Raw genomic sequence first — 57,300 nt, 5'->3', positions numbered from 1 at the left:
GCACTGATGGCGCGGCAGAACCTCGCCGTCCAGGGCGCCCCCGGCCTGCCGGGCACGCTGGTCTGGGTGATCACCACGGTGCAGGTGATCCCCGCGTACGCAGAGAGCGGCCCCATCGGCGGCACGGTCCGCGCCTTCGTCGGACCAGTCATGGCGGCGATGCTGTGGCACCTGGCCATGGGCATCGAACTGCGCCTGCGCACACCCGGTGCCGCCTCAAGAGGACTGATCGCCATCCTGGGCCGGGAGGCACGCGAGCGTCTCCTGTCTCGCCTCGGCATCGCTGCGCGAGACCGCGACGCCGCACAGATCACCCGGGACCGGGCCACCGCCCGTGCGGTCACCCTCGCCGCCCGCCTCGCCGAGCGCACACCCGAGCAGCAGCGGAACCGTCGAGGCCGGCGGCTGACCCGACGCCTGTCGAAGGCGGTCGGCAGGGCTTCGGTCGGCACCGACCCCCTCCAGCGAGCACAGCTGCTCGACCAGCTCGCCGCCCGGCGACACGCGCTCGCGCTCGCCACGGTCCCGCTCCCTTCTCCCTGGTCCCCGGCGCACAGCAGCGCATCAGCGGCCACGGTCCCCGCACAACCGACATCGAATGTGCCGGTCCCCGTCCCCGGTCCCGACGGTGCCGACGAGCCGGTCCCGGACCGAGGACCGAGGACTCCTCGGGGACCGGTCCCCGAGGAGGCGGACCCTGAAGCCAAGGTCGGCGCGGGGACCAAGGGCGACGAAACGGGAACGACCGCGGGGACCAAGCCCCCTGAAGACGGCGCGGTCCCGGGGACCGGTCCCGCCGATCCAGAAGCCGTAGCGCGGGACACAGCGGCCACGAGGACCGACCGCAACGCGCGAGAGGTAGCAGCTCAGGACCCAGATTCTCATCGGGGACCGAGCCTCGCGAAGTCGGGGACCGAGAGCGCCGAGGACCGAGGACCGACCGCCACCGAGTCCGGGACCGAGACCACCCAGGACCGAGGACACAAGGTCCCACTCCGCCGGAAGCCGGCCAGGAAGTCCCGGACGAAGAACAAGGACAACCGTGCCCGGTCCCGCTCTCCGCAGACGGAACGCCCGGCACGCGAGCTGGGCGAGTCCGAGCGCCAGCTTGTCCACGAAGTGCGTCCCCATGTTCCCGCCCTGCTCGAACGGGACGGCAACGGAGCGATCACCCGGGTGCAGCTGCGCGAAATCATCCGCCGCCAGGGCCTGACGGGTGTCGGTAACGACCGACTCGGCCTCGTTCTCCAGGAGCTGCGGAACGAGGACATCACGACGACGAGGAGCACCGCCCGATGAAGACCTGCCACCAGTTCAACACCGTCCGCGCGGAGTACGAGCGAGAGATCGGGTTCATGCTCGCTCACTCCGAGCGGCACGCAGGCAGGCCGGCGGCGAAGTCCAGCGCGAAGCAAGCTACCTCGGCGAAACAGCGGATGGCTCGCGCGCTCAACAGACACGTCGGGCGCTGCCCCGAGTGCGGCTGAACCGGCAAAACACCAGCTCAAATCCCGTACCCATAAAGGTGGCCCGGCTCCACGCAGGCCCACCGCCCCGCTTAGGAGGTACGCCGTGATTCCGCGTCCACCTCGTTCTTCCGAGCCCACCATCGCCGAGGCCGATGCCTGGGCGGACGTCTTGGTCCGCTGGCAACTCCTACCCGCCGTCGTCCTAACACCGACCGGGCAGTGGCTCGTCCAGGACCGCCCCGACGGACCGGTCGGCGTCCTTGCCAGCCCAGCCGATGTCCTCGCGCTGGCCGCAACCATCCAGCAGCGAACCCGCTCTACGAGGCCCGAATCCCGATGACGAACGCACGCAAGAACGGCACCACCCCGGAACCTGATCCCGACTCCAACCCGGTCTCGGGGCGAGCAAGATGGAGGTTCGGACACTCCCCCGAGGGGGCAGTGTCCGAACCCGTCCCCGCCCCTGGGGTGGCGGGGCCCGACTGCCACCAGGGGGCGCCAGTCGGGAAGGCTGCGACCGAGGGCGGATCGCAGCCAAGAGCCGCCCACAAGGGGCGGCCGAAGGGGCGAGCGCGTCCGCGCGACAAGAAGCAGCGTCGCGCGCACAGCGTCCGCCTCAACCCGTCCGAACTCGCTGTCATCCAGGCCGGAGCAGACGCCGCTGGTATGAGCGTGGCGGGGTTCCTCGCCTACGCCGGGCTAGCCATGGCCCGCGACCAGTCCCGTACCGCGGTCGCCATCGCCACCGAACGCGACGTGCTCACCGAACTGTTCGCGATGAGGCGGCAGCTCGGCTGGGCCGGCAGCAACCTCAATCAAGTCGCCAAGATCCTCAATTCCGGCGGTGACGTTCCCCAGCTGACCCAGGTGATGGCCGACGTCCACCGAGCGGCCGACGCAGTGAGGGTGGCTGCCGACAAGGTAGCCAACCGGCAGGCAGACGAGGCGCCTTGATTCCACAGATCCACAAGCAGGGCAGCCACACCCTGGGCCTGCTGTACTACCTCTACGGCAAGGGAACCCACGAGGAACACGTCGATCCACATCTCGTCGCCTCCTTCGACGACATGTCGCCTGACCCCGGACGCGATGCGACAGCTTCCAAGAAGGATCTCGGGCAGCTGCTCGACCAACCCCTCCATCTCCTTGCCGCGGATCAACGCCCCGACAAGCACGTGTGGCACTGCTCGGTGCGTGCTGCGCCCGACGATCCGATCCTGACCGACGACCAGTGGGCGGACATCGCGCGTCGCATCGTCGCCGCCACAGGGATCGACCCGCGCGACGGCGCGGGCTGCCGCTGGGCCGCCGTGCGGCACGCTGACGACCACATCCATATCGTTGCCACCCTCGTGCGCGACGATGGCCGACGCCCCGACCACCACCGATCCGGTAAACGGGCGCAGGCCGAAGCCCGTCTCATCGAGAAGAAACTCGGGCTCCGGCAGGTCGCCCCCGGCGACGGCACCGCCGCACAGCGGCCCACCAGTGCCGAACGACACAAGGCCGAACGCGAGGGTCGCGAGCGCACCGCCCGCGAGGAGCTGCGCGAGGCGGTACGGCGCGCGGTGTCCGGTGCGAGGAGTGACCAGGAGCTCTTCGACCGGCTCGCCGCCGCCGGCCTCCTGATCCGTAAGCGCGCCGCGCCCTCCGGAGACCTCCTCGGATACAAGGTCGCTCTGCCCGACGACCTGAACAAGGACGGCGAGCCGGTGTTCTACCCCGGCGCCCGCCTGGCCCCCGACCTGTCGCTGCCCCGCATCCGGGAGCGCTGGTCCGGCGAGACCGGGACCGATCCGACGCCACGGCAGGAGGACACGGTCCGTACGGGGCCCGGCACCCCGGCCTCCGCCCGCCGCATGACGGCATCGGCCGCGTGGCAGGCCGTGCTCATCGTCGAGCACGGCGACGACGCGGTCGCCGCCGCCCACATCGCCGCTGCCGGCGAGGTCCTGGACGCGCTCGCGAAGACCTCGGCCGCACACACCCGCCGCGAACTGCGAGACGCCGCGACAGCGTTCGAGCGGGCCTCCCGCTCCCACGTACGCGCCGTACGCGGGCACGACCGCGCGCTGCGGCAGGCCGCCCGCGACCTCGTCCACGGCGGGCCCGCCCTCGGCCGCGGTGAGGACGGTGCCACCACCGCGATGGCGATCGACATGCTGTTCTTCCTCATCACCGCCGCCGCCCACTGGCACGCGAGAAAGGGCCACGCCCAGCAGGCCGAAGCCGCCGCCCGGGCCGCCGAGCACCTGCGCACCGCCTACCAGGCCGCCGCCGCCCAGCCTCTCGGCGTGCTCTACCAGCAAGGCCGACGTCTGAGCCGGCCGGTGCTCCAGCGGCAGACCGTGCTGCTGCGCGAAACGCTGCCCCAACTCGCCGAGCAGATCCTCGCCGAGCCCGGCTGGTACGCCCTGGCCGCGACCATCGCAGAAGCCGAAGCCGCCGGCCACGACCCGGCCGCCCTCCTGTCCGACGCCGCAGGGCGCCGCGAACTCGACACCGCGGACTCGATGAGCGACGTGCTGGTATGGCGGCTGCGGCGGACGGTTGATCTGCCCGCCGACGCCTCGATCCGGTCCGAGAACGGCGCCACAGGGCGCCATGGGGCCTCGACGCCCAGAACGGCGACCCGCCCCAACTCGCCCGGCGGGCGCCGCAGCGGGGAGGAGACATCGGGCAAGACCCGGTGAGCTGGCCGAGTGCCTGAGTGCAGTCTCAGCGCACCACCGAGAGCAAGGACACCGCCCACCGCCGTGCTCGCGGCCCACGGCATGGCCATACGCCACGACGGCCCCCGGCGGCGTGCGGGCCCACGCTGCGGAGCGCGAGCACGGGTGCACACACAGGAGGGAAGGGAGTGGCGCAGGTACCCCGAGTCGAGCCAGCAGGCGCCGCGAAGGTGGACGGCCGGAGAGCACGAGGTGCGTACGGGCACACCCTGGGAACGTCACCCCGCCGTTCGGAGACACGCTCCGTGCCAACTCGTCATCCCCTGCCCCGCGCGAGGCGCCTTTCGACCTGCGCGAAGGCGACTGTGGACTTTGTGAATTGAAACCTCCGGGGGGCGTAGGACACGATCACGAAGCGAGCAGGACGAGGCAAAGGAGGACGCCAGGGTGTTTCGCCGAATACGCCGCCGGACCAAGCAGCCCAGCGAGGCACAACGCCAGTTCGCCGAGCTGCATGCGCGGCTTCAGAATCAGGTCCCGCCCGGGTTCGGGGTGCCGCTGGCCGAGGCGGAGCGCACCGAGCCGACCACCGTGGTGGACGACTTCCTGCCGCCAGAGCTGCGGGTACCCAGCCACGACCAGCTCGACGGCAAGATGATGCCGTGGAAGCAGGCACTCGTCCTCGACGGTGAGATGGTCGCCTGTGCCGCGTGCGGCGCGTATCGGGACTGGCTCATCCTCTCCACCCGCGACCAGATCTGGCTGCGCTGCCGGGCCGGACACCAGCAGCAGGAGACCCGCCTCGACACCGCCTGGTACAACCGGAACTCCGGGCCGGCGGACGCGACGCACCCCACGTTCGAGGACTGCCTGCGCCACCTCGGGCACTGACCCCCACTCCTACGACCCCACCGGGCTCGCGGGCCCGCACTGACCACTCGTCGCCTAGCACCAAGGGGTCAGTTCCGTCATGCGCGTTCGCGTCGCCACCACCGCCCTCGGCATCACCGCCGCCTTCCTCGCCATGCCCGCCTGCTCCATCGACACCACCTACAACAAGCCCGGGAGCGCCGCCTCCGCCCGTACAGGGAAGCCCGCCGACGCAGCCCCGCAGGCTGCCCCGCTCACCTCGGCCGCGCTGGAGACGCGCCTGCTCGACCAGAGCGACCTCGGCAGCGGCTACCTGCGCAAGCAGGAGCGCCCCACCCAGCACGACGACGTCACAGTCATCGGCTGCCCGGCCCTGAGCGAGCTGGGCGGCGACGCGGCGACCGGCGGCACGCTCACCTTCCCGCACAAGGCGAAAGCGGACTTCGCCTACGGCGGCAGCTCCTCGGAGCTTTCGGAGGAGCTGTACAGCGACAGCGCGGAGAAACTGTCCGACGGTATCGGCCGGATCTTCGACGCCATAACCGGCTGCCCGACCTATCAGGTCGTCGCGGGTGGCACCCCGATCGACATGGCCTCGCAGAAGCTGTCGGCACCTCACGGCCTCGGTGACGAGCAGTGGAGCCAGCTCCTGACGTTCTCCACCGGAGGACGGAGCACCGTGGTCAAGCAGACCGCGATCCGCGACGGCAGCCTGCTGCTGGTCGTCTCCGGCTCCCCGGCCCTCGTCGACCGCCACCTCGGCAAAGCGCTCGCCAAGGCAACAGCGGCCAGCTGACCGGCCCCGACGCACTGCTGCCCCTGACCAAGATGGTCGGGGGCAGCAGTGCTGTGCTGCTCGCGCCGCTGCACGGCGCGGCAGATTCTCAACGGGACGTTAACCATGCTGCGAGTCCACTGAGCCTTTTCCATCTTGATCAAGTGGTGAGTTCGAGGGCGACGACGGCCCGGACGACGGCGGTGATCCGGGTGGTGCTGCAACGGAGCTTCCGCAGGAGCCGCCAGCATTTGAGGCTGGCCATGGCGCGTTCGCCGAGGCTGCGGATCTTGGCATGGTCGTGGTTGTGACGCCGGCGCCAGCCGCGCAGATTCTTGCCTCGGAACGGGACGCGGACAGCAGGGCCTGCGCCCTGGTATGCCTTGTCCGCCCAGCACTTGATCTCGTCGGCGGCGAGAGCGGCGGGAATGCCATGGGTCCGGGCCGCGGTCAGATCGTGCACGGCTCCGGGTAGCGCGTCCGAGGCCCAGATCAGACGGCCGGCTGGATCCGCGAGGACCTGCACGTTCATCCCGTGGTGCTTCTTCTTCCCCGAGTAGTACGGGCGGTCGGCGGCGATGCGGTCGATCGGCAGCACGGTGCCGTCGAGGATCACGTACGCCTTCTTCCGCACCGTCGTCATGGCCTTTTCCAGCGTGGGCGCCTGAGCGGCCAGGAGGTCGACGGCCTCGCGTATGTACCGGTAGACCGTCGCGATCCCGACGCGAAAACCCGCTGCGAGGCGGTCGTAGGTGTCGCCGCAGCGCAGGTGGGCCAGGACGAGCAGGGCCTGTCGGCCACAGGTCAGGCGACGCCACCGGGAGCCGATGCGACGGCGGTGGCCTGCGAGGAGACCGGAGAGGTGCCGCAGAGTGCGGCTGGACAGATCGATGCCGGACGGGTAGACAAGCACGCGAAAGCTCCTGGCGGACTGGTGATCTTGGTCGTGAACCCGTCTACCGGGGGCTTTCTGAGTGGGCCGCTCTGTGACGTTCACTGGCCGGGTGTTGTCAGAGGCTCTGATGTGGGGAGCCGGTTGAGGCTGGGGTGGGGGTCGGCATCGACAGCCGATGCCGCGGGCCAGGAGCAGGCTCCCAACGGTTTCCACCTCATGGCCTACGACGTGCAGAACTCCTTCGACTAGGACCCCGGCACGATTCCCTTCTACGACTCGCTGAGCAGCACCGACGCCCACGAGGTCCCCATGTACTGAAAGAAGCTGACCGAGGGGCGACCGTGCTGCAGGACCGTGCTGCAGGACCCCGGCCCGTCGGTGTTCACCCCGCTGTACGGGAAGCTGACCGACCGTTTCGGGGTCACCTGGATCATCGGCGTCGCCGTCCCTTACAGCGGCTGACATCGAAGACGCGGCCTCAGGCTGACTGCGCCCGTCGGCCCCCATGGCGCTTGGGGGCCTTTGCGCGTGATCCGGCGGGTCATGGCTGCCCTGGAGATCGCCGGTGAGGAACTGCAGGCCGATGCCGCCCGCGCGCAGGGGCTGGGGGCGTCAGCCGGCGAGGTTCTCCTCGATCCATTGGCGGAGGTCAGTCACGGGGATCGCGTGGCGTGCGTTGTAGGTGTTGTCCTTCGCCCACGCGACGCCGCGGCCCTGTGCGAAGACCGCCCGGTACTTCCGCGTCATGTTGTCCGGGTCGGCGGCCAACTCGTCGAGCAGCGACGGAACCGTCCACACCTCACGGCGGAACGGACGCTTCAGCACGGTCTCGAGCGTCTCGGCCAGTTCGCCGTAGGTGATGGTGTCACCAGCGAGGTAGACGATCTCGTCGCGGATGCGAGGTTCGGCGAAGAGGATGTCCGCGGTGAGGACGCCGATGTCTTCGGGCGTCGTCACGGTGACCGCCGTCTGGAGACTTCCCAGCGCGTTGACGGTGTCGTTGGGCAGGTCCACCATGCCCGAGCCGGGCTCGAAGAGGTAGTTCATGAACATGCCGGTGGAGATGATGACCCACTCGGTCTGGTCCTGGGACCGGAGCAGGTCACGGACGTCCAGCTGGGAGTCGAAGATGTCCTGCGGGCTTCCTCGGCCGATGGCGTCGAAGTCGACGCCGAACTGCCACGGGAAGTACCGCGGGACCCTCGCCTGGAGGGCGGCTTGGGCGACCTTCATGGGGGTCTCGAGGCCGGCGGTGATGCCCGTGCACCCGATGACCGTGTCGTAGTCGGCGAAGAGGGAGGCGAGTTCGTCGACGGTGTTCTTCACGAGGTCCCCTTCGACGATCTTCACGCCCAGGTTCTTGATCTCAGCGACGTCGCGTTGCTTGTCGGGTGCCGTGGACGCGATGGCGCTGGCCCGCAGGAGCACGCTGACGGAAGAGCCCTCCACGTCCTTCGCTCGTCGGACGACGTTGCGGATGACGGGCATGCCGAGCTCCCCGGCTCCGATGATGAGGATGTCCCGGGAGGTGGGGATCGAGCTGTCGCTGGTCATCTGAACGTCCCTCTCGTGTTCGTCTTTCCCCAGTGGGTTCTGGTCGCTGGGGTCTCGAGAGTCACCGTAAACTTTGACATCTGTGTCAAGGTCAAGTCGTCGGCTGAGGAGGAGGAGCGAGTGATGAAGATCAGTGAGGCCGCCAAAAAGGTAGGAGCCCCGGCTCGGATGCTCCGCTACTACGAGCAGCAGGGGCTCATCGAGTCGTCGCGGTCGACCAACGGTTACCGCGACTACTCCGAGGACCAGGTCGAGCATGCACGTCACGTCCGGGCGCTCATCGAAGCCGGCCTGTCGACGAGGATGATCAAGATCGTGCTGGACATCGAGGCTCCCTCGGCCCAGGACGCAGCAGGCGCCTGCACCCAGACCCTCGCAGGGGAGCTCGCTCGCGAGCTGCGCGTCGTCGAGAACAGGATCGTGTGCCTGGAGAAGAGCCGAGACGCGGTGATCGACTACCTCCGGCGAACGGGCCACGCAGACCTGCTGACCCCAGCATGACTCGCAACCCCCGGGACCCGAGGGCGGAGGGGCATGGCCCCGACCTGTGGGCGACGTCGTCCAGGCCGTTCACACCCTACTGACCTGCGACTACAGAGGATGAAAGAGGCTCACTCCCCATCGCTGTGACAAAGGCTGCCACCAGCCAGGGCGAGATGCGTTGAACGATGACGTGCACTCCACCGCAACGGAGTTCAAGGGCTGGCTGCTGCTTCTCTTCGGTTCGAGGCATATGGCTATTCAGCCGCACAGGAACGTGGCACCGCTACGCCATACCTTCGCCACACCACCCCACTTCAACGGGCCACCGATTACCACATGCTGAGCGGCGCCGCTCCGCCAAAGCATGGCCACTTTGCCCCGCTTGAGACGTTGGCAATACCACGTGAGGACTCACGACCGCTACATCGAGCAGGCCCCACTTCACCCCAATTCCCCGCCTTGGGGCCGGAGGCGATCACCGATGCCGGGCAGGCCCGATACCTTGTGCTCGTCGCACGGGTCGCCCTCCTCTGGCTCGATGGCTCGCCCGAGCCTCGGAGGGAAATGCCAGAAGCCCGGCCTCCATTCGGGAGGACCGGGCTTCTTCCGTCTGGCCGAGGGGTGCCATCGATCGCTAGGCCGGCGCCCGCAGCAGTTGCTCCCGGGTGGCCTTGGGCAGCACCCGCCGCAGGACCGGTGCGGTCGAGCTGAGGGAGGCGGCGAAAGCTGCCACGAGGTCGTGCGGGACGCTGGAACCGAAGGAGGCCGCCCACAGACAAGGGGCGCCGAGCGCGGGCTCCGCCCATGCCTGCCATCCGGCCGGTCCCGCCTCGTCAGCTTCGGTTGTCAGGGCGCGCGGGTCGGCGTCCTGGATGAGGGGCGGTACCTCGCCGAGGCTGATGTGCGAGGTGAACGTCGGGTCCGTCGCTGCCGCGTGGGGCTGGTCGATGTCGCGGAGCCAGCCGTGTGCGGTGACGGCGTCGAGGACCTTCTCGGGGCCGACGAGCGGCACGGCGGGCTGGTCTCGCGCGTCGAGCGCGACGAGGAAGTCGGCCACGGCCTCGCCGGGGACGTCGGTGGTGAAGTAGGAGGACCACGACGCGAGCGGGCTGCTGGTGTCCGCGCGGGCGGAGATCTGCCAGGCGATCGGCAGGTCTCCCAGGTGGAACGGCTCGTCGGCCAGGCACCACTGCGCCCATCGGAGGGTGTCGGGGCTGATGTGCAGGACGGTGCTGCGCAGGACCTGGCGGTCCTCAGGCTCCTCGTCCGGCTCATGACGTCCGCGGACGATCGTCAGGCTCGTCCAGGCCAGACCGGAGAGCGTGTCGGCAACGCCGTCGTAGAGGCACCTGTCGTCACCGGCCAGATGCCGGGGACCGACCCACAACGCGGGCAGGCCGCCGCGCGGGGTGGACGGGTCGAGCGGGAAAACGGGGTACAGGGGCGCCTCCAAGGGCTCTGTGCGGGTCTAGTTGCCGCCGGCAATGCGGCGAGGGCGACGCGGGGGTGCCTGGACGGGGCCCTGCCAGGTCAGGGCGACGGCAACCTCGGGCGGCAGATGGCCGACTTGTGCGTCCTCGTCCCGCCCCTCAGTGAGGTACACGACGGTCCTGCCGGTCTCGTCCACGGACTGCACGACCTGCGCCAGGCGGTGGGCCATCGGAAAGAACGGGTTCATGGCCTGGCGGACCAAAGCATCCCGGTCGCACGCGGACAGCAGGTCGATGAGATCACCGACGGTCATCTCCGAGGACGTCACGAACAGCCTCCTGGGGTGAGGAAACAGTGAACGATTAAGTGGCGGGGGCCGACAGTCGGCCGGCCGCCCGCCTGAGCGAGGATTATTCGTGGGCGCCTGGCTGTCGACGACGTGAGGTCTCGAGCACGCGCGCCACGGCGGCGGCGACGATGTCGGCCGGCGTCTCGGTGTCGAACGACAGCTGGTAGCCACGCATCTTGGCCGTACCTGTGACGGCGATCTTCCATCCCTCGCCGTCCGTGCCGGGACGGCCGAGCGGGAACCAGCCGAGATAGAAGCGGCCGTCCTTCGAGCTGACGTGCACGTCCGCACGGTCGTCCACGATCAGGTGGAAGTCCTCCGCGGAGAACTGGTCCATGACCAGCGTGGGCTGGCCGGGGCCGAGCTGCCATTCGCGAATCCGCAGGGCTTCGACGGTGGTGGAGAAACCGGGTCCCACAGGCGCTACGGTCACAGGCAATCACCTCTCTGACCTGGTGTTTCTTGCAAGGTCGTCTACGTTGACATGCCGACGCGGACGTCGGCCAGTCTTTCCGCGATCTTTCCTGTCTGCCCCCGGCGAACTGCGTCTTGGACAGTCTTGTGGGATCTCAAATCCCGTGCCGGAATCTCATGGTCGATGTCGACCGATGTCGGATCCGACATCGACGGTGAGACAGGCCAGGTCACAGGACCAGAGGTCTGCGTCGGTCAATGCGAACCGCCAAGACGACAACCCGATGCTGGGACTCCAGCGTCCGACACGGCTTGAGACTGCGGGAAAGGCCGCTGGACACACGAACGGTCTCCGACACGAGCTCCTACAAGTCTGTGGGTTCTCCGATTCCACGGCGTTGGCTACTCGGTGGCCTCGGAGTCGCTCGGCCTTCCAGCTACCTCGGTGGGGGCGCACCGCGAACGTCGCGATACCACCCTGCGGCACGGCCAAGCCGCCAAAGATCAAGTGCGGTCGAGGGGGTAGAAGCCGGTGATGTGATAGCGGAACTGGTTGTGCCAGACGTCGAATCTCATGACCCAGGACTCGCCCAGGTCATCCACGACGATCAGTGTCGAGTGGGTGCCAGCGGTGGGCCGGTGCAGTGGTATGGCCACTGGAACCGGACATTCGCCGAAAACGGAGTCGGCGTAGAAGGCCCTGGCTGTCAGCATGCGTTGCGCGGGCACCCCGGTCGCGTGGTACTCGGCTGGCACCAGCTGGAGGAGACCGTCCAGCTCGATCGCCACGGTGCGGTGGTGCCTCCTCGTCCGTCCGTGGGGTGGCTCCCAGGTCACCAGGTCACCTCCAGGTGCAAGGCAAGCGCAATGTCGTAGCGCATCCAAGAACGTATGTCAGCAGCCGTATGGGGCCTGCCGGAACCAAGAGCGCGGTATCCGTCAAAGGTCCAGCCCGTCACCTCCAGGAAACTGCCGCGGCCCGTGCTGATATCCAGTTCCGTGTTGAGGAAGGCGGGCCGCTTGGCGACCGCGAAGCCCTGCCAGGCACGGTCCCAACGGAACAGCGTGCCGAATTCCGGATCGTCCCACACCAGGAGGCGGTCGTGCGTGTATGCGGCGCGGCAGTCGAGGATCCACAGGTCCGCGTGGGCCTCTCGGCCTGTGACTTCAACCGGAGCAAGCGGATGGGCCTGGATCTCTGCCCGCTTACCACAGCGCAGCATGCAGTCTGCTCTGCGATTCCCGAGTGGGATCTCGGTGGCCACACCCCATCCCTTGACTTCTTTGTGCCACGTGGACTCGGTCACAGGGCGCCCGCATAGCGGAGGAGCTCGGCATCTTCGTTGTCCAGGCCAAGGGCCTGGGCTCCGACCTCGGCAATGTAGTCGGCGAGGTTGAAGATACCGGGGATGCTGTCGATACCGACGACGAGCCGGTCATAGCGCTTGTAGAGGGCGAGGATGCGGTTTCCGCGGGCCCTGTGTTCCTTGGCTCCTTGGGCGGATTCCTTGGCCGCCCGTTCAAGCCGGTCTGCCTCCATGAAGTCGCGCTCGGCAAGAGGAGGAAGGACTTCCATGATGCGGTCGAGGTCTTCCAGCACTAGTTGCTGGGCCGTTTTCTCCGTCAGCTCGCCGCCCTCGCCGAGGAGGACCTTCGCCACGACCTTTTCGTCGTCGGATCCAGTACCTGGCGAGCCGGGAACCGTATCCCCGCCAGGGCCTGACACTCCGGTCCCGCAGCTCGGACCCACGACGGCGGTCCCGCCCCGCCCTGCTCCGGCCGGACCAGCGAGAGCGGCGATACGAAGTTCCTTGCAGACCTTGTTGAACGAGGTCGTGCACATCGATTTCACCGCGCGGTCGAACACAGGACGGTATTCGGCGGAGAGCACCTTGATCTTCGACCGGACGACGCTTTGCATCCGGGCGAGCTGCTCGACTTCGCTCCCGCCCTGACGGATGGACCGGAGAGCCTCCCGGTCGAGGACGTCGCGCACGGCGTTGGGGTAGCGGCCAGCGGCATTGGGGATAGACACGGGTTTCTACTTTCCGGAGAGGAGTCGGATCGTGCGTGGGCGCTTCTCCAAGACGCGGTCGGCCCAGGAGGCGACCGAGTCACGGATGGATTCGACGGACTGCCACACGTCGGGGTCGTCGATGTCTGCGAAATCGTCGGGACCCAGCAGGAGGATTTCCCTGCACTTGTGGGCCAGGCTGAAGTAGCGGATGGTCCAGTCGGCACGCGGATCGCGCTCGTCGTCGCCGATCAGTTCGTTGACCAGGTCTTCGTCCGGATCGGGCACGGGACGCATCTGCTCACGCACGTACCGGGCGACCTCCTGGTCCTGGAGAACCTCACGCACGATCGGCTCCCGCAGAATGGACAGCACGGCTTCTGGCGTTTTGGTCAACTCCGCGACGACGGCCTCCCGCACCCCTACACGACCGAGCTGAGCAACGATCTCGCCCGGCGTCTCCACAGCGCAGGCCGCTCCGTCCGCCAGGCCCAGAGCCCGGCAGTACTCCCCGGCGTCGAGTACGGCCGGCCATCCCGCCCGCTCGGCGCCGGCCAGCCGCCCGAGGAGCAGCCCGACACGACGCCCCCGCTCGGCCGGGTCGGTTACGCAGGCCGTGACCACGCACTTCCACGGCACGTGGACGGACGACGCGGCGAGACGTTCACGAAGTTCCGCGCCCGCCAACGCCGTGACGCGCTGGTATCGCTCAAGCGTGTCGGCCGCATAGCCCAGTTGGCGTGCCAACGGTTCCAGGGCACTGCTCACCGCCAGGCTGGACTGCGCGGCGATCTCGGCGCACACGTCACCGAGGCCAAAACGCGCCGCAAGCTGCACCCGCGTCGCCTGGACGTCCTGCTCCGCGAACGCTCTCGCGCGTTTGAGCTGCTCATCTGTGTAGCCGGGATCTGCGCTACCGCTCGGCTCGATCCACACGTTCTCCATGGCCAAGGACGGTAGGAGGCCGAGCCGTCAGAAACGTCCGCGAGCCACTCGAACAGCCGCTGAAGAAACGGGTCGACGACCAAGATCTCAAAAATGTGCCCTAAGGCCGATCACCCTCGAAGTCCGGTTTGACCCGGCCCAGCCGGCGGCCTGAATCTGCCCCGCGTGACAATCCGATCGTCAGGAGAGGCAATGCTCAGCGCAGAGGAGCGGCAGGAGTTGAGCGCGGGGTACCCGTCGTTCGTCAATGGAATCCCGGAGAGCGACTGGCCACATCTCCGGCTCGGTGAGGAGGACCAGCGGCTGATCCAGGGCAAGCGAGGCGAGCACAACCGGCTCGGCCTGGCCGTGCAGCTGACGGTCGTGCGCTTCCTGGGCCGTTTCCAGACCGACGTGGAGAGGATTCCCGAGGACCTGGTACTGCGTGTGGGCGAGCAGCTCGGCATCTCCGACCCGCTGGCCAAGATCAGCCTGTACGGGAAGAACGGCGACACCGTTCGAAACCACGTAAGAGAGATCAGGCGGGAACACGGCTGGACTTCCTTCGTGGAGGGCGAGGCCCAGCTCGTGGCTTGGATGGAAGACCGGCTGAAGTACTCCACGGACGGTCCGAAGGCGATGACGCTCCAGGCCCTGGTCTGGCTCCGCGAGCAGCGTGTGCTGCTCCCCAGGTACTCGACGCTGCGCGACCTGGTGACGCTCTGCCGGGGTAAAGCCGAAGACGCTGTATCGAAGGCACTCGTCTCCAAAATGAACCGCCAACAGGTCCGCATCATCGACTGGTTGATGGAGGTTCCCGCCGGCGAGCGCACCAGTCGTCTGGGCGGCCTCCGTCGCGGTGTCGGCGTGCCCTCGTGGGACAACTTCGTGAAGGCGCTGTCACGCGCGGACGAGATCCGCGCTCTCGGGTTCGTAGAGGTGGATGTCTCTTCCATCCCTGAGCGCAAGTTGGCGCAGCTCGCCGATCATGCCTTGACCGAGCGGGTACCGCGCCTGCAAGAGCAGACCGGCAAGCGGGCTGCGGTACTTGCAGCCATCAAGCGCCTGGAGACGAGTGCTCTGGACGATGCCATCGACATGCTCGACAAACTGATCAGCGAGCGCTTCATCGCCAAACCCAAGAGGTGGGCCGACAAGGCCCTCGTCGACGCCTACCCGAAGTTCGCCCCAGACGGCACCCTGACCGCACAGGCACTGCTCGCCGTCCTGGAATCCGTGGCGGAGGACGTCAACCACGACACCGGTGAGGTCATCGACCCCGACACCAACACCGACACCACACGCGCCGTACTGGAGACGGTCGCCGACCGGGACACTCTCCTCCGGGCGGCAAAGAACCTCCTGGAGTACATGCCGGCCCGGGACTCCGACACCCACGAGGCCCGTCGTGCCAAGGCACTGGACCGGTTCCGAGACGTACGGACGCTCGTACCCGTCCTTGTCGACAGGGTCCGCTTCGGCGCAAGTCCCGCGGGCCAAGCCGCACTGACCGCGCTCCACGCTTTGCCGCCTCTCCTGGATCGCGAGGACGTCCGGCTCGATGACATCGACACCACTCTCTTGAAAGGCTCCTGGAAGCGCCTCGTGGAAGGTGGACCGGAACAGCGCGACGGCACGGTGAACTTGTCGGCATACGCCCTCTGCGTAGTGGAGACCTTCCACCGGCATCTGTGCAACCGAACGATCTTCGTTCAGGGCTGCTCCCGCTGGGGAGACCTGCTCGCGCGACTCCTGTCGGACGAGGTCTGGGCGCAGGCCCGGCCCAGCCTGCTCACCAGCTTGGATCTGCCCGAAAACCCCGGCGCCTACCTCGAACGCGCGGGCAGAAGCTTGCACGCCGACCTCGCCAGAGTCGCCTCCCGAATGCCCGAAGGCGCTCACATCACGCTCGGCAACGGTGACTTGGCTTTGCCGAAGGGGCGGCCACCGCGTACGTCGAGCCTGAGTCGGCAAGTGGAGAGGATGCTCCCCAAGGCAGAGCTGCCCCAAGTGGTGCTGGACGTGCTGAGCCGGACCGGCGCCATCGCCGCGTTCACCACCCGTAACGGCAGCCCTTCCCCCTACCCGGAATTCGAGCTGTCCGTAGCCGCCGTGATGGTCGGATACGGCTGCAACATCGGCCTCGAAGCCGTCGCGAACGAGGAAAAGGACGCCCTCAAACTCGACCGCCTCACCAGCATCAGCCGCGAATACTTCCGCCCCGATGTGATCGAGGCATGCACCACCCTCATGCTCGGCGCGGAGACCGACGTACTCACCACCCTGCAGTTGAACGGGGAGCGTCTCGCCTCCGTGGACGGCCACTGTTTCGTCATCCCCACACCACAGCCCGGCCTGCGCATCGCGCCCGAAGGCAATTCCGAGGTCACGTGGCTGACCATGCTGACCGAGCAGGCCATCCAGTTGTCCGGGCGCATGGTCAGCGGCCGACCCAGCGCCGCGCTGGAAGCGCTGAACACCCTTACGACATACCGGGACCAGATCTATGGCCCGGACAGCCGACACCCCGAAGCCATCGTCGCCGAGGCCGGAACGCACGAGGACCTCGTCTTCGGCCTTCTGACGCTCTCCGGCTACTCCTACCAGCCTGCCCCGCACCAGATCAACGACACCAGGCTTTGGCGTATCGACAGGTCAGCGGACTACGGACCTCTCCAGGGCGCAACACGCCGGCAGATCGACCTTTCGCAGATCGCCGCGCACTGGGAAGACATCCTGCGGGTGATCGGCTCGATCCACCACGGTGCCGTCAGCGCACACGACGCACTTCGGATCCTGACCCGCAACGGCCAGCCCACCAATCTCGGATCAGCGATCGTCTCATTCGGACGCATCGCCAAAACACGCCACCTGCTCCGCCTCTACGACAACCCCGAGTACCGGAGCGGGATCGAAGCACAGAGCAGGCTGCACAAGGAACGTGCCGACCTCGCCAGGCGTATCTGCCACGGCATCGACGGCCCCTTCCCCGACTACTACCCCGGTCTCGAAAACCGGCTCGGTGTTCTCGGCCTAGTCCTCAACACTGTGGCCCTCTTCAACACGGTCTACATCCAGAAGATCTTCGAGAAAATGCGCGCCCAGGGCCAGGTCATCCCGCACAGCGACCTCCGCCAGCTCTCTCGGATGATGTACGGCCACATCAACATGCGCGGCCGATTCCACTTCGAGCCACCTACCGACACGATGTTCGAAATCCCCGACGTGGAACCGGATCCCAGCTGAAGACCGCAGGCCCAGGTGGAGCCGTCCCTGAGAACTACTGAACGGGCGAGCCTCTCCGCCTCACACCCAAGCCGGTACCTCACCGAGGTACCGGCTTCGTCCTTGCCCGCCAACGTCCACGTTCACCAGCAGGGTGGAGGGCGGCCTCCTCACACCCCGACGCCGGGTCAACTTCGATAGACCACGAGCAAGAGGAACGCCCGTTTCCGGTCCAGCCCGATCGGCCAGACCTCTGACCAGGTAAAACACCCCTTAACCCACATTTTTGAGATCTTGGTCGCCGAACGGCAACACCAGGGTGAATGGAATGCCTCACAGGGGAACTGAGCGGACGCGCAAGGAGATGCCCTCAGTGGCGAGGACGTGCTTGGGTTGGCATGAGTGAGCACCACAGTTGGCGAGCGGGGAGCCGTGGCACCGTTAACTGAGATCTGACGGCTTCGCGTCTTCGGACGATCTCGATCAGGTCGACCTGGGAGGAAGCAGCAGCTCGGCTCTCCCCAGGTAGACATGATGGTCGGATGCCGCGCACCAACACTCCACCGCCGCCGACGCAGCCGAACCTCTGCCCATTGTGCGTGACGCGCAGGGCGGGCGGTCCGGTGCCGGACTCGATCGGCCGGTATTCGCTGACCTTCGGCTCGCAGTACCGCTGCTCAGCGTGTGACGCATGGCTATGTGCGAGCTGCGGCGACAGGCCCGTGGTCGGCGCAGGTGACCGCTGCGGCGAGTGCTCCACCCCGCAGGCGTCGCAGAGTCCCCAGGCATTCCCTCCCCACGCCGTGCTCCCCCAGCCGGTGGGCGAGGCGACGTGCATCCGGATGACGAAGACCAAGGGGCGCCCCTGTCAGAGCAGGCCGACAGAGTGGCCTGTAATCCCGGGAGAACCGGCGCCCGTTCCTGCCTGTTGGACCCACCTCAGCGAAGAGGAACGCGAATGCTGCACCCGAGCACGGGGGCTCAGGCGCGCGGAAAGGGCGAGGATCTGGGCAGAGGGAGAGCCGGAACGCCAACGCCTCGCTTCCGAAGCAGAAGCCGAACGACGCACGCGGCTGGCAGCCTGTCCGTGCAAGGAGCAGTTGCCCGATAGGGCGGGAATGCACCTCGCGAGCTACCCCTTCCCGAATCGCTGCAAGGGGTGCGACTCCTGGCTGTGCGCGTCGTGCGACCGGGTACGCGTGGCGACCGAGGGCGCTCAGTGCGAAACCTGCAGCCCACATGTCACAGAACCCGCGTGCAACGGCGATCACGCAGAGAAGGACGGCTTCTATTACCGGATCACAGTGGGTGGCCTGGAGTGCTTCGACGAGGCGATGTGCCTGTTGATCCGCGCGGGGGCACACAACGGGGGCGCCCCCCGGGTATTCGCGGTTCAAGTCCCGATCTGCGGCAGTCAGGCGGAAGCGCTGGAGGCCCTGAAATCGTTCGACCGTGGATCGGACGCGGGGAGCATTGAGGTGGAGCTGGTACCCGAAGGGGCGAAGGCGATGGTTGACCCAGGTCTGCCGGAGCCGGACTTGTCCGGCTTGCGGGACATGGAAGGCTGGTGGCTCGCCAATGGATACCCGGCCGGCGATAGCAGGCGCCGGCCGCAGTGAGCCGGGTCAAGCCAAGGACGACGTTCACCAATTTCGCTGAATCGCAGCATGGCGGCCGAATTTGGACGCTTGTGGCTTCGCCCCTCAGCTCAGCCCGCCCACCCGAGGTCAACCACGTCGATACCGTCCGACCCACGACCGGCGCCCGAACCACGTGGCCGGCCTCCCAGTGGGGTCGACATTTTCAAAGGGATGGGTCATCACGGGCAGGGCTCCTGCTGGAGAGTGCGGGACGCCGGGGCTGGCGGTGTGGGCGCGGCTCAGCGGGCGCGGGCGCCGCTGCGGGTGACCGGCACCGCGGGAGACGTGTGCGCGGTCCGGCCTGCGGCGCGGCTCGGCATGGACGCGGTCCAGGCGCCGGGGAACCAGACGGCGGTGTACCGCTCGATGGCGTCGCGCAGCCCGGTGGTGACGGCCCCGTCCCACGGGGGTCGACCGGGGCGGTGGTACTTGTCGAAGGTGCCGTACTGCTTGGTGTTCGGCCGGGTGTTGGTGGCTTCGTCGCGGCGGTGGAAGGTTCCGTGATCCACGAAGGTGAGCGCCACCGCGTCGATCTCGCCGCGTTCCGGGTGGACGATCGCCGCACGCAGCCCGCCGTAGGTGTCCGCGTGGATGGTGCGGGTGAAATCGATCCGCAGCCGCAGGGGCGTGCCCGGGGTCGGGGCGGCGTAGTACGTGTTGCCCACGACGGCGTGGTCGTGGAAGGGGAGGCACAGCTCGGCAAAGAACTCGGGGGCCTGTAGGGACAAGAGGGGCTCCGGTAGGGGTCGGGCTGGTCCTACCGGCGTGGACCGGGCAGAGCCGGTCGGCTGGTGGTGCTCCAGCGAGGGACGCTGACCGCGGGGAGCGCGGCCGGGCGGCGGGACGCGACCGCCCGCTGCACGTCGAGCGGGGTAGGGGTCGGCGGTCCGGGCGGAAGGATCGGGGTGAGCTGGGCCATGCCCTTGATGTAGCTGAAGGTCTCCTCGCGCCACCGGGGCAGTGGAGCCGGATCGACAATGCACTCGGTGACGGCGGTGAGCAGGGCGACGGGGGTGTCGGTGCTGGCTGTCGCGTACCAGACGGGCCGGTCGATGGACTTGCCCGCCCACAGCTGCCAGCGGGCCTCGCGCGTGGTCAGCTCGGCTTCGGGATCGAGGTCGCCGGTGGTGAACTCCATCCCGGCGTGCCCGTCCGGGGCCTGGACCGCGAAGACGCCCCAGCGCGGACGGTCGATCTCCCAGCCCTGCTTCAGAAGTGGGACGACGGCGAGGAAGGGATCGTGCTCGTCGATGCCGGAGACCGGCCGGGCGAGGTAGGCGTCCGGTCCCTGCTCGTACGCCGTGGCAAGGACCGTGGTGAACGCCTGGACAAACTCGGTGGGGACGCGGTCGCTAAAGCAGACGCCCCACGCCGGCGGACCGAAGTAGTCCTTGTAGGCGTTGATGCGCCAGAGCCCGTCGTCCTCGCCTTCGGGCAGGTAGCCCAGGCGCACGCGCCGGTCGGGAGCGCTCACGTACACGTTGGACTCCTCGTCGTACCGCAGGTCCCAGCCGAGGTCGAGCAGCGGGGCGAGGGCGGGGTCGCCGGTTCCGGTGGTGGAGGCGAGGTGGCGCGGGGAGACATAGACGTCGCCGTCGATCTCGTGGTGCGAATCGGGCTGTGGGTTCATCGGTCTGCCCTCGTGGTGACGGTGATCTCGTCGGCGGCGGTGTCGAGGCGTTCGGTGACCTCGGCGGTGGTGCGGCCGGTGACGATGTAGAACCCGGCCCGGCCGGTGAACAGGTCGCCGTCGGGCGACAGGACGAGCTCGTCGCCGATCTCGCGGATCCACTGCACCTGGCGCAGCCAGGGGGTGTGGGCGGCGAAGGGCAGGTTGATGTGCCGGGCGGTCAGGGTGCCGGAGGTATCCGGGTAGAGCATGCGGATGCCCGCGGCCCCGCTGCGGGTCGGGGTGAGGTCCGGTGCTCGGCCGCAGGCGAGGTCGGCGGCGGCCCGGGGCAGGTCTATGCCGGTGGCCAGACGGACAAGGTGGCCGATCATGTCGCCGCCGATCCTGGCATTGACCTCGATCAACCGCGGCCGACCGTCCACCAGGCGCAGCTCGACGTGCTGCACACCGTCGGTGATCCCCAGGGCCTTGACCGCAGCAGCGGCGGCCGGGGCGACCTGGGCCAGGAGCGGGTCGGCGGCATCGACGGTGTGCCCGGCCTCGTCGAAGTACGGCGCGGGGCCCAGGTGCTTGCGGGTCACGGCGACTGCCGTGGTCGCTCCGCGGTGGGTGACGCATTCGACCGAGAATTCCGGCCCGTCGAGGTACTCCTCGACCAGGACGCCGGTGTCCTCGCGACTGCGGCTCGCTCCGGCCGAGGCGAACTCGAAAGCGGCGGGCAGTTCTTCGGGCCGGTCGACGCGGATCACGCCGATGCTGCCTGCGAAGGCCGCGGGCTTGATGACCGCCGGCAGGCCGAGGGTCATCGTCGCCCGGTCGGCCTCCAGTAGAGTCCGCGCCCTCATCGAGGCGGCCGAGGGCACGCCATGGCGGGCGAACAGAGCCCGGGCGGTGGCCTTGTTGCGACAGGCCCGCATCACCTCGACGGACGTCGAGGACAGACCGAGCGCGCGGGCGAGACGGGCGGTGGGGACGAGGTGCCACTCGTCCCAGGTGACCACGCCGGCAAGGTCATGGTGCTGGGCCAGCGCCCGGCCGCCGGCGAGCAGCGCTGCGGGGTCGCTCAGATCGACCACGGTGTGGTCGACGATGAACGGCTTCTCCCACGACGGCTCGGTGCCGGTAAGCAGGACGACGTCGTACGCGGCGGCCACCTGCTCCAGGCAGTAGCCGCGGTAGGTCTCGTCGCCGGGAGAAACGACGAGCACTAGAGGACGAGCGGACAAGAAGGGGTTCTCCGTATCGGTGGACGGCGGGACGAGGGAAGAGAGGGGTGTCTCAGGCGGCACGTCGGCGGCGCAGTTCGAACGCCGCAGCCCAGTGAGGGTGTTCGCTGATCAGGCGGCGGGCGTAGAGGGCGGTGTAGTTGTTGTTCGCCCGGCGACCCCATGAGGGAGCTGGCGACGCAGGTCCTCGAACAGGTCCTTCAAGCTGACCCGGGTGGCGTCGGTGGCCAGGCGGCGGGCGGCCATACGTTCCAGGGCCCGCGTAGACGTGCGGGTTGTGGGCGTCGAAGGCGTGGAACTGCTCGGTGGTGGTGCGACCAGTCGCGCGGTGCGATCCAAGGGCGGCAATGGACATGAAGTTCTCCACAGGCTGGGGGCGCAGCAGGGTCAGGTGCGCAGGGCGGGATCGGTTCGCAGGCGGGCGAAGGCGCAGAACAGACCGAGGGCCTGCAGCGCGGCACAGACGGTGATGACGTGGCCCAGCGCGTCGGGCGGAGTGAGCGCGGTGAGCACGCCGGCGACCGGGAAGGGCAGCAGGAGGATGAGGATCGTCGCCGACAGGGTGCTGCCGAACTTCTCCGGAGGGATCAGGCGGGAGCGCAGGGTACGCAGGACAACCGTCATGCCGCCTTCGCCCGCCATGAGGACCGCGACCAGGACCAGGTAGGACCGGTAGTCGGGAGCCTGGGCAGCGGCGAGACAGCCGAGCGAGGCGAGGGCGGCGCAGGCGGCGCCGACCGGCCACAGGCCAAGGCGGTCGAGCGCGAACCGGCAGAGCGTGACGCTGAGGAGCGTCGCTGCGGCAGCGGCGGACCAGACGAGGCCGACTGCGGTGGTGGACTGCCCGAAGTGCTTGACGACGATCACGGGACCGGCCGCCTGAAGAAGGCCAGTGGCCAGGTTGGACAGGGTCAGCCCGGTCACGAGCCAGCCGAGCGCGGGAAGCGAGCGGATGGTGCGCCACCCGCTGAGCAGTCCGGCCCCGGACCTCCCCTTCGGCGCACGGGCCGGTGCCACGGGCGAGTGCGGAGTGCGCAGGGCAAGCAGCGCGGCAAGCAACGAGAGCACGGTGATCACCGCGAGCATCAACGGCGGACCGGCAAGCAGGAGCACCCCGGCGAGCGCCGGACCGGCCAGGGTCGCCGTCTGGTCGATGCCGAGCAGGACGGCCTGGACACGGTGGGCCCCCCGTCCTGCTCGGCGTCCGGCGGCAGCGCCTGCGGTCTCGGCCGCGATATAGCTGAACTCGGTGAGCACGCCGGTCGTCGCCGCCAGCACCATCACGGTCGCGCTCGCCACGGTGCCGGACGGGTGGAGGAGGAGCAGGACCGCGCCGGCGGCAAGGGCCAGCGCCCGGCCCAGGGAGGCCAGGTGGAAGACCACCGCAGCACCGCGCCGGTCGACAACCGATCCGGCCCACCCGAACGCAGCCAGCCGCGGGATCCACTCCAGGGCGAAGGCTGCGCCCGTCAGCGCGGCGGAGCGCGTCGTGGCCAGGACAAGCAGCGGGATGCCGTAGGTGGACATCGCGAACGCCAACGCGTCCGCCGTGCGCGGCAGGTAGATGCTGCGCATCAGCCCGCCGGTGTGGCGTGCGTGCCGGGGTGTGACCGCTTCGCTCACGCGACCGGCTCAGGTTCGAACACCCTGGCCATCTGAAGGTTGTCGGCCAGCCACTGGATCAGGAGCGTGCGGAGACGGGCCAGGCCTGCCTCCGCTGGGTCGGCGCGCTCGGTGATGAGCGATGGTGTCAACAGGGCAAGGACGTGCCGAATGCGGCTGCTGAACTCGCAGACGGGGGCCGGGACGGCGTGACGCCGGGCCCAGCGGGCCATCGCGTCGTACAGGCCGGCCAACTCCATCCCAGCCTCGGTCAGTTCCAGACCGGTGCCGGGCGCGATCCGGATGAGACCGTGGGCGCGGGCCGCGTCGGATGCGCTGCGCAGTTGGGGCGTGGAGAGGTCGGGCAGGGTGCCGGCCAGCCGTCGCGGCGGTATGGCGCCGTTGTCGTCGATCTCGGTGACCAGGCGGACCAAGGACCGCGAGGCGAGCAGTTCGACAGCGCGCTGCGCTTCGGCAGAGGTAAAGGGGGTGCTCATCGGCGCGGGCCTCCCGCCGGGACGGCTGCCTTCGGGCGGGCGGTCGCAGCGTGCGAGAAGAGATCCCCGTTGTGCCAGGCCGGAGGGAACTGGGGTGTCCGAGCAGGTGGGAGCGCCGTGGGGGCCGGCCGAGACTGGCTGCTGATCCACGGCCTCGGCGCGGGCTTCGCCTGCGGGTGCCCCCAGACCGGGTGCTGGGCCGCCTGGTCGAGGGGCTGCCCGGCGGCCCACGCGGACAGGGTGCTGAGCACGGGGCCCAGGCCATCGCCGGCCGCGGACAGCCGGTAGGGCCGGCCCATGCCGTCGGTGTCAACCAGGCCGTCGGCGACGAGCTGCCGCAGAGGCGGATAGATGTTGGTCCAGTCGCTGCTGGGCATCACGATTCGGGCCAGAGCCCGGCCGCTGACTTCCTCACGGGACTTCAGCACCCACAGGATGGCGGCGGCATGGCGCCGGGTGAGCAGGGTGAGGCTGTCCTCGATCTGCTCGATCGCGGCCAGCGGGCGGTCCGCCTTCTCCAGGTGTTCCTCGGCCCAGGTGACGATCATCGGCAGGATCGGCAGCAGGGCGGCTCCGCGTTCGGTGTGGCCGTAGGTCACGTGCCGTGCGGTGTGTTCCGTGCGTTCGACGAGTCCGGCGTCGCACAGCGCCTTGAGCTTGGGGTGGAGTTGGCCGTTCTGCAGCCAGGACACCTTGGCCGCCAGCTCGCTGTAGCGCAGCGGCGGGCCGGAGAGGGCCAGCATGATCCGGACGTTCCAGCGCGGGGTGATCATGGCGAGGGCCTCGGTGACCCGGGCGATGTCGGCGTCGGCATCAGGGGGCAGAGCGGTGATGGCCAAGGGTGGAGCTCCTGGGTGAATGAAAGGGGGGATCGCCTGCGGGTCAGCGGCTGTGCGCCGGACTCGGCGCCGCAAGAGGCGGAGCCGGAGCAGGTGGCGAGGGAGCTGGCGGGACAGGCGTCGGGGCCGGGACGCGGGCCAGGCTCTGCAGGACGGCGGCGACCGATTTGGCCTGGACCTCGCGGACGGCGACGGCTTCGGCGAGCCGGCGGGTCCCGTCGAGGAGGTGGGAGACCTCGTGCGGGCCGATCTGCCGTTCGGGGTGGATGAGCCGGGCGAGGTGGTCGCGGTGGAAGTCGATGCTGCGCTCGGCGAGGGCAAGATCGTCGTGCATGCCGAGCAGAGCACAGAGCATGCCGGGCGGCTGGTCCTGGGCGTGGGCTTCGAGGTCGGCGAGCGGTGCGCCGTATAGGTCCTCGATCCGTCCAGCTATGTCGGTGGACGCGGGGTGGGGCAATCGGGGGCTCTCACGGTCGGCGGGCCAGGGCCGCCCCGGCACGCTGCGGTGACGGGGCGGCAGACGGGGGCAGGGTTGCGTTGGCCCAGAGCTGAGCCGTTCGTACGGGCCGGGCCTGCTGGGCGGGCGGGGGCATGGTGCGCAGCAGCTCGCCGAGGGCGGCGCAGTAGGCGTCGCGGGCCTTCAGTGCCGCGTCCAGCCACTGCGCGTCGAAGCGGAGCTTGTCCGCCGACAGTTCGCCCATGTTGCGGTCCGGATCCATGTCGGCGTGGACGCGGTCGCGGACGCGGGCGACCTGCTCCTCGGTGAGCGCCAGGAAGGACCGCAGTTCCAGGGCACGGGCGAGCGCGGGCGAGGCATCGTGGTCAGCAGCCGCCTCGTACAGCTCGAGGACCGGCTTACCGAAGACCTTCTGCAGGTCGGCGTCCATGGTGCTGGCCTTGTCCCGGCTCATCGGGCGGCCCTTGTCGACCGCCAGGCCGTCGCCGGTGCGGTTGAACCCGCGGGCCGGTTGGGGGCGCTGGTCTGCACCGCAGGCCCGGTGCGGGGCCGAAGACGGGCGAGGCGCTCTGCGGCGAGGTCCTTCTTCCCCGGGGCGTTCGGGTCGAGGAGCCATCGCACCACCATGGCCCGGCCGTCGCGGGTAGTGACGGCCGCGTTCACCCGGTGGGCGAGGCCCATCGTCGGGTCGTCGACCTCGCTGGGCTGGGTCTGCAGTGCGGCGAGGAGGTCGTCCTCCGCGCGCTCCAGCACGGACTGGGCCTCGACGAGAAGGCCGTGCCACTTGACGACGTCGGTGGCGTCAGGGTTCGCGGTCGGCGCGGCGGCGACCGCGGCCTTCAACTGGTCCATGCCCATGTCGAAGCGCGCTTCGATCCGTTCGGTGAGCACGCCCACGACATCCGCAGAATCCTCGGATATGCCGTCGGACAAGGGGGATCTCCTGTTCTGGATAGGCTGATGCGCAGGGAATGTGAGGGGCCTCGTAATCGGCGGATCAGCCGCTTGCCGGGAGGTGCTGAAGCCTGGTCAGTCCAGGCACATACGGACGTCGCGGTAGACGTACGTGCCGGAGACCCAGCCCTTGACGCCGGTCGTCTTGTCTGTGATGTAGAGCCAGTTGCCGCTCTTCTTGGAGACGGTGAACTTGTGGCTCTTGTAGAGCACGCCGAGCGCCGTGGACTTCGAGCTGGCCTTGGACCGGATGGTCACGGCCTTGGCGTGCACCGCGTACGGGAGCGGCGGCAGGTTGTGGCAGCTGACGACGGGGGCGGCGGTTGCTGCGGTGGGTACGGTCGCGGCGCTGGCGGAGGTGGCGGACAGCACCGGCAGCGCGAGTGCGCCGAGCATCGCCGCTGATATGGCAATTCGGGTGGAGCGCATGCGGAAAGAGCCTCCGTGAAGGCGTGGGGAATGTGGGGAAAGGCGCCGCGGGGGTTGTCCCGGCGGCTGTATAAGAGTCCGGAGAATCGCCGGTTTGGCTAACCGGCGATCGTCGGCTATATTGCGCCGCCCGCGTCGGGCTGAGCGCTCAGCGCGAACGGCCTGGCGGGCGCGGGGCAGGGGCCTTCGCCACACCGGAAGGGCGGCTGGCGGCGGCTGCCGGGCGGACCGGCGGGAGAGGGCCAGCCTCGCCGGTGAGCCGGTCGTCGCACCACTGCAGGGCCTCGTCGATCGTGTCGAAGCCGCCCTCGCGCAGGGTGTGCGTCCAGGTGCCGGTGTCGACCTCTTCGACCACAACGCGGAACGGCGACGGGGCGCGTTCGTTCAGGGCACGCAGTGCCACGACGACGACCAGGTCGTCCGGGTCGTCGCTGGTGTAGGAGTAGCCCATGGCGTAGTGGTCGCCGTCGCCGGCGAGGCGTCGCTCCAGTGCTCGCGTGGCCTCGTCAGCCGGCGGCGGGCCCAGCTCGGGGTCGAGGCCGATGGCATCGTGCGGGAGGCCGCGGTGGATGAGCCAGGACTGCGCCATCGCGGGCAGCGGCAGCGGGGCCTTCTCGAAGCTGAACGTCCGCTTCTCGTGGTCCCGTTGCAGATGCACGGCGAGCACCTGGGGCATGCCGGGGTGTCCCCAGGTCGCGGTGCGGTCGAACAGGACGTAGTAGCTGTGCGGACCGTCGTGATGTTCGGCGAGGGGGACGAGCATGTCCTCGTGGACGCCGACCTTGCGGTAGAAGTCGAGGTACCGCTCCTCGTCGGCGTCGAGGTCGTCCAGATCGAAGTCGACTTGAGGGATGGACTTCCGGACCGGTGCCGGTTCGGTGGGAGACAACAAGGGGCCTTTCGGTGGAGTTCAGCGCCGCTGCGCCGGAGTGGACGGCGATGTGCCGGGGCGAGCTGGGACCTTCGGCGTCTGCGTCGTGGGGGGCCCGGCGGGCGGCGAACAGCGCGGCTCTTCCGGCGTCGGTGAGCGCGACCGGCTGGCCAGCGTGTACGGGGTGGCCGGTGTCCTGGGCGACCAGGCCGGCGTCCTCCAGCCGCCGTAGCTTGGTGTGGGGGATGCGGGTGCCAGAGGCGGCTGCGACGGACATCCGGCCGGTCAGCAGGTGTTCGTAGAGCTTGGCGCCGCCGGCGATGGCGAGCAGCGCTGCCGGGTCGTCAGTCGAGAGCTGCTGCGCGTCGGGCGCGACGGATGCTGCTGCGGCTTCGATGGGCTCCAGGGCGGCGAGCACATCCCGGGCAGCGGCGTCCCGCGCGTCGGCAGCCTCTTCCAACTGGTCCACGGTGCGGTCGATACGCGTGAACAGAGCGCCGTCGATGTCGTGCCCGGTGGCGGCTTCGAGGCGATGGTCGAGAGGGGAGACCGCACGCCGGGAGGGTGTCGGCGCGGGTTCAGGGGGCATTGGCGACGCTCCGTGCGTTCAGCGGGTGGGATGGTGCGCGGGGTTCGGTGCGGGACGGGGCAGACCCGGTGGCGCAGTGGGCGGCGGACCGGGCCGGGGCACGGGCGCGCGGGCGGCCAGTTGCGGGGAACGGGAGCGTGCCGCGTGGGTGCGGGCGCTCAGCGGTCGGCGAGTCATGCCCAGACGGCGGCCGACCTCGTCGTAGATGTCGTTGCCCGCGCGCGGCCGGATCGCGACGACGTGGATCTCCTTGTGGTGGGCGGATTCCGCGGTCGCCGGCCGGACGGCGTAGACGACGCGCCAGTCCTTGCGGGAGTCCACGAACAGCTTCCTGAAGCCGTCCAGGTCACCGTCGAGGCGCAGCCCGAAGCGCTGCGCGTTCACGACTTCCTGCAGGTAGACGAGGGTGAGGTCGCGTATGTCGCTGGGGGCCTGGAGGAGATCGGTCAACGCGCGCGGGTCGAAGCTCAGTCCGAAGGCGGGCTGTCCCTGTCCCGCGGTCATGACGTCGGCTCGGCGGGCCCGGCGGCTTCCGCCGTGGCCGCCGTCTCCGTCCGTACGGAGGGCGGCGGGCCGGGCAGGAGACGGTGTGCGGGCCGGTCGGGAGAGGTCATGCAGGCCGACAGCGGACCGCCCGGTGCGCGGATCGCCGCGACAGCGTGGGTGAGGAAGTCTCGGTGCCACACGAACAGACCGGAGAGCCCGGCTTCGGGATCCTTGTGCTGCTGGTACGCGAGCCACAAGGCATGAAGCCAAGCCACGACGTCGTCGTGCTCCTGCCACTGCAGGCACCAGGGCGCCGCGGTGGTGACCTCCGCCCCGTAGACCGGGAGGAAGAAGTCGTCGACCCAGTCGGACAGGGCGTCGAGTTCGTCCTCGCGTTCCTCTCCGTCCAGTTCCAGGATCGGGCGGGGCTCCGGTGGAGCGGCGGCCGGCGGGCCGCCGAGTCCCGGCATGCCGAACGCGGCGGACAGTGATCCACTCGGCGACGGAGCGGACGCTAGGTGGTCGAGCTGCTGAGCCTGTTGCGCCGACTGCTCCATGAGCCGCCGCACGCTCGCCTCGATTCCCTCCAGCTGTGGATCCGGAATACGAATCGGCTCCAACTCTCCATCATTGGCAGGCTTTGCGGATTCGGGCATTGAGAAGTTCGGCCTCCTACGAGACGCGGAATGAGGGAAGTGCGGGGGCGCCCTCGCGCGGCGCCGCCAACGGATTGCACGTTCCTCCGGCGGTATTTCGCCAACGGCTGCGGTGGGAGCTGGTCGTCTTGGCGACGGGCAAGGACGCGGCTCAGGCGGTGAGAACCACGTCGTCCTGCGCGAGGGTTGCGCGGATCGTCTCGGTGAGCCGGTCGGCCGCGATCGACGCGTAGTGCTCGGTCTTCTCCACGCCGATGAAGTCCCGGCCTTCCAACAGGGCGGCCACGCCCGTGGAGCCGGAGCCAGCGCAGAAGTCGAGGACCGTGCCGCCCTCGGGGCTGATCTTGACCAGCTCGCGCATCACCTCGACCGGCTTCTGCGTGATGTGCTGGCGCTTCGCGCCAGAGGGCTGCGAAGCCGAGTACATGCCAGGCAGATAGACGGGGTTTCGGGAGCCGTCGATCGGCCCCTTGCTGGCCCAGACGATGAACTCGCAGTTCTGGGTGAACCGGCCCTTCTGGGGCCTGGCCTGCGGCTTGTGCCAGGCCAGGACACCGCGCCACAGCCATCCGGCCGCCTGGATCGCGTCCGTCGTCGTCGGAAGCTGGCGCCAGTCGGTGAACAGCAGGGCCGTCCCGCCGGTCTTGGTGAGGCGGTGAGCCTCGGTCATGATCTGCGTCAGCCAGAACGAGTAGGACCTCTGGTCCATGTTCTCGCCGGTGAAGTCGGCGAGGTCGTTCTTGACGTCGGCGGAGGTGTACTTCTGCTTCGCGGAGCGCGTGGTGCGCTCCTTCGCGGTCCGCCCGCCGCTGTTGTACGGCGGGTCGGTGATGACGGAGTCGACGCAGCCGTCCGGAAGGCCGGAGAGAACGGCCAGAGCGTCGCCCTGGTGAAGGGAAAAAGGCAAAGAGGAACCCCGATTCGAGTTGCGGAAACGCGGAGGGAAATAGCCGCCTCGCGCAGGAGTCCTCGCGGGCCGGAAGTGGGCATGCAGAAGCCCAGGGCCGCAGACCGAGGAGGGCGAGGGGAGTCCAAAAACTGTAGTGGCGAAACCGCCGACGACCAAGAAGTGCCCTGTCGAGGTATCGGTTTCCGGCACCTCACGCCGACTTTTTGGTCAACCGCCGATCCGCGCCTACTGTTTTTGCACCGCCCGGCGCACACCGCCGCTGGCCACTCCCCTGCCACACCTCACGGAGGTACCCCTTGCCCCGGCACACCTAGCTCACGGCCCGGCCACGCGGAGCGAGCGGCAACTCGCCCCGCACCGGCCCGTCCCGATCGCCCACCCCGGCTGCCGCGCCCTTCCGAGACGCCTCGCGCACGCGGTACGCCGGACACCTCACCCACAAGGACCCGTTCATGACGTCTCGCTACCCACCCATGCCCGAAACCGCTGACCGGCGAGCGGTCCGCTCGGATTGAAGGGGCTCGCCGCCAGCATCGGCGTCGTCTTCCTCTCCCCGCTCCTGATCGCCGGCACCGGCATGATGCTGGCCTCCTCGGCCGACGCCGTGCAGAGCAGCGGCTCCTTCAGCAGCTGCCTGAGCGACATCGACAGCGACAAGGTCGTCGAACAGGTCACCAAGATCCTCGACGGCGCCACCGGCAAGGACGTGCACGTCGAGGGCCTGGACCTGCCCGCCGAGCAGGTCCCCAACGCCCAGACGATCGTGGCCGCCGGCCTCTCCCTCGACGTCCCCAAGAAGGGACAGATCATCGCGCTCGCCACGGCGATGCAGGAGAGCCGACTGCGCAACCTCGCCTACGGCGACCGCGACTCCCTCGGCCTCTTCCAGCAGCGCCCTTCCCAGGGCTGGGGCAGCGCCGAGCAGATCCGCGACCCCACCTACGCGAGCGAGCAGTTCTACAAGCACTTGCTCAAAGTGAGCGGGTGGCAGCAGATGACCGTCACACAGGCCGCCCAAGCCGTGCAGAAGTCCGGCCTGCCAGACGCGTACACGCAGTGGGAAGAGCTCGCCACCGCGCTGCAGGCCGCCATCGCCAAGACCTTCCCCGGCGGCGGTGACGCGGACGGCAAGGACACAGGCCAGGAGAAGAAGCCGTCGACCAGTACGACCGGCTGCGCGCCGGGCCAGGACGGTTCCGGCTTCGGCCGCATCCCCGAGGGGAGCGTCCCGAAGGGCTACTCGATCCCCAAGGACGCCCATCCGAGGGCCCGTAAGGTCATCACGTGGGCGATGCAGCAGCTCGGCACGCTCTACCAGTGGGGCGGCTCCTGTATGAACTCGCACGGCCCCGACCCCATGGGCCGGTGCGACTGCTCCAGCCTGATGCAGCAGGCGTACGCGCATGCCGGCGTCACGCTCACCCGCACCACGTACACGCAGGTCAACGAAGGCAAGGCGGTCTCGCCCTCCCAACTTGAGCCCGGGGACCTGATTTTCAGCCGGGGCACCGCCGCACGGCCCGAGCATGTCGGCATGTACATGGGCGAGGGCCTCGTGATTGAGGCGCCGCGCACCACCAAGCCGGTCCGGATCACCCCGATCAAGGACTGGACGATCCTCGCCGCCCGCCGCGTCATTTGATCCCGGTCAGCCCGCAAGCCCCGCGAGCCGCCGTCACCAGGACCTCGCCGGTGGTCTGCCCGATAGTTGGGCTCGGTGGCCAATTCCCCATCTCGCTCGATCGCTTCGCCCGACGGCCGCCCAGCAGGACGAGCCGACGGCCCACTCCCTATCCCCCAACACCCCGGAGCATCCACGTGACAGTCCACTCCCGCATCCGGCACGCCCTCGCAGCCAGCTCGATCGGCCTCGCAGTTGCGGCCGGCGGCCTAGCCAGCGCCTCCACAGCCCAGGCGTACGACACCGGCCACACGACGATCTCGTGCAAGGCAGTCAAGGTCCGCAAGGACCCTTCGAAGAAGTCCACCGTCGTGGGCATCGCCTACCGGCACGACAAGGTCACCTATAACCAGTTCGCGTACAAGCGCGCAGAGAAGACCTGGTACACCCACGGCACGGTGACCCGGAAGTCCGACGGCAAGAAGATCCGCGGATACATGATCTACGACTGCGCCAACCCGTACGAGTCGAACCCCGCACCGAAGCCGTCGCTCCCGAAGTAGAACACCCCGGCAGCCCTCGCTGGCCCCGAGCCGAAAAAGCGGCTTCGAAGCCGCGCCCTGGCCCAAGGAGTGGCCTCTCCCCGCCCCTGCCCGACGCCGGTCCGGGCAGGTCGCCGCCGCGGCCACTTCCGCGCTCCGAGCGCACCTCCCCCTCCGCTTTCCCCCTTTCCCGCCGGCCCTCGCCTGGCCCGCGTATGCAAGGAGCCCTGCCACACCTATGTCCGTCCCGCTCGCAGACCGCGTCATCCAGCTTGCCTACGACCCAGGAATCTCACCCAAGGGCGGCGGATTGCCCGGGCTGAGTGTGCTGAAAAACGTCGTCAACTCGATCAACATGTTCGGGATCATCGCCGTCGTCGGTGCCCTCGCCGTCTCGCTCGGCGTATGGGCCTGGGGTCACCACACCGGTGGTCACCAAGCCGAGGCCAACGGTAAGAAGGGCGCGGTCGTGGCCGCCGGCGCTGCCCTCGGGTTGGGTGCCGCGAACGGAATCGTGGCCTTCTTCTCCGGTCTGGGGTCTCAGGTCCATTGATGCGGAAACGATCCCCCTCCTTTTCGCTGTCCTCGTACGGCTCGGGCTGGTCGGCCAACCGGCGCATCACGATCGTCACCTGCGTAGTGGCCACCCTGCTCGCCATCGCCGGGATCGTCGCCCTGCTGACCGGCGGTGGGAACAGCCACCAGGCCCCGGACGAGGCCCGGCCTGCCCCGGCTGACAGCCCGTCCTCCTCCGAGGCCGCCCCGAAGCCTTCCTCCGGATCCGGTTCGGTGCCCAAGCCTCCGCAGATTGCCGAGCCGGTCGCCTACGCCAAGGCGGCGGCCCGGATGTTGTGGTCGTACGACACCCGCGACACCAGCCGCGACCAGCAGCTCACCGGCATGCGCGCCTGGATGACCACGGAGACCAAGTACGCCGACTGGGCCTCGGTCTCCGGCCATGTTCCCGATCCAGTGCTGTGGTCGCGGATGGCCGACCAGGACCAGCACGCCACCGCCAGCGTCGCCGAGGGCCACTACCCGTTCGCCTTCAAGGCGGCCCTGGCTGACGACCCGTCCGCGATCACCGAGGCGTACATCTACGTCGTCACCGTCAACGGCAAACAGACGCTCAGCTGGAAGAAGGGCGGCGGAGGGGCCGAGGAACGGGCCGTGACCCTCGCCGTCCAGTGCCGCCCGAACCACGACTGCGCCCTGGCCGCCATCGCACCGAGCGTCACGCAGTGACCCGCGCCTGACACAAGAATGGAGGAGTAACTTCCCGTGGGTTTCTGTGATTTCCCCCTGGCAGACAAGCTGTGCGCCGTCGGTGACGCGGTCGACTTCGCCTCGGACCCTGCCAAGGCCATGGGCGACTGGATGGCGAAGTCCGCCGGTGAACTGGCAGCCGCCGCAGCCGACCTGGCGGCCGAGGCAGTCAACACCACCACCAAGGTCGACCTGAACGCCGGGTGGTTCCGGGACAACTACGAGATGTTGCTGCCGCTGGGCCTGGTTCTGCTAGTCGCGACGTACTGCGCGCAGCTGGTCCGAGCCGCCGTCAGGCGCGACGGACAAGCTCTGACACAAGCGTTCACCGGCACCATGTCGGGCGTCCTGTTCGCCTTCTGCGCCATCTCCCTGACTACGGTCGCCGTCGAAGTGGTCGACGCCCTGTCCGCTGGCCTGTTCAAGACAGCGAACCTGAACATCGAGTCGGCTGTGCGTCGCATCGTGAAGGTCGGCCAGATCCCGGGCCTGTCCGCACTGGGCTGGCTCGTGGCGGCAGTCGCCGGTCTCGGCGCCGCCATCGGCGCGTTCCTCTACTGGTGCGTGATGATGGTCCGTAAGGTCGGCATCCTCGTCATGGTCACCCTGGCCGTCTTCGCCTCCGCCGGCGGTGGCTGGGAGGTCGCGCGCCGCTGGCGCAGGGGCTGGATCGAAGCCACCGCCACCCTCGTCGTCTCCAAGCTGCTGATGACCGTGATCTTCGTGCTCGGTATCGCCGCCATGGGCAAGACCGAGGCCGGCGATGGTATCGCCGCTTTGGCCGACGTGATGTCCGGCATCGTGATCATGATTCTGGTGTTGCTGTGCCCGTACGCCGTCTTCAAGTTCGTGCACTGGGCAGCCGAAGGCACCGACGGCGAGTCCATCCACCGGGCCGGTGGCGCTGGGGCCCAAATGGCCAAGGCTCACGCCGAGAAGGCCGCCCGTAAAACCACCGCCGCTGCGGCCACCGCCGGGACCGGTGGCGCTGCCGCCGGAGCAGGCGCCGCAGCGCTGGGCAGTGAGGCTGCTGCCGGAGGCGGTTTCCCTGGCGACATCGCCGCCGACCCGACCGGCGGAGGCGGCGAGGGCAAGGAGGGATCGCAGAACGGCGGAACGGGTGCCTCGCCCGGCGGCGACGCGGTCAAGTCCGGCTTGGAGAAGGCCGTCCAGCCCGCGCCGACGAGCGTGTCCGACGACACGAGCGGCCAGGTGGGCGGCAGCCCGGGGCCTGGCGGATCCGGCGCAAGTGCCGCGTCTGGGCAGAGCGGCGGATGGCAGTCCACTCCGCCGACCACAACCCCGCCACCGCAGGGCGCACCCCCGCCCTCCGGCGCGCAGAATGCCCCGTCCAGCGGGGCGAGCGGACCCCCGCCGCCTCCGACCGGCCTCTGATTCCCTGACCGACTCCCGGGGCGGGATGTGCACACCACCTCCCGCCCCCGGGTTCCACCCGCGCCTCCAGGACCCGCCCCTTGACTGATCTCTCCGTCGCCCCGGTCACGGTGAAATTCCCGCACCGGTCCCGCCGCGGCATCCTCCTCGGCCTCTCCCTGCCTCAACTCATCCTCGTCTCCTGCACGTTGACGCTGCTGCTGATGACGGTGATCTCCACCGGACTGCTCGGCGCCCTCGCCCTGGCCCCGCTATGGGCGGCATCCGGTGCGCTCGTCGCAATCCGCCGGCACGGCCGCTCCCTGATCGACTGGGCGCCGATCGTCGCCCGCTACGCACACCGCCTCCGTACCGGCCAGACCCTCTGGCTCGCCCGGCCCGTCACCCGCCCCCGGCAGGACGGCATCCTCCACCTGCCCGGCACCGCCGCCTCGCTCAAGGTGGTCACCCCCGGCGACTCCGCCAACGGCGCCGCGGCCGTGCACGACCCGCACCAGCAAACCCTGACCGCCATCGCACGCGTCAGCAGCCGCGCCTTCGCCCTCCTCGACCCCGCGACCCAGAATCACAACGTGAGCAGCTGGGGACGCGCGCTGGCGGGCATCGCCCGCACTGGGCACATCGCCACCGTCCAGGTGCTGGAGCGCACGGTCCCTGACAGCGGCGACACCCTCACCCGGCACTGGACCCAGAACGGTCAGCCCCAGACCCCCGTCGCCGGACAGATCTACTCCGAACTGGTCGCCTCGGCCGGCCCTGCCGCCGCCCCACACGAGACCTACCTCGCCATCTCCCTCGACCTCAAGGCCGCCCGGCGCCTGATCAACCAGGCTGGCGGAGGACTTCCAGGGGCGTTCACGGTCATGGAACAGACCACGGCCAGCATCGCGCAGGCCGCCCGCAACGCCGGGCTCCAGGTCACCGGATGGCTGACCTCGCAGGAGATCGCCGCCGTCATCCGCACCGCCTATGACCCGAAGGCTCTCGCCGCGCTCCAGCAGTGGTCCGAGACCGGCCGCGCCGAGGCCGACCCAGCAGCCGCCGGGCCCGTCGTCCAGTTCGAGGAGTACAACCGCCTCGCTACCGACAGCGCACGGCACGCGACGTACTGGGTGGAGAACTGGCCGAGGACCGAGATGGGGGCCGGATTCCTGCACGGGCTGATGTTCACGGCCAGCGTGCGCCGCAGCCTCTCCCTTATATACGTGCCGCAGGGGCTTGAGTCCGCACTGCGGGACGTCCAGCGCAAGAAGGCCGCGATCATCGCCGACGCCAACGAGCGCGCACGCCGCGGACAGGTCGATTCCGAAGAGGACTCCGTCGAGTACGCCGACGTCAAAACCCGCGAACGCCAGCTCATCGCCGGGCACGCGGATGTAGCACTGACCGGCCTGGTCACCGTCACCGCCGAGACCGACGCCCTCCTGGACGCCGCCTGCGCACAGATCGAGACCCATGCCGTCACCTCTGGCGTCGACCTCCGACGGCTCAACTACCAGCAGCCCGACGCCTTCGTCCTCTCCGCGCTCCCGCTCGCCCGCACCGCCTTGTGAACCAACCTCGCCAGTCCGCGCCCTGGCCCACTGCACTCCGGATCACCCGCGACGGGACGCCCGTCGCCGCCCTGCCTACCGGCAGGAAGGACCACCACCTTTGACCTCTCCTATGCGCCCCGACGACGCGCACCCCTATCTCCGCGCCGCGAGCGCCGGCATCCGCCACCACGCACGGACCCTAGCGCCGTCGGACGCGGACACGCCCAAGTCCGTGGACCGGCTGCACCTTGACGTGCTGCACGCCCACCTCACCGCTCTGCTCCAGCTTCTGGACCGGCTCGCCGACAACACCCGGCCCCCTTACCCGGCCGCCGGACGTCACCTGGCCACCGCCCACTCCAGGCTCTGGCAGGCCACCACCGAAGTCCACGCTTCCTTCCACCTGCTACCCGGCACAACCGAGGCCAACGCCGGGACGAGCTCCTGTCATCCAGAGCGGCTTCCCGAGGGTCCGCCCGTGCTGACGATCTGCCAACGCCACCTCGCCGCCGGACACGTCGTCCGCCGCAAAACCACCCCCACCGACCTCCGCCCGCGCACCACGGCCTGCGTGCGATGAGCACCACCCGCAGAATCGAGGGCCCTCGATGAGCCACCGGCCCGCCCGTCGCGCCCATCGCGCTTCCGCCAGCCCGCTGTTCATCCCCCACGGCACCGACCGCGCCAGCCGCAAGGCCGCCCGCCGCCGGCTTGCCGAGGCCACCGCCAAAGCCCGCGCCGAAGCCAGCGCCCACCAGAGCGAAGGCACGCCCGCCGAGCACCAGATGCCCGCCCCGCTCTACCCACCGAGCGGACGCCCCGGGCCCGCCTGCTCTCGCGGGAACCGGCTGAAGCTGCCCGCCCACCGCATGACCACCGCGGTCGCGGCCGGCGCCTATCCCTTCCTCGCCGAAGGCGGACTCGGCGCCGAGGGCATCTACATCGGCCGCGACGTCCACGCCGAAGCATCATTCGTCTTCGACCCGTTCGCTCTGTACGGCAAAGTCGAGGGATTCACCAACCCCAACCTGTTGCTCGCCGGCGTGATCGGCCAGGGCAAGAGCGCCCTCGCCAAGTCCTTCGCGCTGCGATCGGTCGCCTTTGGATACCGCGTCTACGTACCGTGCGACCCGAAGGGCGAGTGGACTCCGGTGGCAGAAGCCCTCGGCGGCCGGTCCGTCGCCCTCGGGCCCGGACTGCCGGGTCGCCTGAACCCCCTGGACGCGGCCCCGCGCCCGGAGAGCGTGTCCGAGGCCGACTGGGTCGGCGAGATCCGCAAACGACGCCTGCTCCTGCTCGGCTCCCTTGCCCGCACCGTCCTAGGTCGGGACCTGATGCCCATGGAGCACACCGCCCTGGACGTCGCCCTCGACGCCGTCGTCACCCGCGCCGCCGACACGCACCGCACCCCGCTCCTCGGCGACGTCGCCGCCGCCCTCAACAACCCCCACGAGCTCGACGAGGCCGCCGGGATGATGTCGGGCCAACTCGGCGACGCAGCGCGAGACCTGGCCCACGCCATGCGGCGCTTGGTCCACGGCGACCTGGCTGGCATGTTCGACGCACCCTCCACCGTCGCCTTCGATCCGAACGCGCCGATGCTCACCATCGACCTGTCCCGCCTCGGCGGCTCCGGGGACGACACCGCCCTCGTCCTGGCGATGACCTGCGCGAGCGCCTGGATGGAATCCGCCCTCTCCGATCCCAGCGGCGGCCGGCGCTGGATCGTGTACGACGAGGCATGGCGCCTGATGCGGCACGTCGGCCTGCTCCAGCGCATGCAGGCCCAGTGGAAACTCAGCCGCGGCCTCGGCATCGCCAACCTCATGGTCATCCACCGGCTGTCCGACCTGCTCACCGCCGGCGACGCCGGATCACAAGGCCGGGCCCTGGCCGAGGGACTCCTCGCCGACTGCAGCACCCGCATCATCTACCGCCAGGAGACCGACCAGCTCCACGCCGCGGCCTCCCTGCTCGGCCTGACCTCCGTCGAGATGGACGCCATCGCGCACCTCAACCGAGGGCGTGGCCTGTGGAAAGTCGCAGGTCGGAGCTTCATTGTTCAGCACCTCCTGCACAGCCACGAACTGGCGCTCTACGACACCGACGCCCGTATGCACTGAGGACCAAGAGGCCCGTGAAGCCCGACTTCCAACGCGCCTTGATACCGAGCGACGAGGTGCTCCAGCTTATCGGCGCGCTCAACGCGATGAAGGACGAACTACTCAACGCTGCCCAGCAGTGGGAGCTGCTGGACGAGAACGGACACGTACCGGCCACGCCTTCCTACACCGCGCTGCTCCAGCACGCCACCGACGCACAGGACCTCTCCCGCGATGTTCTCGGCTCACTGCTGACTTCGCCCGGAGCCCACACCACACCACCCGCGCCGGCAGCACCGTTCTGAAGCATCTCGGCACGGCGGCGACCACGTCGAGCCACGCAGCCCCGCACTCACCGAGCGCCTCAGCGCGTGCTTCCTGCGGCGCACCTCGGAATCCCTTCGTGACGCGGCCAAGGAACTCGACGACCACCACGGCTTCCAACGCTGCCTCGCGACGCTCACCCGTCAGGAAGGCCCGTCGGCGCCTCCGCCACCCAGGCCGGGCGGTCGCCACCGCACCGCGCCTGCCCCGAAGCCCGATCCACCCACATCCCAAGGAATGCTCTGAACCGCCCCTCTCATTTCAGCGACGCCGACTGGGCCGAATACCAGCAGTGCCAGGCCGAGCACGAGGACCTCATGGCGCAAGTCGCCGATCGTGAAGCCCAGCTGGAACACGACCTGATCGCCGCCTACGACGAGTACGAACTCGACTCCAGTCCGGTTCCGAAGCCAGAAGCCGACCTCGCTCGCCGAACGCCTCCGTCACACCGACCGGCGTCTCGGAGGAGAATCCGTGGCCGCTGACGAGGCGAACGCTACGGACGCCCGCGCGGCTCCGGTCGCGCCACTTCCCGACCATCGCGACGTGAACATGCCGTGGTGGCAGGAGCTGTGGCGTCGCCACGCGCACATCACCACGCCGCTGCGAGCGCGCGGACTGCCATGCGACATCGAGTTCGGCCTCAGCGCCTACATAGTGCGCGTCTCGCTCCCCGACGACAGCTACCTGATCATCAGTCCGCCGCAGGAACCGTCCTCCGACCACCCGCCCGGAGACCCCGCGGGCTGGATCGCGACCCGCGAGCACCCAGACGACCAGACGCTGTTCGAGGTCCTCTACGACTCCGCCCCCTCCGACAACCCCGGCACTCGCCGGCGGCCCGAAGCCCGCCACGGCGGCAGCGCCCAACCCCTGATCGAGGCGTTCGACCTCCGCCTCGCCCAGCTCGGACTGCTACCGCACTCCGCTCTGCCCCACGAAAGCCCGCACGTGCACCCGTCCCAACCGACGCCCCCGCCCCCGCCCCGGGACATCCCCGGCAAACCAGACCGCGGCCCCGCCTACGTCTACGGCGACGCGCTGCGCGATCTGACCGACCGGCTCAACGGAGCCGAGTCGCACGCGGATGCCGCTGCATTTTTGCATCAGATCCTGGAACCCACCGACGGCCTGCTGGCACAGCTCGGCGAGTTCTTCGAAGCAGCCGGCGAGAAAGCCAAGGAAGCCGAGGAGGACGACGGCTTCGACCTGTCCTACGACCTCGCCGACGCCGCTGCCGAGATCCGCAGCCTCGGAGAGGTCCTGCACATGGCCGAGGACCGGATGCGGGCCCTCACCCCGCTCGCGCCCGCACCGCGGCTGCCCTCCACCCCGGCTCGTGCACCGTCCCTTCCGCCGCGAGCCCTCCCGTCAGCTCCGCCGCGGCACATGCGCTGACGCCGCACCGCCGCCTCCCTCCCCTTCCCGCCGCCTACGGGGACAGCGGTCGCGCACTTCGCGTCCACGGCGTGGTCCAGCAGCTCACGGCCAAGTGCATCGGTGTGAACCTCCGCCACTCGGCCCGCCGCCAGCGCGGCCCTTCCGCCGACATCGCCGAAGACAGCACCCAGACCAGTCGTGCTCGCTGATCCCCATCCGCCCAGCAGACCCTTGGAGCCCCCTATCCGCACCGCTCGCCGTACCCTGCCGCTGTTCGTCGGCGCCGCCTGCCTCGCCCTGGCCCTCACCGGCTGCGCCGGCGAAGACGGCCCCGCCCATGCCCGGCAGACGCCCCACGCCAGCACCGCCCCGAAGCCCGTGCCCGCTCTCAGCGCCGCCCAGGCCCGCGACGTCATCACCCGCTATTCGGAACTCAACAACGAGGCCAACACCGACCGCGACCGGCGCCTGCTCGACACGGTCGAGGACGGCCCGCTGTACGCGATGTCCGTCTCTGACTACACCGAGACCGAAGGGCTCCCCGCGGCAGACCGCAAGCCGTACAAGCCGTGGTCCTACGACTCCGCGGACGCCAAGCTGTACATCCCGCGCCTGGGAGCCGGACAGAACCGCTGGTTCGCCGCCGCGCTCTCGGACCAGAAGGGCAAGGCCCCCTCGCGGTTGGCCGTGTTCGCCGAACGCCCCCAGCACAAGCGCTGGGAGATGGTCTCCGTCGTCGACCTCGACAGCCCGGACCTGCCGGACATCGCCCTCGACCACGACGGATACGCAACGGCCGTCACCGCCGACGGCAACAAGCACCTCGCTGCTGACGCCAAGCTGCTGCGCACCGCGATCCTCGACAACTTCGCCACCGGAGGCACGAACACGGGGACGAAGGTCTTCGCACCGACCAAGGCGAGCAAGCGGCAGATCGAAGTCCACGACAAGACCGGCACCCGCTTCGGGGCCCAGGGCACCACCGTCTTCACCGGCGCCGCCAACCGCTACACGGACGCCTACGCCCTCAAGACCACCGACGGCGGCGCGCTGATCCTCTTCTCCCACACGCACACCCAGACCGACGCCGTGGCGCACTCCGGCCTGCAGATCAATCCCGGCAAGGACGACCGGGCCTGGCTCCACGACGTGCCCCGCACCTCCATCCGCTACACGTTCGTGTGCAACGACGCCGCCACCGTCCCCGCGAGGGCCGAGCCCTCCCGCCTGATCGGCTACACCTGCGCGCGTACCGACGCCTCCGGCCCTCCGGTCCCCTCCTGGTCCGACCGCGCGTAGACGCACCCGCGCGCCACCGTGACGGCCGCCGAACCTCCCCCGCACCCCGCTCGCTCCGGAGAATCCCCTGTCCACACGCTCCTTCATCGCCCGCCCCACCCGCGGTACGGGATACACGGGCATCCACGTCCAGCTCGACGGCGTACCCAGCCACCACCTCCCCTTGCTCCTGGCCGCCTACCAGTACAAGTTCGGACGCAACATCGAGGCCATGTCCCGGCACCTCATCGACGACGTCGCCGTCGGCTGGGACGAACTCGGCACCGATCTCCTCGACGACGCCCCGCCCGCACTCGTGACCGCGCTGACCGGCGGCGAGCACTGGCCGAACCCTCGACCACCTAATCACCCCGGACGGCTCACCCCCAGTACGCATGTCGGTCACCGACACGACCGCCGACGAGCAGGTTATGCAGTGGGGGTACGTCCTGCACAAGGAGGGCGTCGAGGTGATCAGCCTCCTGCACGAGGACATCGGCCCAATCGTGAGCTGGTCCACCGACCCGCGCACCGCCTTCAACGACCACCCGGCGGCCTGGTCCTCCCTCGACTCCCCGCCAGCCATGCGGGCATCGCGCGGCAGGCAGCCCCAGAGCGCTCCTGCCGCAACCCCGGCGAAGGCCGGCGCCCCGCGCCCCGCCGCCCGACGCTAGTTCCCTCTCGTCTTCCCGGAGCCCTCTCTGCCCCCGTACACCACGCCCCTGATCACCGTCGTCATCGCAAGCCGCCTGCGCGAAGACCGGCTGGACTACCTGACCGCAATGCACGCCAGCCTCACCCGGCAGTCCGTGCCGTGGGAGGCCGTGATCGCGCTCGACGGTGCTTCGCCCGACCGTCTGCCGGCCCCGCTCGCACAGGACCCGCGCGTTCGCACGCTGGCGCTGCCCCGTCCGGTCGGCGCCGCCTGCGCCAGGAACCTGGCCCTCGCTCACGTACGCACCCCGTACACCAACTGGGCCGACGACGATGACCTGTTCCCCGACGATGCGATGGCCGTACGGCTGAACGCCCTGGAGTCGACGAGAGTCGGCTGGTGCGCCGGCTGGAGCGAGGACCAGCACCCCGACGGCTCGACCACCCTGTGGCGCTGCCCCACGCCGCCCGGCCGGCATGAGGCCGGTGACGTGTGGGCGTACTGGAAGTCGCCTGCGGACACCATCCCCATCGGGCCGACCACGATCCTCGCCCGCACCGACCTCGTGCGCGCCGCTCCGATGGGCGGCCTCGTCCAGGGCGAGGACTACTGCGCGGCCCTCGGCGTCACCGCTCTCGCCCCCGGGATCCTGCTGCCAGTATCCGTGTACAGGTACCGCAAGTGGGACGGGCAGATGACGGCCCAGGTCGGATACGACCGGCTGGAGGCGGCTGCCCGGGAGCACGCCTGGGCGTACGGCCGCAGCCTGCGCGCCGTCCTGCGCGGTGGCGAAAACCTGGTCCGTGGCTGAGGCGCAGATCGTCCTGTCGCACAACCGGGAGTCCGGGATCGTCGCGATCGCCTCGGTCGAGCAGTACCGGTGGGCGCACACCGTCCTTCCGTGCCGGAGCAGGAGCGCCGAGCACGCGCGTGGCCGGCCATCGAGACGTGGCTCGCCGACGGCGAAACGTTCTTTCGTCAGGCCCGCATCAGCGCGCCCCATCGTCGCCCGGCCCTGCCCGTCACCGCGCCAGCCCGCCCCCTCACCACGGCCCGGCCCGCGCAGACCGTGCAGGGCCGCCAGATCCCCGCCCGCCTCTCAGCGTTGGGACGGCAGATCGAGTTCCTCACCCGTGAAGTCGAAGAGGCAGCCGAAGACCTCGGAGCGACCGTCGCCGTCCTGCCCCCGCACCGCACCCCCGTGCTACGTGCCCGCCCGCGCCCGGCCGTGGACACCACACCGCCCATGCCGCCACCCCGCGCCAGCACGACCGCCCGCCACCGCTAGACCCCGAGAAAGCACCCGTTGTCCCCGACCGCACCCCCGGCCCCGGCACCGCGCATCACCTACGGCGCGGTGCTGGGCAGCCCGTACGTCGCCCGCCTCCTCGGCGGCACCCTCACCGGCCGACTCCCCAACGGCATGGCGCCCGTCGCCATCCTCCTGTGGGCCACCACGAGCGGCAGCAGCATCGCCTTCGGCGGACTGCTCAGCGCCCTGTACGGGCTGTCCTCCTCAGTGGTGCAGCCCGTACAGGGACGCCTCATGGACCACCACGGCCAGATGGCGGTGCATCTTCCGGCCGCCGTGCTCAACTCGGCTCTCCTGGTGACCCTTCCGCTGACGGGACCGTACGGCGGATCGGGCCTCGCCACGGCCCTCGTCGTCGCCGCCGGCCTGACCACCCCGTCCCTGGAGGCCGGGCTGCGGGCCCTGTGGCCCAGCGTGCTGCCCGACGCCCGCCTTCGACACGCCGCGCTCGCCCTCGACACCGGTACGCAGGGCCTCCTGTACATCGTCGGCCCCCTGCTCGTCGCCGCCCTCGCCTCCGCGTACAACCCGAGCGTCGCGCTCACCGTCACCGCCGTCCTCGGCCTGGCCGGCACCACCGTGGTCGTCCTCGCTCCGCCATCGCGGCGCTGGCGATCGACGCCGTCAGTCGGCACCCTGCACGGTCCCGTTGGACGGCTGACCAGCCCCGGTCTGCTGCTCCTGTTCGTCTCGCTGACCGGCATCGGGTTCGCGATCGGGGCCTTTAATGTGTGGTCGATCGCCATAACCGAGGACCACGAACAGGACATGCTCTCGGGCATCATCCCCGCCGCGTTCTCCACCGGCAGCTTCCTGGGCGGCCTCGTCTACGGGCGCCGTACCTGGAGTCGGACCGCCGCCGACCGGCTGATCATCGCCAGCGCCGCGTTCCTCGCCGGATGGCTCCCGCTCGCAACCCAGCCCGCGCCGTTCGCGGCCACCGCCGCGGTCACCGTGCCTGGTGCGTTCCTGACCGTCGTGGTCGCCTGCGCCTACGCAACCACCGATGCTCTCGCCCCTGCGGGCCGGACCAGTGAGGCGTATGCGTGGCTGATCCTCTCGATCGGCGTCGGGCAGTCCGCCGGTACCGCCCTGGCCGGACGCCTCGCCGAGCAGACGCTGGCCAGCGCGGCGCTCCCCGCCGTCGGCGCGGCCTTCGCGCTCGCCGTCCTTCTCGCCGCGCGCCGACAGCTCCGCCCCACCGGGCACCGGCCGCCCGGCCGACACCGCCGCCCACTCCGAGGCTGGCACAAGACGTCCTGATCAGGGCGCACCCCCACCTTCCAACCCCTTTGAGGAGATCGAATTATGGCCGTGCGTACGCACTGGACCGTGGAGCACACCTGCTCCCACAGCGTGGATCATGACCTGTCCAATCGTCCTGCCGACAAGCGGGCGGGCTTTGCCCGTTGGCTCGCGTCGAAGGACTGCACCGACTGCTGGAAGGCGGCGCGCGACGCCGACTCCGAGTCCAAGGAGGACGTGTTGACCGAACTAAATCATGCGTATTCGCAGGTCAGAGCGCCTTTCTGCTAGCTTTCGCGCCGTGTCTGGCGAACGACGTCCCGGAAGGGACCTAAAGAACTTCGTCCTGCCTCAAGTGGGCCAATTATTGGAGACGGGAGACTGTTGGGAGCCGTACCAGGTACTGGACCCGCACGGCATACCGATCGAGGCCGTTGCGGTGTACCTCAAAGATTTGGTTGCAGCAGACGGCTCACCCCTGACTCCGCGCTCATACGGCATGGATCTGCTGCGTTGGTGGCGGTACCTTTGGGCGTTCGGGATCGAGTGGGACCGCGCGGTTCGGGAAGACGCCCGGGACTTCATGCTGTGGATGCGGCTTGCAGACAAGCCGGTGCGAATTCATTGGCGTCATCGAGGCAAGGACCCGGCAGAGATCCCAGCCTCCTCCCGGACCGTCAGGCCGGAACCCGGTACGCCGAATCCGGTGACCGGAAAGCCCTCCGTCGGCAAGAAGTACGCGCCAAGCACACGAGCGCACTGCGAGACGGTGCTGCGGTCGTTCTACGACTTCCATTTGGAGCGCAACACCGGATCGCTGCTGGTCAACCCGTTCCCGCTCGGCCCGCGCGAATGCGCACCACAGCCCTGAAAAGCCCTACAGCAACCAGCGCACCGGCCTCTACCGACCCAAGGTGCCCAAGCGGATCCCGCGGCAGATCCCCGAGGAGAAGTACACCGAGGTCTTCGCGGGCCTCCGCTCGCATCGTGACCGCGCTCTCCTGGCGTTCTGGGTCGCGACGGGGGCCCGCGCGGAGGAACTGCTTACCTCCACTCAGAACGACGCCTACGTCGGCGAGCAGACCATCGGTGTGATTCGTAAGGGCAGCCGCGCTTTCCAGGAACTCCCTGTCACTCGCGACGCGTTCGTCTGGCTGCGCCTCTACCAGGAAGAAGCCTGGAAGAAGGGCGTCCCTCGCGGACGTAAGCGGCCGCTGTGGTGGACACTGCGTCGTCCCTGGCGGCCTTTGCAGTACGACGCGGCCCGCATGATGTTCAACCGGGCCAACGAACTTCTGGGCGCGAACTGGACCCTTCACGATCTGCGGCACACTGCGACGTTCCTGATGCTGGACGACCCGGACATGCCGCCCGTCTATGTCCAGCACATCCTGGGCCACAAGTACCTGTCGACCTTGGACATCTACAACCGTCCCACCAGAGACGACATCATCACGGCCGGGCTGGCCCATCATGCCCGGCAGCAGCAGCGTCGGGAGAATCCGCCGCCGGCACCGCCAGCACCGGCCTACAACCCCGACTCTCTCAACGTCCTTTTCGGAAGGCACTTTTCGTGACCAGTCGTCTTGCCATGCTCTCTCGCCCAGCGTCGGCTACTCATCGGGGAGGAGAGGCTGCCGCTCTACTTCGAGCGTTCCCGCCTCGTTCCCGGGAAACTTCATGGCCACTGACGACAGAATCACGCGAGGCCGTCCTTGACCGCCTGGACAAGCCGCCCCTGCGAAGGGAGAACGCAGGAGTTCGGAGCTCTCAAATGGTCGGAGCCCGTCTGCTGCTGAGCTGGCTGCAGACATTCTCCGGCGAGACCTGGCAGGAACGGTTGAACGCCGCTCCTGCCTCGGCTTCCTACCACAGCTGGCAGCAAGGCATCCTGGCCTGGGCGTCTACCCTCGGCAGGAGCCCCAGCCGTACTGCGCTCAGGTCTGGCCTGCTGGCTTTGATTTGTGCGGATGTCATCCGCCCCAGCATGGAATGGTTGGCCGGGAATTCATCGAGATACCTGCGGCCCGCTATTGCCGCTACCCGCAACCCCACTGGATTTGCCCGCTTGGCAAGTGACGCCTCTGGACACGACCGGGCCGACCGCAACAGCTCAGAAGCGTATAAGTTCATCGCCCAAATCGTCGCCGCTTACGGCGGCGGCGTCGACGACATTGTCGTAGGCGACCTGCTGACTCATCCGAAGCTGCTGAAGCTAAGGGTTTCGCATGACCAGACTAGAGCCAGTCTGACAATTCACGTTAGATCAGCGAACCCCTGCCGAGCCGGCAGTCCCGAGGTGTGCCGACAGTTCGGCAGGTATAACCGGGCAGGACCTACGAGCTGCGGGCCAACAAATGAGCGTCGAGGAAGCCCCGCTCGGAGGCCGGATCGTGGAGCAGCCGGGCGAAGGAAACGAGCCCGGCATCGGCCAGCAGTTCAGCGAGGCGATCCGTCGGCCAACTGTAGGCAGGCGCCACCTTGTGGTCGAACCGGACCGGTTCCTGTCCGTCGGTCCCGAAGAAGGAGACCAGGAACAGACCACCTGGCGCCAGGACGCGCACCTGTTCGGCAAGCAGCTCCGGCAGTTCTTCCGGAGGGGTGTGGATCATCGAGTAGTGGGCCAGTACCCCGCCGAGCGCGCCATCCTCGATCGGCATGGATTCCATCCGCGCCTCCTGGAAGCTCAGCGCTGGATGGGACCGCCGCGCGTGGTCGACCATGCCGGGAGAGAGGTCGAGTCCGAAGGCGTCCAGGCCCAGTTCGTGCAGCATGGCTGTCAGATGTCCGGGCCCGCACCCGACGTCCGCTGCCCGCAGGTTGCCCGTAGCGCGCACCAGTTCGGCGAAGGTGCCGATCATGGCCCGGCCGAACGGCTGCGTCTCCAGCCGGTCTGCGAACAGCGATGCGTACAGCTCGACGACTCCGTCATAGGCCGCCCTGGTCTCGTCCTGATGATTCGCCACGGGCAGGACTCTATCTAGAGAGCTCCGGCTCAGACGTGCCTCGCGCCTTAGTCGCGGCTGGCGACCACCAGGTATCCATCGTTCTCGGGGGCGAAGGTGGTGGACTGCACCGTGAGCCCGACACTCCGCAGCTGCGCCACGAGGTCCTCGTACCGGTAGGGCCAGATGGACAACCGCTCCGAGCAGGCTCGCACTACCCCTTCCGGCTCGATCTGGGCGACCACGATCTCAAGGAAGTGTTCCTGCTCCCAGCGCTGCTCGATCTGCCAGTAGTAGCTGACGACCGCATCGCGGTCGTTGCGGCGGATGAGTCGATCGCGGACGTCTACCCGTGAGCCGGCGGAGCGCACGAGCTCCCAGTTGCGTGAGTGGAGCACAAGGCGTCCGCCCGGATTCAGCAGCCGCGACATCGCTTCCAGTGCGGTCAGGCGCCCCGCTGCGCCCTCGGCGTGCCCGAGCGAATTGCCGACGCAGAACACCAGATCGAACGTGGAGTCCTCCAGGTGGTCGGGCAGCTCATCCCAACTCGCGCGGAGGGCTCGAAGCGAGACACCCTGCTCGTCGGCGACCTTCTCGGTCCGGCGAACCATCCCATCACTGGCGTCTGCGGCAACCACGTCAAGGCCAAGACTCGCGAGACCGACGGCGAGCTGACCGGTCCCACACGCGCAGTCGAGGACGCGTGCGTTGGGCGGCAGAGAACCCACGACATCGCTGTAGTAAACCGCGACTGCCTTGGCGGGGGTCAACCTGTCGTCCCCGATCAGCCACTCGTATACGTCGGAAAGCGCCCCATAACCAGCCACCGCGTTAACCTCCATCACTCGACGACGCGCGGGCTAGACCGCCCTGTGCCGGGCCGTGTCAGCGAAGCATTGAGCAGGACCCAACCACTTCCGGCCGCTGAGACTCCACCGGATTTCGTGGGAGACCGCGGCACGCCGCACCGATGCAGGTCCCCACCCCGCCGGCGTCCCATCGGCCACGTGGGGACCGCGGCCGGCAAGCGCGCGTGCACAGCCATCCAAACTGGTTGTTGAAACGCCGCGTTCGGATGAAGGAGCGCCAGCGACCGCCTCTACTGCCAAGTAGTTCGGAGAAGAGTGGCTCGCGGCCAAGCGGGCCGAGGAGCAGGAGGCAGCCGTCGCGTGGGCGAAGCAGTTCGACATGCCGCGGTTGGAGGGCCCCCAGAGAAGGCCCTTGGCTGGGGCGAGCGCTCCCGCCACCAGCTGATGACGGCCGCGCACACCGCGCTCGTCGTCGAGGGCACTTGGGACGAGGCGGACTGGGCGGAGCTGGAGGAGAAGGCCCGCTCCGTCACCCGTGCTGGATGGTGGATCGACCAGCGGGACGCCGAAGGCACTGACCTGCTCGAACTCCTCGACGCGGCCAGTGAGGCGGACTGCGGGACGGATAACCCGTTCCGCTGACGGCGGGGCAACATAGCTGGGAAACGCCGGTTAGCCAAACCGGCGTTCCTCCGGACTATTGATGCTCCCACCCCGCCAGCAATCGCGTGGAAGGAACTCATGTCCCAGCCCCCGTCCGCCTCGGCGTTCGCACCGACGCCCGACCCGCTCACCCCCGACCGGGACATCACCCACGCCCATTTCCAGGCCGGTGACACCGTCGTCGTCCTGAAGGGGGTGGCCGGCGGAGAACTGTGGGGCAACGCGATGCGCGTCGTGGCCCCTTCCTGGCACACCCCGACCGACGAGGACGGGTGGCGGCTGCGTGATGCGACCGGCGGCGCCCAGTCCTACGTCACCGCCCACCCTCGCTACCTCGTGCACCTCTCACGCCGCTGCCCTGACTGCCTGATCTATCTACGGGCCATGGAGGACTCCCTCCTCGCACGGTTCGCCGACCGCGACGAGCTGATCGACTGCGGCTGGTACACCACCACCGCCCTGGGCCAGCTCGTGCACATCGCCGACATCCGGGGCGGCCGTTGATCCCCCGCCTGCACGAGCGGACCCACCGGCCCCACCACCCGCTCGAAGAGGCGCTGGGGCGGCCGGTCTCACCGAACGAGGGCCTGACGGAACACACGATCGCCGCCCACTGGCCCGGCCTGGATTACTTCACCCTGGACGACGAGCAGAAGACCTGGACGATCCGGCGCCGCCGGTGAAGAAGAAGCAGTGGCAGGGCTGGGGACCCGACGAGCAGGCCGAGCAGCACTACCTCGTCCAGCCCCGCGCCCTGGCCGGCGGCGGCGACGTCCGGCACGTCTCGGAGTTCCTGCGCGCCTCCGGCTGGAGGGACAAGTCCAAGACGGGCGGCCCCCTGCGCATGGAGAGCCCGGACCGCACCGTCCGCATCGCCTACGACCCCTACGTCCTCCCCGGCGGATGGACCATCCACGGCCACGCAGACGGAGCGAACGGCGAGTGGTCCGCCCACCTGGGCCGACAAACGCCGGTGGAGATCGTCGCCGGCCTGACCGACGCCCTCACCCGCCACCGCTCCGCCCACGCCCCCAACGTCTGGGCCCCTCTGCAGGAGCAGAACTGGCACACGCGCTTCGAGGGCCAGGACTACATGGCGACGAGCCCCGACGGCACCGCGTGGATGCAGTACCGGCCAAGCCCCGACGGGGCGGTGATGTGGTGGACCGGAGCGCAGGACAAGCAGGGCAACGGCTGGACGGCCAACTTCACGCCGAACACCCCGATGCACCTGGTGCAAGCCTTCTCCACCGAACTCGCCAGCCCGGACCCCGTGATGCGCCCGCGCGGACGCGTGCCGCACAGCGCGCAGATCCGTACCTGGTCGATGTCCGTGAAGCCCTCCCAGCTCAGTGCGTGGCAGCAGGCCCGCATCACGGCCGCCCGCGCCGCCACCTGGGCCCGCAACAGCGCCCGTAGCACCAGACCGCGCACCAGTGCCCGTCCCTACACCTCGACCGGCGGCGCACGCACCCGCCGCTGACCGCAATAGCCCCGCCCCGAGGAACCCGATGCCCGCACTCACCCCGGACACCATCCGCACGCTGACCGAAACGCTCGCGGACCTCACCGACTACCTGCGCGAGAACCCCGACCCCGCAGAAGCCCTCGCCCTGGTCGAGCCCCTCCTCGACGAGTACACGGGCCTGCCCGTCCAGTTCGCCGACACGCTGCGCGCCCTCGCCCGCGCCGTTCAGGAGAACCCTGACGCGCCGCGCACGGCGCAGGGCGACTTGCTGATCACCGAGCTGCGCACGGCCGCGTGGGAACTGGCCGACCAGCACACCCTCCACTACGTGCTGGACGATCTCCGTGACCTGTACGGCAGTTCGCCGACGAGCGAGCAGGGGTGCTGCTGGTGCCGCTGAGCGAACGGCAGCTCGTCGCCTTCGCCGACAAGCACGCCGTGCAGATCCCGTACGACACCAGCCCCCGCCACCTCGCCGGCCCCGGAGACGCCCGCCACGTTACCCACGGCCTGGCCGCCGCCGGATGGAACGCCGTCTCCGACACCCTGAGCGCCGAGATCATCCTGGCAAGCCCTGACCTTCGCCACCGGCTCCAGTTCGACCCGCAATCCCGCACCTCGGCGTGGTGGCGGCAACGGGCGGAGCCCGTCGGCACCGAGCCCAGCTGGTACGCCGAGTTCGGCGAACTCGTGCCCGCCGAGGTCCTCGCCGCCTTCACCGACGCCCTCACCGCCCCGCCGCCAAAGCAGCCGGACCCGTGGCAGCAGGTGACCTCGGCAGGATGGCACCACGAGCCAGACGGCGCGCGCTCGCCGGACTCCATGTGCCACATCGAACTGCGGCCGTTGAGCGAATTCCACGACCGGTCGTCCTGGCACATCGAGACCCGCGAGCCCGTTTCCGGCCCGCGCATCTGGCACGCCTACCTCGACGAGCACACCCCCGCTCACCTGGTCAGCGCGTTCCTCACCGCGCTGACCGACCGCAGCCCGCTCCAGCGCGGCATGTTCGAACGCACCGGCCACTACAGCGCCGTACAGGAACCCAGCACACTGCGCCCGCAGCAGGTGGTCGACGCCCACGCCACGCGCATCAAGCATCTACGCGCCCAGGCACGCTCAGCCCGCCGCCAGCAGACGAAACCCGCGACGATCCCGGCGCACGCCAGTACCGCGCAGCCGGCCGCTCGCCGCTGACCTGACAGGACCCCTCCCCATCTCCCGAGACCACCACGCACACCGCGACTTCCTGCGCCACCTCGACCACTACGTGCGGGACAGCCAGAAGATCCTCGACGCCTGGGACGCCTACTCCGACGAGCACACCGGCCTCGACGGCTGGCCCTACGACGACCACGCCTACGGCATGCGCAAGAGCCAGCGCGATGCCGACACCGCCGAGGCGTTCGAGCCGCTCCGCTACGGCGCCCGGCACCTGCTGGCGACCGCCGAGACACAGCTGGCCCAGCTGCCGGAGAACACGGTGCAGAGCCGCTGGGTATACCAGCTGGGCGTCCTGCACACGGCCCTCGACCGTCTCGACGAACTGCACGAGCAATGGCTGCTCACCCGCGACGCCCTGCCCGCCACCGCTAAGCCCGGCACCGCCGAATTCGACGACGCCCTCGCCGAACATCACGCCGAATCCTGGAGCTACCTCGACGACTGGGCCACCCACGGCAAAGCGCTCCGGGAGATCAACACCGCAGCCCGCAAGGCCCCCTCATCCCTGGTTCCCATGCCAGCCCTCGCACCCTTGCGAGGAACCGCGGCACGGAAGTAGGGCCCCGACTCCCGAGACCGTCGAGGTCGACTTCATCACCCCGCGCCACCTCGCCGGCGGCGGTGACACCGCCTGGATCACCGTTCCCCTCCACCGTGCCTGCGGATGGAGCCACGGCAACGACCCCCTGATGCCACGCGTCCTGCTCTCCAGCCCCGACCAGAAGCCCCACCTGCGCCCGACCCCGACGACCAGTGGTGGCCCTGCACCACGTCGCCGAGCCGGACCGGCCCGCCTGGTACGCCAGCTTCGGCGCCCGCACGGCCGTCAAACTGATCGCCGCCTTCACCGACGCCCTCACGCCGAGGGCCTCCAGCGCCACCCAGGCACGGCCGCAGCCGCTAACCCTCCCTCCCCGCCCGGAAGCACATAGCCCTTGCCCCCTTCCTCCTCCAGCAGCAACACCGACGGATACGACCTCGTCCTGCGCCTCCTCCTCGGGGTGCTCGCCGTCGTCGTCCCCCTGTCCCACTTGGCCTGGCTGTCCGGCAACATCACCGCCTACCTCACCGGCACCAGCTGGGCCCCCTACCAGCCGACCAACACCCTGCTCCACCCCGAGCAGGTCTGGCCCGACGCAGGAGAAACGTCCCTGCTGATCGGTGCCCGCATCGTCCCCGTTCTCCTGCTCCTCGCTCTCGGGGCAGGGGCTGGCGTCCTGTGGGCCCGGCACAAGAACCGAAGCGGCGGCCGGAAGAAGATCAACGACATGGCCAAGGCCCGGGACATTGAGCCGCTGATGGCCAAAGCGATCACCGACAAAGCCCGCTCCCTGCGCCCCAGCCTGAAGGACAGCAAGCACATCGACGCGAAGGACACCGGCATCCTTCTCGGCAACCTGCAGGGCAGCCGCCACGAGGTACGGATGGGGTTCGAGGACGTCGCCGTCGCGATCATGGCGCCCCGGTCCGGCAAGACCACCTCGCTCGCCATCCCGTCCATGCTCGGCGCACCCGGCCCGGTCCTGCTGACGTCGAACAAGGCCGCCGGCGACGCCTTCACCACCGCCTATGAGGCAAGGGCCCGGGCGGGGGCGGTATGGACCATGGATCCACAGCAGATCGCGCATGCCGCCCGCGAGATGTGGTGGAACCCTCTCGCCAGCGCGACCACCTTGGACGGGGCGAACCGTCTGGCCGGACACTTCCTCGCGGCCTCGGTGGACGCCTCCCAGCACGGCGACTTCTGGTCGAAGGCCGGCAGCAACATCTTGTCCCAGCTGCTCTTGGCCGCGGCGCTCGACGAGCGGCCCATCACCGACATCATGCAGTGGCTCGCCTTCCCCGCCGACCGCACTCCGCTGGACATCCTGCGCGACCACGACTTCGCCGCCGTCGCCGCTCAGCTCAAGGGCACCGTCGAGGGACCGCCCGAGACTCGAGACGGCATCTACGAGACAGCCCGGCAGTACGCCTCCGCGCTCCTGAACGCGGAAATCGCCGCGTGGGTGACCCCCCAGAAGGACGTCCCGGAATTCCGCCCGGAGCAGTTCGTCACGTCCACCGACACGCTGTTCCTACTCAGCAAGGACGGTGGCGGCGGAGCCTCGGCGCTGATCGCCGCGTGCGCGGACTCGGTGATGCGGGCCGCGACCGCGCAGGCCGAACGTGCCGGCGGGCGCCTGGATCCGCCCATGCTGGCGATCCTCGACGAGGCCGCCAACGTGTGCAAGATCAGCGACTTGCCAGACCTGTACTCCCACCTCGGCAGCCGCGGGATCATCCCGATCACGATCCTGCAGTCCTACCGCCAGGGCCAGAAGGTCTGGGGAGACGCGGGCATGGACGCCATGTGGTCCGCCTCGACTGTCAAGGTGATCGGCAGCGGTATTGACGACCCGGACTTCGCGGACAAGCTCAGCCGCCTGATCGGCGACCACGACGTGGAGACCACGTCCACCTCGCACTCGGAGTCCGGCAAGAGCACGTCAGTGTCGATGCGGCAGGAACGGATCCTGCCCGCTGACGCGATCCGCGCCCTGCCCAAGGGCACCGCGCTCTGCTTCGCCACCGGCATGCGCGCCGCCATGCTCGACCTCCGGCCGTGGTATCGGGAGCCCGGCGCGGAGGAACTGTCCGCGGCGTCCGCCCGCGCATCGCAAGCGATCACCGCCCGCGCCGTCGCGAAGCACGCGCCGACACAGTCCGACTTCGGGCTGGCCACGTGATACTCGACCTCTTCGCGGGGCCGGGCGGCTGGAGCCGGGCGCTGCACGTCCTCGGCGTGCGCGACATCGGGCTGGAATGGGACGAGTGGGCGTGCAAGACCCGGGCTGCGACTGGGCAGTTGACGATCCGCACCGACGTGGCAATGTATCCGACCTGGCCCTTCATCGGCCGCACCCGCGGAATGATCGCTTCCCCTCCGTGCCAGGCGTGGAGCATGGCCGGCAAACGCCTCGGCCTGCTCGACCAGCCTCTGGTGCACGCGGCGGTCGAGGACCTGGCCGCCGGACGCGACTCCCGCGAACGCCTCCTCGCCGCATGCCGCGACGAGCGCTCCCTGCTCGCAGCCGAGCCGATGCGCTATCTGTACGCCCTGAACACGGTCGGCGAGCGCGACTGGGTCGCCATGGAGGAAGTGCCGCACGTCCTGCCCTTGTGGAAGCAGTACGCGGCCGTCCTGCGCGGGTGGGGGTTCTCCGTCTGGTACGGGATCCTCAACGCGGCCGACTTCGGCGTCCCGCAGACCAGGAAGCGGGCGATACTCCTGGCCTCCCGCGTCCGTACGGCGCAGCCTCCTACCCCCACGCACTCCCAACTGGCCGAACCGGAGTCGCTGTTCGGTCCCGGCCGCGCCCGCTGGGTCAGCATGGCCGAGGCCCTAGGATGGGGCGCGACCGACCGGCCAGTTCCCACCGTCTGCGCTGGCGGCGGGCCCGGCGGCGGACCAGAACCGTTCCCCTCGGGCTCCCGCAAGACGCTGTCCGACGCCCGGCAGCGCGGCACCTGGACGCCCAGGCCGGACGGAGTGTTCCTGCAATCCCGCCGCGAAGGCGCTGGATGGGTGGCGCGGCACGGCACCCGCGAGAACCGGGCCGCCGACACTCCGGCGCCGACGTTCACCGCCGAGGCCCACCGCTGGTCTTGGTCCCTGCGCAGCAACAATCAGGCCAACGCCACCGTCCGTCCACTGTCCGAGCCGGCTGGCACGCTGTTCTTCGGGCACCGCGCGAACGAGTGCACATGGGTCGTCGAACCCGCCTCACCGCCAGCCGAAGAAGCCGATGGGCCAGCCGTTCCCGAGCCGATCCGGATCACCGCCCGCGAGGCCGGCCTCCTGCAGACCTTCCCTGCCGACTACCCCTGGGCCGGTAATAAGGGCCAGCAATTCTCCCAGATCGGCAACGCCGTTCCCCCACTGCTCGCCGGCCAGCTCCTCGCCCCGCACCTCGGCGTCACCCTCGACCCCGACGACTTCACCCTCGCCGCCTGATGCCCCACGCCCGCGAACCCGACGAAGACGACCTCGACGCCATCACACCGCCCCAGCCGGTGTTCCACGTCGAGCAGGCGCTCCTCGGGGCCCTCCTCCTCGACCCGCACCGCCTGGACGACGTGAGCGGCATCGCCGCCGACTCGTTCTCCACCGCCGAGCACGCTGCCTTGTACGCCGCGATCACCACCCTGCCGCGGCCCGACCCCGCCGAGCACGCGAGGAACACCAAGTGGATCGACCGCGTGCTCGCCGAGGGCCGGGAGCAGGCGCGCGGGCTGACCGCCTCCTACCTGCACGCCCTCGTCCAGGTCTGCCCTTGGCCCAGCCACGCCCCCGCCTACGCTCGGATGGTCGAGGCGGAGCACGCCCGCCGCCGCCTGCTGACGGCCGCCGAACGCCTCATCCACACCGTCCACGACGTCTCCCTCCCTCACCCCGTCCAGACGGTTCTCGCCGAGGCCGATGCGCTCGCCGCGGTCGTGGACGACATCGCAGCCCGCTTCCCGCCGCGCGCAGGCGTGCTGCCCCGCACCGCGGCACCATCGCCGCCCGTCGCGCCCGACCCCGCAGAGGCCGTCGAGGAGGAGCAGATGCTGCTCGCCACCGCAACGGCCTACCCCTCCGACATCGAAGCCGCCTGGTGGTTGCTCCCCGACGACCTCACCCTGCCGCTGCACGCCGGTCTGTGGCAGTGCCTGACCGGCCTTGCCCGCCGCCGCGAGCCCGTCGACCCCGTCACGGTCCTGTGGGAAGCCCAGCAGCGCGGCGTGCTGGACGGCGGCAGTGAACCGGGCAAGGTCCTCCGCATGCTGGCCGAACCGGCCGGTTCCGTCGAGCACTGGGGCGAGCGGGCCCTGCAGCGCTCTTTCCTGGTCACGGCCGAGCACACCGGTCGTCGCATCAAGGCGTACGCCGACGACCCGGCGAACACTCCGTTCCAGCTCGTCGTCGGCGCCCGCCGAGCCCTCGCCGACATCGCCGCCGTCCGCACCCGCTGGCAGCACGCCACCGGAGCCACCCCGCCACAGCGGCGGCGACCGGCGCCCACCATCCGCGCCGGCCCGCCGACCACCACGGTCGCGCACGCCGCCCGGTCCACACGAGCACCCCGATAGCCCCCCGCGTACACCGGTGGCCGGACCCCAAGGCCCGGGCACGGCAGAAGAGACGAGACCCCTACGTGACTTCCGCCATCGACGCCCACGTCCGCCTCGACACCCACCCCACTCACCCGAGCGCCGTGACCGCCCTCCTGACCGGCAGTCAGGCCCGCGTCGTTGCCGACTGGAGCGTCGCCGCCGACAACATCCTGGTCCCTGGCCCGCATCGATCACGAGGAGTCTCAATGACTGAGTCAAGCCACCTGCATGGTCTATGGCAGAGCGCCGAAGCCCAGGTCTTGCCAGTGCAGCTACCGCCGCCTCGCCGTGCAAAGGCGCGGAACTGTACGAATCCCTCGTTCGCTCCCCCGCCATCGCGAACTTCCTGGGCTGGGACGAGAGCGACGTGCCAGGCGCCCCGCTGAGGTTGGCCGGACGCTACACAACACGCGACAGCTCCGGTTCAGGGCCTGCCCTGCGGTCGTGCGGTCCTAACTCGCACGGAACGGTGAACGGCGAGCCACTGCCGGATCCGGCTTAGCGGGGTCGGAACCCCCACCTTCCGAACTGGTCGGGTT

At 69.4% G+C, this 57,300-nt stretch carries 59 protein-coding genes and 6 pseudogenes (1 of these 65 running past the window's edge); 39 read left to right on the top strand and 26 right to left on the bottom strand.

The genetic code is table 11. The features are described 5' to 3' along the window. The 6 genes from AB0B29_RS14475 to AB0B29_RS14450 all read left to right on the top strand — a co-directional run. A protein-coding gene (locus AB0B29_RS14475; RefSeq protein WP_362238608.1) for a hypothetical protein crosses the window boundary here: on the top strand, positions 1–1,299 show its 3' portion. The gene continues 297 nt to the left of window position 1, outside the view; only the last 1,299 of its 1,596 coding nucleotides appear in the window; its start codon lies beyond the left edge, outside the window; its stop codon occupies positions 1,297–1,299. Then, a complete protein-coding gene (locus tag AB0B29_RS14470; RefSeq protein WP_362238605.1) occupies positions 1,296–1,487 on the top strand; it encodes a hypothetical protein in 192 nt (63 codons plus the stop codon). Before AB0B29_RS14475 ends, AB0B29_RS14470 begins: the two co-directional genes overlap by 4 nt. A gap of 318 nt (positions 1,488–1,805) precedes the next feature. Beyond that, positions 1,806–2,423, top strand: a complete 618-nt coding sequence (locus AB0B29_RS37770; RefSeq protein WP_436845845.1) for a plasmid mobilization protein — start codon at positions 1,806–1,808, stop codon at positions 2,421–2,423. After that, positions 2,420–4,162, top strand: a complete 1,743-nt coding sequence (locus AB0B29_RS14460; RefSeq protein ID WP_362238601.1) for a relaxase/mobilization nuclease domain-containing protein — start codon at positions 2,420–2,422, stop codon at positions 4,160–4,162. Before AB0B29_RS37770 ends, AB0B29_RS14460 begins: the two co-directional genes overlap by 4 nt. A 426-nt stretch (positions 4,163–4,588) precedes the next feature. After that, on the top strand, positions 4,589–5,032 hold the full coding sequence (locus AB0B29_RS14455) for a hypothetical protein (RefSeq protein WP_362238598.1): 444 nt from the start codon (positions 4,589–4,591) through the stop codon (positions 5,030–5,032). 79 nt (positions 5,033–5,111) lie between these two features. Continuing rightward, positions 5,112–5,807 carry a hypothetical protein gene (locus AB0B29_RS14450; RefSeq protein ID WP_362238595.1) on the top strand — a complete coding sequence of 232 codons (696 nt, stop codon included), beginning with the start codon at positions 5,112–5,114 and terminating at the stop codon, positions 5,805–5,807. Between the two features lie 139 nt (positions 5,808–5,946). On the opposite strand, the gene AB0B29_RS14445 is transcribed toward AB0B29_RS14450, so the two are convergent. Together AB0B29_RS14445 and AB0B29_RS14440 are read right to left on the bottom strand one after the other, a co-directional pair. Next, the gene (locus tag AB0B29_RS14445; protein WP_362238593.1) at positions 5,947–6,699 is read right to left on the bottom strand and encodes a transposase family protein; all 753 of its coding nucleotides are present in this window, start codon (positions 6,697–6,699) and stop codon (positions 5,947–5,949) included. A gap of 594 nt (positions 6,700–7,293) precedes the next feature. Continuing rightward, entirely contained in the window at positions 7,294–8,235 is a 942-nt protein-coding gene (locus AB0B29_RS14440; RefSeq protein WP_362238590.1) for an aromatic alcohol reductase, read from the bottom strand. 123 nt (positions 8,236–8,358) lie between these two features. On the opposite strand from AB0B29_RS14440, the gene AB0B29_RS14435 reads away from it, so the two are divergent. Further along, positions 8,359–8,736, top strand: a complete 378-nt coding sequence (locus AB0B29_RS14435) for a MerR family transcriptional regulator (protein WP_362238588.1) — start codon at positions 8,359–8,361, stop codon at positions 8,734–8,736. Positions 8,737–9,352: 616 nt separating this feature from the next. Here AB0B29_RS14435 and AB0B29_RS14430 read toward each other — a convergent pair. The 7 genes from AB0B29_RS14430 to AB0B29_RS14400 form a co-directional block, all read right to left on the bottom strand. Beyond that, entirely contained in the window at positions 9,353–10,171 is an 819-nt protein-coding gene (locus AB0B29_RS14430; protein WP_362238585.1) for a DUF317 domain-containing protein, read from the bottom strand. 15 nt (positions 10,172–10,186) lie between these two features. Further along, positions 10,187–10,477 (bottom strand): hypothetical protein, encoded by a 291-nt coding sequence (locus AB0B29_RS14425; RefSeq protein WP_362238583.1) that lies wholly within the window; start codon positions 10,475–10,477, stop codon positions 10,187–10,189. Positions 10,478–10,559: 82 nt separating this feature from the next. After that, the gene (locus AB0B29_RS14420) at positions 10,560–10,931 is read right to left on the bottom strand and encodes a DUF317 domain-containing protein (RefSeq protein ID WP_362238580.1); all 372 of its coding nucleotides are present in this window, start codon (positions 10,929–10,931) and stop codon (positions 10,560–10,562) included. A 485-nt stretch (positions 10,932–11,416) separates the two neighbouring features. Then, positions 11,417–11,701, bottom strand: a complete 285-nt coding sequence (locus AB0B29_RS14415) for a hypothetical protein (protein WP_362238577.1) — start codon at positions 11,699–11,701, stop codon at positions 11,417–11,419. 44 nt (positions 11,702–11,745) lie between these two features. Beyond that, positions 11,746–12,177 (bottom strand): hypothetical protein, encoded by a 432-nt coding sequence (locus tag AB0B29_RS14410; RefSeq protein WP_362238574.1) that lies wholly within the window; start codon positions 12,175–12,177, stop codon positions 11,746–11,748. Between the two features lie 38 nt (positions 12,178–12,215). After that, positions 12,216–12,947 carry a hypothetical protein gene (locus AB0B29_RS14405; protein ID WP_362238571.1) on the bottom strand — a complete coding sequence of 244 codons (732 nt, stop codon included), beginning with the start codon at positions 12,945–12,947 and terminating at the stop codon, positions 12,216–12,218. A 6-nt stretch (positions 12,948–12,953) separates the two neighbouring features. Beyond that, positions 12,954–13,871 (bottom strand): hypothetical protein, encoded by a 918-nt coding sequence (locus AB0B29_RS14400; RefSeq protein WP_362238568.1) that lies wholly within the window; start codon positions 13,869–13,871, stop codon positions 12,954–12,956. A gap of 192 nt (positions 13,872–14,063) precedes the next feature. Here AB0B29_RS14400 and AB0B29_RS14395 point away from each other — a divergent pair, with 192 nt between their 5' ends. Continuing rightward, entirely contained in the window at positions 14,064–17,096 is a 3,033-nt protein-coding gene (locus AB0B29_RS14395) for a Tn3 family transposase (protein ID WP_362238565.1), read from the top strand. A 1,178-nt stretch (positions 17,097–18,274) separates the two neighbouring features. Further along, positions 18,275–18,694 (top strand): hypothetical protein, encoded by a 420-nt coding sequence (locus AB0B29_RS14390; RefSeq protein WP_362238562.1) that lies wholly within the window; start codon positions 18,275–18,277, stop codon positions 18,692–18,694. Positions 18,695–18,954: 260 nt separating this feature from the next. On the opposite strand, the gene AB0B29_RS14385 is transcribed toward AB0B29_RS14390, so the two are convergent. The 12 genes and pseudogenes from AB0B29_RS14385 to AB0B29_RS14330 all read right to left on the bottom strand — a co-directional run bounded on the left by AB0B29_RS14385 (position 18,955) and on the right by AB0B29_RS14330 (position 27,241). Then, positions 18,955–19,443 (bottom strand): hypothetical protein, encoded by a 489-nt coding sequence (locus AB0B29_RS14385; protein ID WP_362238559.1) that lies wholly within the window; start codon positions 19,441–19,443, stop codon positions 18,955–18,957. Positions 19,444–19,472: 29 nt separating this feature from the next. Further along, positions 19,473–20,345: a DUF317 domain-containing protein gene (locus tag AB0B29_RS14380; protein ID WP_362238556.1), complete on the bottom strand. Its 873-nt coding sequence runs from the start codon at positions 20,343–20,345 to the stop codon at positions 19,473–19,475. Further along, entirely contained in the window at positions 20,342–21,571 is a 1,230-nt protein-coding gene (locus AB0B29_RS14375; protein WP_362238553.1) for an ATP-grasp domain-containing protein, read from the bottom strand. The genes AB0B29_RS14380 and AB0B29_RS14375 overlap by 4 nt, the downstream gene beginning before the upstream one ends. 52 nt (positions 21,572–21,623) lie before the next feature. After that, positions 21,624–21,926, bottom strand: a pseudogene (locus AB0B29_RS14370) (hypothetical protein). Between the two features lie 32 nt (positions 21,927–21,958). Further along, on the bottom strand, positions 21,959–23,194 hold the full coding sequence (locus tag AB0B29_RS14365; RefSeq protein ID WP_362238550.1) for an MFS transporter: 1,236 nt from the start codon (positions 23,192–23,194) through the stop codon (positions 21,959–21,961). After that, entirely contained in the window at positions 23,191–23,670 is a 480-nt protein-coding gene (locus tag AB0B29_RS14360) for a regulator (RefSeq protein WP_362238547.1), read from the bottom strand. Before AB0B29_RS14360 ends, AB0B29_RS14365 begins: the two co-directional genes overlap by 4 nt. Beyond that, entirely contained in the window at positions 23,667–24,509 is an 843-nt protein-coding gene (locus AB0B29_RS14355; RefSeq protein WP_362238544.1) for a winged helix-turn-helix transcriptional regulator, read from the bottom strand. The genes AB0B29_RS14360 and AB0B29_RS14355 overlap by 4 nt, the downstream gene beginning before the upstream one ends. A 43-nt stretch (positions 24,510–24,552) precedes the next feature. Beyond that, positions 24,553–24,966, bottom strand: coding sequence for a hypothetical protein (locus AB0B29_RS14350; protein WP_362238541.1), 414 nt, complete (start codon positions 24,964–24,966; stop codon positions 24,553–24,555). Positions 24,967–24,976: 10 nt separating this feature from the next. After that, positions 24,977–25,420: a hypothetical protein gene (locus AB0B29_RS14345; protein ID WP_362238538.1), complete on the bottom strand. Its 444-nt coding sequence runs from the start codon at positions 25,418–25,420 to the stop codon at positions 24,977–24,979. After that, a complete protein-coding gene (locus AB0B29_RS14340) occupies positions 25,417–25,899 on the bottom strand; it encodes a hypothetical protein (RefSeq protein ID WP_362238535.1) in 483 nt (160 codons plus the stop codon). The genes AB0B29_RS14345 and AB0B29_RS14340 overlap by 4 nt, the downstream gene beginning before the upstream one ends. Positions 25,900–25,995: 96 nt before the next feature. Then, positions 25,996–26,349: an SH3 domain-containing protein gene (locus tag AB0B29_RS14335; RefSeq protein ID WP_362238532.1), complete on the bottom strand. Its 354-nt coding sequence runs from the start codon at positions 26,347–26,349 to the stop codon at positions 25,996–25,998. Between the two features lie 148 nt (positions 26,350–26,497). Beyond that, the gene (locus AB0B29_RS14330; protein WP_362238529.1) at positions 26,498–27,241 is read right to left on the bottom strand and encodes a hypothetical protein; all 744 of its coding nucleotides are present in this window, start codon (positions 27,239–27,241) and stop codon (positions 26,498–26,500) included. Positions 27,242–27,290: 49 nt separating this feature from the next. On the opposite strand from AB0B29_RS14330, the gene AB0B29_RS37765 reads away from it, so the two are divergent. Then, positions 27,291–27,452: a hypothetical protein gene (locus AB0B29_RS37765; protein ID WP_436845844.1), complete on the top strand. Its 162-nt coding sequence runs from the start codon at positions 27,291–27,293 to the stop codon at positions 27,450–27,452. A 375-nt stretch (positions 27,453–27,827) separates the two neighbouring features. On the opposite strand, the gene AB0B29_RS14320 is transcribed toward AB0B29_RS37765, so the two are convergent. The 3 genes from AB0B29_RS14320 to AB0B29_RS14310 form a co-directional block, all read right to left on the bottom strand. Then, on the bottom strand, positions 27,828–28,313 hold the full coding sequence (locus tag AB0B29_RS14320; protein ID WP_362238526.1) for a hypothetical protein: 486 nt from the start codon (positions 28,311–28,313) through the stop codon (positions 27,828–27,830). Then, entirely contained in the window at positions 28,310–28,852 is a 543-nt protein-coding gene (locus tag AB0B29_RS14315) for a DUF4913 domain-containing protein (protein WP_362238718.1), read from the bottom strand. Before AB0B29_RS14315 ends, AB0B29_RS14320 begins: the two co-directional genes overlap by 4 nt. Before the next feature lie 250 nt (positions 28,853–29,102). Beyond that, on the bottom strand, positions 29,103–29,858 hold the full coding sequence (locus AB0B29_RS14310; RefSeq protein ID WP_362238523.1) for a DNA-methyltransferase: 756 nt from the start codon (positions 29,856–29,858) through the stop codon (positions 29,103–29,105). 514 nt (positions 29,859–30,372) lie between these two features. Here AB0B29_RS14310 and AB0B29_RS14305 point away from each other — a divergent pair. The 18 genes and pseudogenes from AB0B29_RS14305 to AB0B29_RS14220 all read left to right on the top strand — a co-directional run bounded on the left by AB0B29_RS14305 (position 30,373) and on the right by AB0B29_RS14220 (position 46,093). After that, entirely contained in the window at positions 30,373–31,503 is a 1,131-nt protein-coding gene (locus tag AB0B29_RS14305) for a C40 family peptidase (RefSeq protein ID WP_362238520.1), read from the top strand. A gap of 176 nt (positions 31,504–31,679) precedes the next feature. After that, on the top strand, positions 31,680–32,045 hold the full coding sequence (locus AB0B29_RS14300; RefSeq protein WP_362238517.1) for a hypothetical protein: 366 nt from the start codon (positions 31,680–31,682) through the stop codon (positions 32,043–32,045). Positions 32,046–32,262: 217 nt separating this feature from the next. Then, on the top strand, positions 32,263–32,577 hold the full coding sequence (locus AB0B29_RS14295) for a DUF6112 family protein (RefSeq protein WP_011031268.1): 315 nt from the start codon (positions 32,263–32,265) through the stop codon (positions 32,575–32,577). After that, entirely contained in the window at positions 32,577–33,269 is a 693-nt protein-coding gene (locus tag AB0B29_RS14290) for a hypothetical protein (protein ID WP_362238514.1), read from the top strand. Before AB0B29_RS14295 ends, AB0B29_RS14290 begins: the two co-directional genes overlap by 1 nt. 36 nt (positions 33,270–33,305) lie before the next feature. After that, the gene (locus AB0B29_RS14285; protein WP_362238511.1) at positions 33,306–34,685 is read left to right on the top strand and encodes an SCO6881 family protein; all 1,380 of its coding nucleotides are present in this window, start codon (positions 33,306–33,308) and stop codon (positions 34,683–34,685) included. Between the two features lie 80 nt (positions 34,686–34,765). Then, positions 34,766–36,238, top strand: coding sequence for an SCO6880 family protein (locus AB0B29_RS14280; RefSeq protein WP_362238509.1), 1,473 nt, complete (start codon positions 34,766–34,768; stop codon positions 36,236–36,238). Positions 36,239–36,338: 100 nt separating this feature from the next. Further along, positions 36,339–36,800, top strand: coding sequence for a DUF6238 family protein (locus AB0B29_RS14275; RefSeq protein ID WP_362238506.1), 462 nt, complete (start codon positions 36,339–36,341; stop codon positions 36,798–36,800). Positions 36,801–36,828: 28 nt separating this feature from the next. Beyond that, entirely contained in the window at positions 36,829–38,343 is a 1,515-nt protein-coding gene (locus AB0B29_RS14270) for a VirB4 family type IV secretion system protein (RefSeq protein ID WP_362238503.1), read from the top strand. Between the two features lie 14 nt (positions 38,344–38,357). Beyond that, positions 38,358–38,627 carry a hypothetical protein gene (locus AB0B29_RS14265; RefSeq protein ID WP_362238501.1) on the top strand — a complete coding sequence of 90 codons (270 nt, stop codon included), beginning with the start codon at positions 38,358–38,360 and terminating at the stop codon, positions 38,625–38,627. Between the two features lie 493 nt (positions 38,628–39,120). Next, positions 39,121–40,044 carry a hypothetical protein gene (locus AB0B29_RS14260; protein WP_362238498.1) on the top strand — a complete coding sequence of 308 codons (924 nt, stop codon included), beginning with the start codon at positions 39,121–39,123 and terminating at the stop codon, positions 40,042–40,044. Between the two features lie 213 nt (positions 40,045–40,257). Then, positions 40,258–41,325 carry a hypothetical protein gene (locus AB0B29_RS14255; RefSeq protein ID WP_362238496.1) on the top strand — a complete coding sequence of 356 codons (1,068 nt, stop codon included), beginning with the start codon at positions 40,258–40,260 and terminating at the stop codon, positions 41,323–41,325. A gap of 211 nt (positions 41,326–41,536) precedes the next feature. Continuing rightward, positions 41,537–41,978, top strand: a pseudogene (locus tag AB0B29_RS14250) (hypothetical protein). Between the two features lie 48 nt (positions 41,979–42,026). Next, positions 42,027–42,770 (top strand): glycosyltransferase family 2 protein, encoded by a 744-nt coding sequence (locus AB0B29_RS14245; RefSeq protein ID WP_362238715.1) that lies wholly within the window; start codon positions 42,027–42,029, stop codon positions 42,768–42,770. A gap of 252 nt (positions 42,771–43,022) precedes the next feature. After that, positions 43,023–43,247, top strand: a pseudogene (locus AB0B29_RS14240) (hypothetical protein); the annotation flags it as partial. 18 nt (positions 43,248–43,265) lie between these two features. Beyond that, positions 43,266–44,534, top strand: a complete 1,269-nt coding sequence (locus tag AB0B29_RS14235; RefSeq protein ID WP_362238493.1) for an MFS transporter — start codon at positions 43,266–43,268, stop codon at positions 44,532–44,534. A 45-nt stretch (positions 44,535–44,579) separates the two neighbouring features. Next, a complete protein-coding gene (locus AB0B29_RS14230) occupies positions 44,580–44,807 on the top strand; it encodes a hypothetical protein (protein WP_362238720.1) in 228 nt (75 codons plus the stop codon). Positions 44,808–45,015: 208 nt separating this feature from the next. Next, complete coding sequence (locus AB0B29_RS14225) at positions 45,016–45,387, top strand: hypothetical protein (RefSeq protein WP_362238490.1); 372 nt, start codon at positions 45,016–45,018, stop codon at positions 45,385–45,387. A 43-nt stretch (positions 45,388–45,430) separates the two neighbouring features. Further along, positions 45,431–46,093, top strand: a complete 663-nt coding sequence (locus AB0B29_RS14220) for a tyrosine-type recombinase/integrase (protein ID WP_362238487.1) — start codon at positions 45,431–45,433, stop codon at positions 46,091–46,093. Positions 46,094–46,852: 759 nt separating this feature from the next. On the opposite strand, the gene AB0B29_RS14215 is transcribed toward AB0B29_RS14220, so the two are convergent. Both AB0B29_RS14215 and AB0B29_RS14210 read right to left on the bottom strand, forming a co-directional pair. Continuing rightward, complete coding sequence (locus tag AB0B29_RS14215; RefSeq protein WP_362238484.1) at positions 46,853–47,482, bottom strand: class I SAM-dependent methyltransferase; 630 nt, start codon at positions 47,480–47,482, stop codon at positions 46,853–46,855. Positions 47,483–47,492: 10 nt separating this feature from the next. Further along, positions 47,493–48,303: pseudogene (locus AB0B29_RS14210) on the bottom strand (class I SAM-dependent methyltransferase). A 277-nt stretch (positions 48,304–48,580) separates the two neighbouring features. On the opposite strand from AB0B29_RS14210, the pseudogene AB0B29_RS14205 reads away from it, so the two are divergent. The 11 genes and pseudogenes from AB0B29_RS14205 to AB0B29_RS14155 all read left to right on the top strand — a co-directional run. Further along, positions 48,581–48,912: pseudogene (locus tag AB0B29_RS14205) on the top strand (hypothetical protein); the annotation flags it as partial. 99 nt (positions 48,913–49,011) lie between these two features. Next, entirely contained in the window at positions 49,012–49,437 is a 426-nt protein-coding gene (locus AB0B29_RS14200; protein WP_362238480.1) for a hypothetical protein, read from the top strand. Beyond that, positions 49,434–49,616 carry a hypothetical protein gene (locus tag AB0B29_RS14195; protein ID WP_436845843.1) on the top strand — a complete coding sequence of 61 codons (183 nt, stop codon included), beginning with the start codon at positions 49,434–49,436 and terminating at the stop codon, positions 49,614–49,616. Before AB0B29_RS14200 ends, AB0B29_RS14195 begins: the two co-directional genes overlap by 4 nt. After that, complete coding sequence (locus AB0B29_RS14190; protein WP_362238477.1) at positions 49,613–50,416, top strand: DUF317 domain-containing protein; 804 nt, start codon at positions 49,613–49,615, stop codon at positions 50,414–50,416. The genes AB0B29_RS14195 and AB0B29_RS14190 overlap by 4 nt, the downstream gene beginning before the upstream one ends. Positions 50,417–50,444: 28 nt before the next feature. Continuing rightward, a complete protein-coding gene (locus tag AB0B29_RS14185) occupies positions 50,445–50,801 on the top strand; it encodes a hypothetical protein (RefSeq protein WP_358651978.1) in 357 nt (118 codons plus the stop codon). Then, the gene (locus AB0B29_RS14180; RefSeq protein WP_362238474.1) at positions 50,792–51,598 is read left to right on the top strand and encodes a DUF317 domain-containing protein; all 807 of its coding nucleotides are present in this window, start codon (positions 50,792–50,794) and stop codon (positions 51,596–51,598) included. The genes AB0B29_RS14185 and AB0B29_RS14180 overlap by 10 nt, the downstream gene beginning before the upstream one ends. Positions 51,599–51,671: 73 nt before the next feature. Further along, entirely contained in the window at positions 51,672–52,184 is a 513-nt protein-coding gene (locus AB0B29_RS14175) for a hypothetical protein (RefSeq protein ID WP_362238471.1), read from the top strand. Positions 52,185–52,218: 34 nt separating this feature from the next. After that, a pseudogene (locus AB0B29_RS14170) lies at positions 52,219–52,495 on the top strand (DUF317 domain-containing protein); the annotation flags it as partial. A 65-nt stretch (positions 52,496–52,560) separates the two neighbouring features. Then, the gene (locus AB0B29_RS14165; RefSeq protein ID WP_362238468.1) at positions 52,561–54,351 is read left to right on the top strand and encodes a type IV secretory system conjugative DNA transfer family protein; all 1,791 of its coding nucleotides are present in this window, start codon (positions 52,561–52,563) and stop codon (positions 54,349–54,351) included. Beyond that, positions 54,348–55,619, top strand: a complete 1,272-nt coding sequence (locus tag AB0B29_RS14160) for a DNA cytosine methyltransferase (protein ID WP_362238465.1) — start codon at positions 54,348–54,350, stop codon at positions 55,617–55,619. The genes AB0B29_RS14165 and AB0B29_RS14160 overlap by 4 nt, the downstream gene beginning before the upstream one ends. Further along, positions 55,619–56,737 (top strand): DnaB-like helicase N-terminal domain-containing protein, encoded by a 1,119-nt coding sequence (locus tag AB0B29_RS14155; protein WP_362238462.1) that lies wholly within the window; start codon positions 55,619–55,621, stop codon positions 56,735–56,737. The genes AB0B29_RS14160 and AB0B29_RS14155 overlap by 1 nt, the downstream gene beginning before the upstream one ends. The last annotated feature ends 563 nt before the right edge of the window (positions 56,738–57,300 follow it).

Source organism: Streptomyces tibetensis (assembly GCF_040647715.1).
Classification (GTDB): Bacteria; Actinomycetota; Actinomycetes; order Streptomycetales; family Streptomycetaceae; genus Streptomyces; species Streptomyces tibetensis_A.
Note: the sequence above shows the minus strand (reverse complement) of the source record. Positions and strands in the feature narration are given on the sequence as shown.

Coding starts and splice junctions, on each gene's coding strand:
- AB0B29_RS14185 (WP_358651978.1), top strand. CDS start 50,445: ATGCCCGCACTCACCCCGGACACCATCCGCACGCTGACCGAAACGCTC.
- AB0B29_RS14360 (WP_362238547.1), bottom strand. CDS start 23,670: ATGAGCACCCCCTTTACCTCTGCCGAAGCGCAGCGCGCTGTCGAACTG.
- AB0B29_RS14200 (WP_362238480.1), top strand. CDS start 49,012: ATGTCCCAGCCCCCGTCCGCCTCGGCGTTCGCACCGACGCCCGACCCG.
- AB0B29_RS37770 (WP_436845845.1), top strand. CDS start 1,806: ATGACGAACGCACGCAAGAACGGCACCACCCCGGAACCTGATCCCGAC.
- AB0B29_RS14315 (WP_362238718.1), bottom strand. CDS start 28,852: ATGGAGCAGTCGGCGCAACAGGCTCAGCAGCTCGACCACCTAGCGTCC.
- AB0B29_RS14225 (WP_362238490.1), top strand. CDS start 45,016: ATGGATCTGCTGCGTTGGTGGCGGTACCTTTGGGCGTTCGGGATCGAG.
- AB0B29_RS14290 (WP_362238514.1), top strand. CDS start 32,577: ATGCGGAAACGATCCCCCTCCTTTTCGCTGTCCTCGTACGGCTCGGGC.
- AB0B29_RS14320 (WP_362238526.1), bottom strand. CDS start 28,313: ATGACCGCGGGACAGGGACAGCCCGCCTTCGGACTGAGCTTCGACCCG.
- AB0B29_RS14400 (WP_362238568.1), bottom strand. CDS start 13,871: ATGGAGAACGTGTGGATCGAGCCGAGCGGTAGCGCAGATCCCGGCTAC.
- AB0B29_RS14345 (WP_362238538.1), bottom strand. CDS start 25,420: ATGAGCCGGGACAAGGCCAGCACCATGGACGCCGACCTGCAGAAGGTC.
- AB0B29_RS14440 (WP_362238590.1), bottom strand. CDS start 8,235: ATGACCAGCGACAGCTCGATCCCCACCTCCCGGGACATCCTCATCATC.
- AB0B29_RS14295 (WP_011031268.1), top strand. CDS start 32,263: ATGTCCGTCCCGCTCGCAGACCGCGTCATCCAGCTTGCCTACGACCCA.
- AB0B29_RS14230 (WP_362238720.1), top strand. CDS start 44,580: ATGGCCGTGCGTACGCACTGGACCGTGGAGCACACCTGCTCCCACAGC.
- AB0B29_RS14395 (WP_362238565.1), top strand. CDS start 14,064: ATGCTCAGCGCAGAGGAGCGGCAGGAGTTGAGCGCGGGGTACCCGTCG.
- AB0B29_RS14435 (WP_362238588.1), top strand. CDS start 8,359: ATGAAGATCAGTGAGGCCGCCAAAAAGGTAGGAGCCCCGGCTCGGATG.
- AB0B29_RS14380 (WP_362238556.1), bottom strand. CDS start 20,345: ATGAACCCACAGCCCGATTCGCACCACGAGATCGACGGCGACGTCTAT.
- AB0B29_RS14470 (WP_362238605.1), top strand. CDS start 1,296: ATGAAGACCTGCCACCAGTTCAACACCGTCCGCGCGGAGTACGAGCGA.
- AB0B29_RS14450 (WP_362238595.1), top strand. CDS start 5,112: ATGCGCGTTCGCGTCGCCACCACCGCCCTCGGCATCACCGCCGCCTTC.
- AB0B29_RS14155 (WP_362238462.1), top strand. CDS start 55,619: ATGCCCCACGCCCGCGAACCCGACGAAGACGACCTCGACGCCATCACA.
- AB0B29_RS14335 (WP_362238532.1), bottom strand. CDS start 26,349: ATGCGCTCCACCCGAATTGCCATATCAGCGGCGATGCTCGGCGCACTC.
- AB0B29_RS14270 (WP_362238503.1), top strand. CDS start 36,829: ATGAGCCACCGGCCCGCCCGTCGCGCCCATCGCGCTTCCGCCAGCCCG.